General features: G+C 60.9%; 54 protein-coding genes and 1 pseudogene (1 of these 55 running past the window's edge). 23 read left to right on the top strand and 32 right to left on the bottom strand.

What is annotated here, in order from left to right:
* Both TU82_RS23860 and TU82_RS23855 read left to right on the top strand, forming a co-directional pair.
* Positions 1–417, top strand: partial view of a cytochrome c oxidase assembly protein gene (locus TU82_RS23860; RefSeq protein WP_057725708.1) — the 3' portion only. Its footprint begins 135 nt before the window's first position; the window shows 417 of its 552 coding nt (coding positions 136–552); its start codon lies beyond the left edge, outside the window; the stop codon is at positions 415–417.
* A gap of 35 nt (positions 418–452) precedes the next feature.
* On the top strand, positions 453–1340 hold the full coding sequence (locus tag TU82_RS23855; protein WP_057725707.1) for a cytochrome c oxidase subunit 3: 888 nt from the start codon (positions 453–455) through the stop codon (positions 1338–1340).
* A gap of 6 nt (positions 1341–1346) precedes the next feature.
* On the opposite strand, the gene TU82_RS23850 is transcribed toward TU82_RS23855, so the two are convergent.
* The gene (locus TU82_RS23850) at positions 1347–1550 is read right to left on the bottom strand and encodes a twin transmembrane helix small protein (RefSeq protein ID WP_057725706.1); all 204 of its coding nucleotides are present in this window, start codon (positions 1548–1550) and stop codon (positions 1347–1349) included.
* Positions 1551–1581: 31 nt separating this feature from the next.
* On the opposite strand from TU82_RS23850, the gene TU82_RS23845 reads away from it, so the two are divergent.
* From TU82_RS23845 to TU82_RS23825, 5 genes are read left to right on the top strand one after another with little or no spacing between them, the layout of a single operon-like run.
* Positions 1582–2346 carry an SURF1 family protein gene (locus tag TU82_RS23845; protein ID WP_057725705.1) on the top strand — a complete coding sequence of 255 codons (765 nt, stop codon included), beginning with the start codon at positions 1582–1584 and terminating at the stop codon, positions 2344–2346.
* Positions 2312–2896: a hypothetical protein gene (locus TU82_RS23840; protein ID WP_057725704.1), complete on the top strand. Its 585-nt coding sequence runs from the start codon at positions 2312–2314 to the stop codon at positions 2894–2896. The genes TU82_RS23845 and TU82_RS23840 overlap by 35 nt, the downstream gene beginning before the upstream one ends.
* Positions 2897–2906: 10 nt before the next feature.
* On the top strand, positions 2907–3986 hold the full coding sequence (locus TU82_RS23835; protein ID WP_057725703.1) for a COX15/CtaA family protein: 1080 nt from the start codon (positions 2907–2909) through the stop codon (positions 3984–3986).
* On the top strand, positions 3974–4873 hold the full coding sequence (gene cyoE / locus TU82_RS23830) for a heme o synthase (RefSeq protein WP_057725702.1): 900 nt from the start codon (positions 3974–3976) through the stop codon (positions 4871–4873). Before TU82_RS23835 ends, cyoE begins: the two co-directional genes overlap by 13 nt.
* Positions 4870–5505 carry an SCO family protein gene (locus TU82_RS23825; protein ID WP_057725701.1) on the top strand — a complete coding sequence of 212 codons (636 nt, stop codon included), beginning with the start codon at positions 4870–4872 and terminating at the stop codon, positions 5503–5505. Before cyoE ends, TU82_RS23825 begins: the two co-directional genes overlap by 4 nt.
* A 192-nt stretch (positions 5506–5697) precedes the next feature.
* Here the strand turns inward: TU82_RS23825 and TU82_RS23820 are convergent, their stop codons facing one another.
* The 3 genes from TU82_RS23820 to TU82_RS23810 are packed head-to-tail and all read right to left on the bottom strand — an operon-like array spanning position 5698 to position 8199.
* Positions 5698–6468, bottom strand: coding sequence for a MetQ/NlpA family ABC transporter substrate-binding protein (locus TU82_RS23820; protein WP_057725700.1), 771 nt, complete (start codon positions 6466–6468; stop codon positions 5698–5700).
* A 49-nt stretch (positions 6469–6517) separates the two neighbouring features.
* Positions 6518–7192, bottom strand: a complete 675-nt coding sequence (locus tag TU82_RS23815; protein ID WP_057725699.1) for a methionine ABC transporter permease — start codon at positions 7190–7192, stop codon at positions 6518–6520.
* Positions 7192–8199, bottom strand: a complete 1008-nt coding sequence (locus TU82_RS23810) for a methionine ABC transporter ATP-binding protein (RefSeq protein WP_057725698.1) — start codon at positions 8197–8199, stop codon at positions 7192–7194. Before TU82_RS23810 ends, TU82_RS23815 begins: the two co-directional genes overlap by 1 nt.
* 265 nt (positions 8200–8464) lie before the next feature.
* On the opposite strand from TU82_RS23810, the gene katE reads away from it, so the two are divergent.
* Complete coding sequence (katE, locus tag TU82_RS23805) at positions 8465–10606, top strand: catalase HPII (RefSeq protein ID WP_057725697.1); 2142 nt, start codon at positions 8465–8467, stop codon at positions 10604–10606.
* A 96-nt stretch (positions 10607–10702) separates the two neighbouring features.
* On the opposite strand, the gene TU82_RS23800 is transcribed toward katE, so the two are convergent.
* The 4 genes from TU82_RS23800 to TU82_RS23785 are packed head-to-tail and all read right to left on the bottom strand — an operon-like array spanning position 10703 to position 13502.
* Complete coding sequence (locus TU82_RS23800; protein ID WP_057725696.1) at positions 10703–11422, bottom strand: PA5502 family lipoprotein; 720 nt, start codon at positions 11420–11422, stop codon at positions 10703–10705.
* 37 nt (positions 11423–11459) lie between these two features.
* Positions 11460–12248, bottom strand: a complete 789-nt coding sequence (gene znuB / locus TU82_RS23795; protein WP_057725695.1) for a zinc ABC transporter permease subunit ZnuB — start codon at positions 12246–12248, stop codon at positions 11460–11462.
* Positions 12241–13020, bottom strand: coding sequence for a zinc ABC transporter ATP-binding protein ZnuC (gene znuC, locus TU82_RS23790; protein ID WP_057725694.1), 780 nt, complete (start codon positions 13018–13020; stop codon positions 12241–12243). The genes znuB and znuC overlap by 8 nt, the downstream gene beginning before the upstream one ends.
* Positions 13020–13502 (bottom strand): Fur family transcriptional regulator, encoded by a 483-nt coding sequence (locus TU82_RS23785; RefSeq protein WP_057725693.1) that lies wholly within the window; start codon positions 13500–13502, stop codon positions 13020–13022. The genes znuC and TU82_RS23785 overlap by 1 nt, the downstream gene beginning before the upstream one ends.
* A gap of 58 nt (positions 13503–13560) precedes the next feature.
* Here TU82_RS23785 and TU82_RS23780 point away from each other — a divergent pair, with 58 nt between their 5' ends.
* Entirely contained in the window at positions 13561–14490 is a 930-nt protein-coding gene (locus TU82_RS23780; RefSeq protein ID WP_057725692.1) for a zinc ABC transporter substrate-binding protein, read from the top strand.
* 173 nt (positions 14491–14663) lie between these two features.
* On the opposite strand, the gene TU82_RS23775 is transcribed toward TU82_RS23780, so the two are convergent.
* Positions 14664–15617: a homoserine kinase gene (locus TU82_RS23775; protein WP_057725691.1), complete on the bottom strand. Its 954-nt coding sequence runs from the start codon at positions 15615–15617 to the stop codon at positions 14664–14666.
* 56 nt (positions 15618–15673) lie between these two features.
* On the bottom strand, positions 15674–15964 hold the full coding sequence (locus TU82_RS23770) for a DUF2782 domain-containing protein (protein WP_057725690.1): 291 nt from the start codon (positions 15962–15964) through the stop codon (positions 15674–15676).
* Positions 15965–16038: 74 nt separating this feature from the next.
* Between TU82_RS23770 and polA the strand changes: the two genes are divergently transcribed.
* A complete protein-coding gene (gene polA, locus TU82_RS23765; RefSeq protein ID WP_057725689.1) occupies positions 16039–18834 on the top strand; it encodes a DNA polymerase I in 2796 nt (931 codons plus the stop codon).
* Between the two features lie 269 nt (positions 18835–19103).
* Here polA and yihA read toward each other — a convergent pair whose 3' ends face one another.
* Entirely contained in the window at positions 19104–19745 is a 642-nt protein-coding gene (gene yihA, locus TU82_RS23760) for a ribosome biogenesis GTP-binding protein YihA/YsxC (protein ID WP_042943980.1), read from the bottom strand.
* Between the two features lie 211 nt (positions 19746–19956).
* Between yihA and TU82_RS29280 the strand changes: the two are divergent.
* From TU82_RS29280 to TU82_RS23735, 6 genes and pseudogenes are all read left to right on the top strand, one after another.
* Positions 19957–20058: pseudogene (locus tag TU82_RS29280) on the top strand (cytochrome); the annotation flags it as partial.
* Between the two features lie 33 nt (positions 20059–20091).
* Positions 20092–20703 (top strand): c-type cytochrome, encoded by a 612-nt coding sequence (locus TU82_RS23755; protein ID WP_057725688.1) that lies wholly within the window; start codon positions 20092–20094, stop codon positions 20701–20703.
* 168 nt (positions 20704–20871) lie between these two features.
* The gene (gene dsbA / locus TU82_RS23750; protein WP_057725687.1) at positions 20872–21507 is read left to right on the top strand and encodes a thiol:disulfide interchange protein DsbA; all 636 of its coding nucleotides are present in this window, start codon (positions 20872–20874) and stop codon (positions 21505–21507) included.
* Between the two features lie 10 nt (positions 21508–21517).
* Positions 21518–22396, top strand: coding sequence for an endonuclease/exonuclease/phosphatase family protein (locus tag TU82_RS23745; protein WP_057725686.1), 879 nt, complete (start codon positions 21518–21520; stop codon positions 22394–22396).
* Positions 22393–24408 (top strand): GGDEF domain-containing protein, encoded by a 2016-nt coding sequence (locus TU82_RS23740; protein ID WP_057725685.1) that lies wholly within the window; start codon positions 22393–22395, stop codon positions 24406–24408. Before TU82_RS23745 ends, TU82_RS23740 begins: the two co-directional genes overlap by 4 nt.
* A gap of 88 nt (positions 24409–24496) precedes the next feature.
* Positions 24497–25273, top strand: coding sequence for an N-acetylmuramoyl-L-alanine amidase (locus TU82_RS23735; RefSeq protein WP_057725684.1), 777 nt, complete (start codon positions 24497–24499; stop codon positions 25271–25273).
* 36 nt (positions 25274–25309) lie between these two features.
* Here TU82_RS23735 and TU82_RS23730 read toward each other — a convergent pair whose 3' ends face one another.
* Entirely contained in the window at positions 25310–27097 is a 1788-nt protein-coding gene (locus tag TU82_RS23730) for a KinB sensor domain-containing domain (protein ID WP_057725683.1), read from the bottom strand.
* Between the two features lie 10 nt (positions 27098–27107).
* Positions 27108–28454: a sigma-54-dependent response regulator transcription factor AlgB gene (gene algB, locus TU82_RS23725; RefSeq protein WP_057725682.1), complete on the bottom strand. Its 1347-nt coding sequence runs from the start codon at positions 28452–28454 to the stop codon at positions 27108–27110.
* Between the two features lie 401 nt (positions 28455–28855).
* On the opposite strand from algB, the gene TU82_RS23720 reads away from it, so the two are divergent.
* The 5 genes from TU82_RS23720 to TU82_RS23705 all read left to right on the top strand — a co-directional run bounded on the left by TU82_RS23720 (position 28856) and on the right by TU82_RS23705 (position 33228).
* The gene (locus TU82_RS23720) at positions 28856–29140 is read left to right on the top strand and encodes a hypothetical protein (protein WP_057725681.1); all 285 of its coding nucleotides are present in this window, start codon (positions 28856–28858) and stop codon (positions 29138–29140) included.
* 77 nt (positions 29141–29217) lie between these two features.
* The gene (locus TU82_RS28320; protein ID WP_003187386.1) at positions 29218–29382 is read left to right on the top strand and encodes a DUF1328 domain-containing protein; all 165 of its coding nucleotides are present in this window, start codon (positions 29218–29220) and stop codon (positions 29380–29382) included.
* Positions 29383–29384: 2 nt separating this feature from the next.
* Positions 29385–29852, top strand: coding sequence for an inhibitor of vertebrate lysozyme family protein (locus TU82_RS23715; protein WP_057725680.1), 468 nt, complete (start codon positions 29385–29387; stop codon positions 29850–29852).
* Positions 29853–30568: 716 nt separating this feature from the next.
* Entirely contained in the window at positions 30569–31900 is a 1332-nt protein-coding gene (gene gltP, locus TU82_RS23710; protein WP_057725679.1) for a glutamate/aspartate:proton symporter GltP, read from the top strand.
* A 98-nt stretch (positions 31901–31998) separates the two neighbouring features.
* Positions 31999–33228, top strand: a complete 1230-nt coding sequence (locus TU82_RS23705; protein ID WP_057725678.1) for a nucleoside recognition domain-containing protein — start codon at positions 31999–32001, stop codon at positions 33226–33228.
* Between the two features lie 108 nt (positions 33229–33336).
* Here the strand turns inward: TU82_RS23705 and TU82_RS23700 are convergent, their stop codons facing one another.
* From TU82_RS23700 to TU82_RS23610, 19 genes are all read right to left on the bottom strand, one after another.
* The gene (locus TU82_RS23700; protein ID WP_057725677.1) at positions 33337–33948 is read right to left on the bottom strand and encodes an ABC-type transport auxiliary lipoprotein family protein; all 612 of its coding nucleotides are present in this window, start codon (positions 33946–33948) and stop codon (positions 33337–33339) included.
* Positions 33945–34883 (bottom strand): MlaD family protein, encoded by a 939-nt coding sequence (locus tag TU82_RS23695; protein WP_057725676.1) that lies wholly within the window; start codon positions 34881–34883, stop codon positions 33945–33947. Before TU82_RS23695 ends, TU82_RS23700 begins: the two co-directional genes overlap by 4 nt.
* A 1-nt stretch (position 34884) precedes the next feature.
* Positions 34885–35688, bottom strand: a complete 804-nt coding sequence (locus TU82_RS23690; RefSeq protein WP_057725675.1) for an ABC transporter ATP-binding protein — start codon at positions 35686–35688, stop codon at positions 34885–34887.
* Positions 35685–36833, bottom strand: coding sequence for an ABC transporter permease (locus TU82_RS23685; protein ID WP_057725674.1), 1149 nt, complete (start codon positions 36831–36833; stop codon positions 35685–35687). The genes TU82_RS23690 and TU82_RS23685 overlap by 4 nt, the downstream gene beginning before the upstream one ends.
* 54 nt (positions 36834–36887) lie before the next feature.
* Complete coding sequence (locus TU82_RS23680; protein WP_057725673.1) at positions 36888–37919, bottom strand: DUF5924 family protein; 1032 nt, start codon at positions 37917–37919, stop codon at positions 36888–36890.
* A gap of 70 nt (positions 37920–37989) precedes the next feature.
* The gene (locus TU82_RS23675; protein ID WP_057725672.1) at positions 37990–39372 is read right to left on the bottom strand and encodes a M16 family metallopeptidase; all 1383 of its coding nucleotides are present in this window, start codon (positions 39370–39372) and stop codon (positions 37990–37992) included.
* Positions 39373–39430: 58 nt separating this feature from the next.
* Positions 39431–41089 (bottom strand): Na/Pi cotransporter family protein, encoded by a 1659-nt coding sequence (locus tag TU82_RS23670; protein WP_057725671.1) that lies wholly within the window; start codon positions 41087–41089, stop codon positions 39431–39433.
* 251 nt (positions 41090–41340) lie between these two features.
* Positions 41341–42108 (bottom strand): TerC family protein, encoded by a 768-nt coding sequence (locus TU82_RS23665; protein WP_057725670.1) that lies wholly within the window; start codon positions 42106–42108, stop codon positions 41341–41343.
* Between the two features lie 67 nt (positions 42109–42175).
* Complete coding sequence (locus TU82_RS23660) at positions 42176–43483, bottom strand: CitMHS family transporter (protein WP_057725669.1); 1308 nt, start codon at positions 43481–43483, stop codon at positions 42176–42178.
* 465 nt (positions 43484–43948) lie between these two features.
* A complete protein-coding gene (locus tag TU82_RS23655) occupies positions 43949–45910 on the bottom strand; it encodes a DUF7844 domain-containing protein (RefSeq protein WP_057725668.1) in 1962 nt (653 codons plus the stop codon).
* A complete protein-coding gene (locus TU82_RS23650) occupies positions 45907–46227 on the bottom strand; it encodes a DUF2388 domain-containing protein (protein ID WP_057725667.1) in 321 nt (106 codons plus the stop codon). Before TU82_RS23650 ends, TU82_RS23655 begins: the two co-directional genes overlap by 4 nt.
* A gap of 38 nt (positions 46228–46265) precedes the next feature.
* Positions 46266–46574, bottom strand: coding sequence for a DUF2388 domain-containing protein (locus tag TU82_RS23645; RefSeq protein ID WP_057725666.1), 309 nt, complete (start codon positions 46572–46574; stop codon positions 46266–46268).
* A 90-nt stretch (positions 46575–46664) separates the two neighbouring features.
* Complete coding sequence (locus tag TU82_RS23640) at positions 46665–46985, bottom strand: DUF2388 domain-containing protein (protein ID WP_057725665.1); 321 nt, start codon at positions 46983–46985, stop codon at positions 46665–46667.
* A gap of 334 nt (positions 46986–47319) precedes the next feature.
* Positions 47320–47535, bottom strand: coding sequence for a DUF1127 domain-containing protein (locus TU82_RS23635; protein WP_003187413.1), 216 nt, complete (start codon positions 47533–47535; stop codon positions 47320–47322).
* 318 nt (positions 47536–47853) lie between these two features.
* A complete protein-coding gene (gene scpC / locus TU82_RS23630) occupies positions 47854–49347 on the bottom strand; it encodes a succinyl-CoA:acetate CoA-transferase ScpC (protein WP_057725664.1) in 1494 nt (497 codons plus the stop codon).
* Between the two features lie 234 nt (positions 49348–49581).
* On the bottom strand, positions 49582–51018 hold the full coding sequence (locus TU82_RS23625) for an NAD(P)(+) transhydrogenase (Re/Si-specific) subunit beta (protein WP_057725663.1): 1437 nt from the start codon (positions 51016–51018) through the stop codon (positions 49582–49584).
* Positions 51018–51338 (bottom strand): NAD(P) transhydrogenase subunit alpha part 2, encoded by a 321-nt coding sequence (locus tag TU82_RS23620; RefSeq protein ID WP_003187417.1) that lies wholly within the window; start codon positions 51336–51338, stop codon positions 51018–51020. The genes TU82_RS23625 and TU82_RS23620 overlap by 1 nt, the downstream gene beginning before the upstream one ends.
* 15 nt (positions 51339–51353) lie before the next feature.
* Positions 51354–52475, bottom strand: a complete 1122-nt coding sequence (locus tag TU82_RS23615; protein ID WP_057725662.1) for a Re/Si-specific NAD(P)(+) transhydrogenase subunit alpha — start codon at positions 52473–52475, stop codon at positions 51354–51356.
* Positions 52476–52919: 444 nt separating this feature from the next.
* On the bottom strand, positions 52920–53825 hold the full coding sequence (locus TU82_RS23610) for a LysR family transcriptional regulator (protein WP_057725661.1): 906 nt from the start codon (positions 53823–53825) through the stop codon (positions 52920–52922).
* A gap of 159 nt (positions 53826–53984) precedes the next feature.
* Between TU82_RS23610 and TU82_RS23605 the strand changes: the two genes are divergently transcribed.
* Positions 53985–55166, top strand: a complete 1182-nt coding sequence (locus TU82_RS23605; protein ID WP_046070301.1) for an acyl-CoA dehydrogenase — start codon at positions 53985–53987, stop codon at positions 55164–55166.
* 13 nt (positions 55167–55179) lie between these two features.
* Complete coding sequence (locus tag TU82_RS23600) at positions 55180–56400, top strand: CaiB/BaiF CoA transferase family protein (RefSeq protein WP_057725660.1); 1221 nt, start codon at positions 55180–55182, stop codon at positions 56398–56400.
* Positions 56401–56669 lie beyond the last annotated feature (269 nt).

The raw sequence follows: 56669 nt of genomic DNA, 5'->3' as shown, positions 1-56669 counted from the left end.
GGCGGGCAATACGAGGGCGAGCAGGTTGTCGACCCGTCGCGCCAAGTACGGGTGCAGTTTTTGTCCACCAACGCTATCGACATGGTCTGGGATTTCCATGCCAAGGCCGATGAAGTCATGGTCAATCCAGGCGCTGTGACCGAGATGCTGTTCGTGGCCTACAACCCTACCGACAAACCGATGACGGCCCAGGCGGTGCCGAGCATTTCCCCGGCCGAAGCGGCGATGTACTTCCACAAGACCGAGTGTTTCTGCTTCACCCAGCAAGTGCTGCAGCCAGGCGAGCGTATCGAGATGCCGGTGCGCTTTATCGTCGATCGCGCCATGCCCAGGGATGTGAAGCATTTGACCCTGGCCTACACGCTGTTCGATATCACCGCGCGCCAGCCGCCCGGGGCGGCCCGCAGCGGCGGCTAGCTACTGTTTGCCCGCTCAATCAGGAGAGCGAATACATGTCGACTCATGATACGTACTACGTACCAGCGCAAAGCAAATGGCCGATAATTGCCACGATTGGCCTGTTGGTCACCGTGTATGGACTGGCCGTATGGTTCAACGACCTCAAGGCCTTGCGTCCGGAATCCCACGGACCGTGGATCTTTTTCGTTGGCGGCCTGTTGCTGGCCTACATGCTGTTCGGCTGGTTCGGCGCGGTGATCAAGGAGAGTCGCGCCGGTTTGTACAGTGCGCAAATGGACCGTTCGTTTCGCTGGGGCATGAGCTGGTTCATCTTTTCCGAAGTGATGTTCTTCATCGCGTTCTTCGGTGCGCTGTTTTACGTGCGTACCTGGTCGGGGCCATGGCTGGCGGGCGAGGGGCCCAAGGGCATCGCGCATATGCTGTGGCCGAATTTCGAGTTCGCCTGGCCACTGCTGAACAACCCGGACCCCAAGTTGTACCCCGCACCCAAAGGCACGATCAGCCCGTGGGGCCTGCCGCTGGTCAACACCCTCCTGCTGGTCAGCTCCAGCGTGACCATTACCATTGCCCACCACGCCCTGCGCAAAGGGCATCGCGGCGCGCTGAAGATCTGGCTGGCGCTCACCGTACTGCTGGGCCTGGCGTTTCTCGGGTTTCAGGCCGAGGAGTACATCCACGCCTATAAAGAGCTGGGCCTGACGCTGGGCTCGGGCGTGTACGGCGCGACGTTCTTCATGCTCACCGGGTTTCACGGCGCCCACGTGACCATCGGCACGATCATTCTGTTTGTGATGCTGATGCGCATCCTGAAGGGGCATTTCAATGCCGAGCACCAGTTCGGTTTCGAGGCGGCCAGTTGGTATTGGCACTTCGTGGATGTGGTGTGGATCGGGCTGTTTTTCTTTGTGTATGTGCTGTGAGCCGTTCTACCACGGCGCATGCGAGACCAACTGGCCGCTGAAAAAGCCCCAGGCGATCAGCCCCACGGTGATTGCGGCCAACACCACACGTACGGTCAGGGCAGTGACGAGGCGGTTGGAACGACCCTCGTCCTTGACCAGGAAGAACAAGCCACTGAACAGGCTCGCAACGGTCGCGATCAGCATCAGGGCAATCAGTGCTTTGAGCATGGTCTGGCTCCGGGCCATACGGGGAGGGGCAATGAAATCCAGTATAGCCAGTGTCAGGCAGCGCTTTCGGCCCGGCATCGCGCCGACGTTGGTGGTGCTGATGCTGCTGCCGTTGATGATTGGCCTGGGGTTCTGGCAGCTGTCGCGCGGTCAGGAAAAACAGCAGCTTGTCGACAACTACGCCCAGCGGCGTGCCGCCGAGCCTATTGGCAGCGAGCAGCTTGAGACGAGCGCCGATCCAGCCTTTCGCCGGGTTCATCTGCGCGGCACCTTCGATGCCGAACACAGCGTATTGCTCGACAACCGTATGCGCGACGGCAAGGCCGGTGTTGAACTGCTGCAACCCTTTCATGACCAGGCCAGCGGCCTTTGGGTGTTGCTCAATCGCGGCTGGCTGCCCTGGCCCGACCGCCGCACGCCACCGGCGTTCGCCACGCCGGATCAGCCGGTGAATCTGGTGGCCTGGGTGTACGTCGCTCCCGGCGAAACCTTCCAGTTGCAAGGTGACCCCGCGACGGTGCAATGGCCGCGCCTGTTGACCGCCTTGCACCCCGTCGCCCTGTGGACCGAATTAGGCCGCAGCGGGTTCGCCTTTGAACTGCGCGCCGAAGCCGGCCCCGGTACGTACGACACCACCTGGCCTGTGGTCGCCATGGGTCCGGAAAAACACCTGGGGTATGCGGTGCAGTGGTTTGCCATGTCGCTGGCGCTGCTGGCTCTCTACCTCTACCTCGGATTGCACAACGCAAAGGAGCAGCGCCATGGGAGCCGCCATGAATCCACTCAACCTGTCTGAAGTGCCGGACCGGCGTAAGGGCCGCTGGCAGTTGATCCTGATCCTGCTGATGGTGGTAGGCCCGATGGTGCTGGCGACCTTGATGTACAAGCTGCAATTCTGGGTGCCGGACAGTCGCAGTTATCACGGGGAACTGATTGGTAACGGCCAGACCCGCGCCGATATCGGTGTTCAGGTCGATGAAAGCCGCTGGCAACTGCTGGTGACTGCCCCCGCCGTCTGCGCCGACGAGTGCCGGCAACTGGTGTATCTGGCGCGCCAGCTGCAGATCGGCCTGGGTCGCGATGCGTCCCGCGCCAGCCACGCGCTGGCCAGTGCGCAGCCGGTCGGCAATGACTACGACCCCCGGCTCAAGGCCGAATACCCGCAATTACAGCGCTATTCCCTGGACCTGTCGACCTTCAAGCGCAATGCCGCCGCGCCTGGGGATGCACAACTGTGGATCGTCGATCCCCACGGCAACCTGGTGCTGCGCTATGACGCCAAGGTCAACGGCAAGGACTTGCTCAACGACCTGCGCCTGCTGCTGAAACTGTCGAACATCGGATAAGGGCATCGTCATGGCCAAGCCTGGATTTCGCCTCGCATTGTTTGCCACCTTGCTCGCGCTGATCGTCGTGTTGCTCGGTGCCTATACCCGCCTGACCCATGCCGGCCTTGGTTGCCCTGACTGGCCGGGGTGCTATGGCTTTATCGGCGTGCCGCAAAGCGCAGCCCAACTGGCCCATGCCGAACTGCACTTTCCTGATACGCCCGTGGAGGCCGACAAGGGCTGGGCCGAGATGACCCACCGCTACTTTGCCGGCACCCTCGCCATGCTCATCGCGCTGCTGGCGGCACGGGCGTGGAGCCACCGGCGTGACCCGGGCCAGCCGGTGAAGTTGCCGCTGTTCGTATTGATAGTGGTGTGCGCCCAGGCGGCGTTTGGCATGTGGACGGTGACGCTGAAGCTGTGGCCGCAGGTGGTGACGGGCCACCTGTTGGGCGGCTTTGCCACTTTGAGCCTGCTGTTCCTGCTGACCCTGCGCCTGTCCGGCGTGCTGCCTGCGTTGGTCGTGCCCAGGCGCCTGCAATATTGGGCAACGGCGGGGTTGGTGCTGGTGATCGGGCAGATAGCCTTGGGCGGTTGGGTTAGCGCCAACTATGCGGCGGTGGCCTGTGTCGATTTGCCGACGTGTCACGGTCAATGGTGGCCGGCGGCGGACTTCGCCAATGGCTTTCACCTGACCCAGCATATCGGTCCTAATTACCTGGGCGGCCAACTGGACAGCGATGCGCGCACGGCCATTCATCTCACCCATCGCTTGGGGGCGGTGCTGGTCACGCTGGTATTGCTGGGCCTGGCCTGGCAATTGCGCGCGGTGGGCATGACGCGTCTGGCGGGCCTGCTGTTGATCGCCCTGGCGGCGCAAATCAGCCTGGGACTGAGCAATGTGGCGTTCGGCTTGCCGCTGGCGGTAGCAGTGGCGCACAACGCCGGGGGCGCAGCGCTGTTGCTGAGCCTGGTGCTGGTCAATTATCACGCGCGCACCAGCCTGGTCCGGGTGCGCCATACACGGCCGATCGCCTGGCGCTTCAGTCCGCGCAAACAGGCGTCGGGCCTGATAACCCTTAAAGGAGAGATGCCATGGCGTCCTTGATCGGCGCGCGTCACGGCCAGGCTATCTGGCGTGACTATCTGGAGCTGACCAAGCCGAAAGTGGTGGTGCTGATGCTGATCACCTCGCTGGTGGGCATGTTCCTCGCCACTCGCGCCGGGGTACCGTGGACGGTGCTGGTATTTGGTAACCTGGGTATCGCCTTGTGTGCCGGTGCCGCAGCGGCGGTCAACCATGTGGTGGATCGGCGCATCGATGCGCTGATGGCGCGCACGCACAAACGGCCACTGGCCGAGGGGCGGGTTTCGCCGGTTGCGGCGCTGGCCTTTGCGTTGGTTCTGGCGGTGGCGGGCCTGGCGCTATTGCTGGCGTTCACCAACCCTCTGGCGGCATGGCTGACCCTGGCTTCGTTACTGGGCTATGCGGTGATCTATACCGGGTTTCTCAAGCGCGCGACGCCGCAGAACATCGTCATCGGCGGCCTGGCCGGTGCCGCGCCGCCGCTGTTGGGCTGGGTCGCCGTGACCGGGCATATCAGCGCCGAGCCTCTGCTGTTGGTGCTGATCATCTTCGCCTGGACGCCGCCGCACTTCTGGGCGCTGGCCATCCATCGCAAGGAGGAGTACGCCAAGGCCGACATCCCGATGCTGCCGGTGACCCATGGCGAGCACTACACCAAGGTGCATATCCTGCTCTACACCTTCGCCCTGCTGGCGGTGAGCCTGATGCCTTACGTCATCCGCATGAGCGGGCTGCTGTACCTGGGATGCGCGCTCGTACTGGGCGGGCGCTTTCTGCAATGGGCCTGGGTGCTGTACCGTGGCAGCCAGCCGCACGCGGCGATCAACACCTTCAAGTATTCTGTCTGGTACCTGCTGTTGTTGTTTATCGCCCTGCTCGTAGATCACTACCTACTGTTGAACCTATGACTCGAACTCAAAAAACTGTCTTCATTCTGGTGGCCCTGGTGGCGTTGATCATGGGCCTGACTGTCAACAAAGTACTCTCGGGCAAAGGCCAGGGTGACCCGACCGCGCTGATCGACGCCGGCATTATCCTGCTGCCGCAAAGCCGCCAGTTGCCTGCGGTGAGCATGACCAACCAGGACGGCCAGCCGGTGCTGGTCAATGAGCTGCAGGGCAAGTGGAGCCTGCTGTTCTTCGGCTACACCTTCTGCCCGGACATCTGCCCGACCACCCTCGCCCAACTGCGCCAGATCAAGAGCGAGTTGCCCAAAGAGGCGGTGGACAAGTTGCAGGTGATCCTGGTCAGCGTCGACCCGAACCGCGACACCCCGACCCAGCTCAAGCAGTACCTGGGCTATTTCGATCCGCAATTCCAGGGGTTGACCGGTGCAAGTGTGCAGGAAGTGCAGAAGGTCTCCAATGCCGTGAGCATTCCCTTCATTCCGGCGGACACCAGCAAGCCGAACTACACCGTCGACCACAGCGGCAACCTGGCGCTGATCGGCCCGGATGGTACCCAGCGCGGGTTTATCCGTGCGCCGTTGAACAACCAGAAGCTGGTGGCGCAGCTGCCAGTGCTGCTGAAGCGTAAATAGCGCACGACACAATACAAATGTGGGAGGGGGCTTGCTCCCGATAGCAGGGTGTCAGTCGATGAAGCTGTTGACTGACCCGCCGCTATCGGGGGCAAGCCCCCTCCCACATTTTGATCTCCATGATCTGGAGAGGATGATCGTTCCCACGCTCTGCGTGGGAATGCCGCCCTGGACGCTCCGCGTCCGCTTAAATCAGAACGCCGGCTTGATCGCGCCTTTGTACTTCTCTTCGATGAATTGCTTCACTTCAGGCGTGTGCAGGGCGGCAACCAGCTTCTTCACGGCGTCCGAATCCTTGTTGTCTTCGCGGGTCACCAGGATGTTGACGTAAGGCGAGTCGTTGCCTTCGATCACCAGGGCGTCCTTGGACGGGTCCAGCTTGGCTTCCAGCGCGTAGTTGGTGTTGATCAGCGCCAGGTCGACCTGGGTCAGCACGCGCGGCAGGGTGGCGGCTTCCAGTTCGCGGAATTTCAGGTTCTTGGTGTTACCGGTGATGTCCTTGATGGTCGACAGGATGTCGGTCGGGTCCTTCAGGGTAATCAGGCCATTCTTGGCCAGCAGCAACAGGGCGCGGCCGCCGTTGGTGGCGTCGTTCGGGATCACCACGTTGGCGCCGTCCGGCAGCTCGTCCAGCTTCTTGTATTTGCTCGAGTACGCGCCCAGCGGTTCCAGGTGCACGGCGCCGACGCTTACCAGGTGGGTGCCCTTGGCCTTGTTGAACTCGTCCAGGTACGGCTGGTGCTGGAAGAAGTTGGCGTCCAGGCGCTTTTCGGCTACCTGTACGTTCGGCTGTACATAGTCGGTGAAGACTTTGACCTGCAGGTCCACGCCTTCTTTGGCCAGCGCAGGTTTAACGAATTCGAGGATTTCCGCGTGCGGCACCGGCGAGGCGGCGACCGTGATGGTCTCGGCATGGGCGGAAAACGCGGCAACGGCGGCGAAAGCAACCAGTAGTTTTTTCATCCAGCAAGCTCCTTGTTCGGGCATCTGCCGACAGGGTCGGCAATGGCCGTTATTTTCGAGAAAAGTGCACCACCAGCCGGTCGCCGACGGTTTGCAGAATTTGCACCAGGATCAACAGCATTACCACGGTGACCACCATCACATCGGTCTGGAAGCGCTGGTAACCGAATCGGATCGCCAGGTCGCCCAGGCCACCGGCACCGACCACACCGGCCATCGCCGTGTAGGACACCAGTGTAATCGCCGTCACCGTAATCGCTGCGAAGATGCCGGGGCGGGCTTCGGGCAGCAGGGCGTTGGTGATGATCTGGCGCGTCGTTGCGCCCATCGACTGAGTGGCCTCGATGATGCCGCGGTCCACCTCACGCAAGGCGGTTTCCACCAGCCGCGCAAAGAACGGCGTGGCGCCCACCACCAGCGGCGGAATCGCACCTGCAACACCCAGCGATGTGCCGGTGATCAGCACCGTGAACGGAATCATCACGATCAGCAGGATGATGAATGGCAGCGAGCGCAGGATGTTTACGATCAACGACAGCAGCGCATACAAACCTTTCTGTTCGAACAGCTGGCGCGGGCTGGTCAGGAACAGCAGCACGCCCAACGGCAGGCCGAGCACGACCGTGAAGAACAGCGAACCGAACAACATGATCATGGTATCGCCGGTGGCGAGCCAGATTTCGGACCAGTCGATATTGGCAAAGAAACTCAGGAAAACGTCCATCAGCGCAGCACCTCCATATGAACGTCGGCGGCGGTGAAGCGCGCAAACGCGGCGTCCATGTCACCGCCGGTGACGGCGAGGGTCAATTGCCCGTAGGGAATGTCTTTGATGCGGTCGATACGACCGGCCAGGATGCTGTAGTCCACCCCCGTTTCTCGGGCGACGGTACCCAGCAATGGCGCGTAGGTCGCGTCCCCCTGGAAGGTCAGGCGTACGATACGGCCCGGCACGTGGGCGAAGTCGTCGCGTTGCTCGCCTTCGTCGACCTGTTCGGCTTCCTGGACAAAGCGCTTGGTGGTCGGATGCTTGGGATGCAGGAACACGTCGGCCACCGAGCCTTGCTCGACGATCACGCCGGCGTCCATCACCGCCACCTGGTCGCAGACGCGACGAATCACGTCCATTTCATGGGTGATCAACACGATGGTCAGCTTGAGTTCGCGGTTGATCTCGGCCAGCAGTTGCAGCACCGAGGCGGTGGTCTGCGGGTCAAGGGCGCTGGTGGCCTCGTCGCACAGCAGGATCTTGGGTTTGGTGGCCAGGGCGCGGGCGATGCCGACGCGCTGCTTCTGGCCGCCGGACAATTGCGCCGGGTACTTCCTGGCGTGGTCCGACAGGCCGACGCGGGCGAGCAGTTCAGCCACGCGCAGGTCGATGTCCTTGCGCGACAATTCGCCGGCCAATGTCAGCGGAAGCGCCACGTTGTCTGCAACGGTCTTGGACGCCAGCAGGTTGAAGTGCTGGAAGATCATCCCGACCTGTTGGCGGAAACGGCGCAGGCCGTTGGCATCCAGCGCGGTGACTTCTTCACCATCCACCGTGATCTGTCCGCCACTGGGTTCTTCGAGGCGGTTGATCAGGCGCAGCAGGGTACTTTTTCCCGCACCCGAATGGCCAATCAGGCCAAACACCTGGCCGTTTTCGACGCGCAGGCTGGTGGGGTGCAGGGCGGGAATATCCTTACCGGCGACGCGGTAGGTTTTATGGACGTTTTGAAACTCGATCACGTAGCGAACCTTGTGGGGCGCATGGAAAAGGGATCAGCGGTTAGCCGGGCGCGCATTTTAGCCTGTCCATCCAGCGTTTCTTAGCATTTATTTCGTATCCATCCAGCGATTTGGCAATAACGAGACCAAAGGTCATAAAAAGGGAACGGCGCAAAACCCTGTCAGTCACTACCTAGGCAATTCGATATCGCGGGTGCCGTGCCCGGGATTTCGCTCAAACGAGCCGGGGACCGCTCTGGCCACTTTGACTAAGGAGTTTTGACTGATGAGTACCAAGAAGCCAGCCACCCCGCCGAAGAGTGAACTCGCGGGCACTGATACCCTGGACCGAGGCAATACCAACGCCAAACTGCAGGCGCTGGAAGAATTCCGTTCCGATGCGACCGGCCAGGCCCTGCGCACCAACCAGGGCGTGAAGATCTCCGACAACCAGAACACCTTGAAGGTCGGCGCGCGTGGCCCGTCGCTGCTGGAAGACTTCATCATGCGTGAAAAGATCACGCACTTTGACCATGAGCGCATCCCGGAGCGCATCGTGCATGCCCGTGGTACTGGCGCCCATGGTTATTTCCAGAGCTACGGCGACCATTCGGCGCTGACCAAGGCTGGTTTCCTACGGACTCCAGAGCATAAAACCCCGGTGTTCGCGCGTTTTTCCACGGTACAGGGCCCGCGTGGCTCCGGTGATACTGTGCGTGACGTGCGCGGTTTCGCCGTGAAGTTCTTCACCGACGAAGGCAACTTCGACCTGGTGGGCAACAACATGCCGGTGTTCTTCATTCAGGACGCGATCAAGTTTCCCGATTTCGTACACGCCGTTAAACCTGAACCGCACAACGAGATTCCTACCGGCGGATCGGCCCACGATACGTTCTGGGATTTTGTCTCGCTGGTGCCGGAGTCGGCGCATATGGTGGTGTGGGCGATGTCTGACCGCGCCATTCCAAAAAGCCTGCGGGCCATGCAGGGCTTTGGCGTGCATACCTTCCGTTTGATCAACACCGAAGGCCAATCGAGCTTTGTGAAGTTTCACTGGCGGCCGAAAGTCGGTACCTGCTCGCTGGTATGGGACGAAGCGCAGAAGCTGGCCGGTAAAGACACCGACTACCATCGTCGCGACTTGTGGGAATCGATCGAAAGCGGCGATTACCCTGAATGGGAACTGGGCGTTCAGATCGTTGCAGAAGAAGACGAGCATAAGTTCGACTTCGACCTGCTCGACCCGACCAAGATCATCCCGGAGGAACTGGTGCCGATCACCCCGCTGGGCAAGATGGTGCTGAACCGCAACCCCGACAATTTCTTTGCCGAGGTCGAGCAGGTTGCGTTCTGCCCGGGCCATATCGTGCCGGGGATCGACTTCACCAACGACCCACTGCTGCAAGGTCGTCTGTTTTCCTACACGGACACCCAGATCAGCCGTCTCGGCGGGCCGAACTTCCACGAGATCCCAATCAACCGCCCGGTCGCGCCGAACCACAACAACCAGCGCGATGCCCAGCACCGTAGCGTGATTGACAAGGGCCGCGCTGCCTACGAGCCCAACTCCATCGACAGTGGCTGGCCGAAGGAAACGCCTGCAGGCCCGACCGACGGCGGTTTTGAGACCTACTACGAGCGGATCGATGCGAATAAGGTGCGCGAGCGCAGCGAATCGTTCGGCGACCACTTCTCCCAGGCCACGTTGTTTTTCAACAGCATGAGCCACCACGAGAAAGAACACATCATCGCCGCCTACAGCTTCGAGTTGGGCAAGGTCGAGCGCGAACATATTCGTGCCCGCCAGGTGAATGAGATTCTGGCCAACATTGATCTGGAACTGGCCAAGCGCGTTGCCCAGAACCTGGGCTTGCCGGCGCCGACTCAAGGCACGGTGCCTGTGCGTGAAACGTCGCTGAAAGCATCGCCGGCATTGAGCCAGGTGAACCTGCTGTCGGGCGACATCAAGACGCGCAAAGTGGCGATTCTGGCGGCGAACGGCGTGGACGGTGCGGCGATTGATGCACTCAAGGCGGCCCTTGAGGCTGAGGGTGCACATGCCAAGCTGCTGGGGCCGACGTCGGCGCCGGTGACCACCGCCGATGGCAAGGTGCTGCCGGTGGATGCGTCGATGGAAGGCATGCCGTCCATTGCGTTTGACGCGGTGTTTATCCCGGGCGGCAAGGAGTCGGTCAAGGCGCTGAGCGGCGACGGCGTGGCGTTGCATTACGTGCTGGAAGCGTACAAGCACTTGAAGGCCATTGCGGTGGCCAGTGACGTGAAGCCACTGCTCGATCTGCTGAAGCTGGAGGCGGATGCGGGGTTGATCGTGGGCGCGGATGCCAAGGCGTTCAAGGCGTTCTTTGCCGCGATTGCCCAGCATCGGGTTTGGGAGCGGGAGCCTAAATCCAAGGCGATCCCGGCTTAATTTATTGGTTGCTTGATTAGATCGTCATCGGGGGCAAGCCCCCTCCCACATTGGAATTCAGTTCAAATGTGGGAGGGGGCTTGCCCCCGATGCTTTTTAGTCGGCTTTACGCGGAATCAGCACAACCTGCGCCGGAATGTGCTTCAGAATCTGCCGGTGAATCTTCAGCTCATACCCAGAATCAATCCGCTTCACCCGTTTGGTCAGCAATGTGGCCAACCACGGGTAATCCTCGGTGCGCGGCACCTGGATGCTGACGTCGCACTGGTAATTCACCACATCGGTGGCGATGGCATCCAGCTGATGACGCATGGCTTCGACATCCGCCAGGTTCAACGCCACAGTGGTGCTCGGCGCCGCCGGGTCGATGACTTTGGCGGCGGGTTTGGCTTCGGCCGCTTTCAAGGCGGCCTCGGCCTGATCCAGCTCGGCTTTGCGCGCATGGCTGATGGCGCTGTTGACGCCACCGGTCAGGGCCGGAGCCTTGGGCATCAGTGCGCGGGCACGGCTCAATGCTGTAGCGGCGGCGTTGACGTCACCCTTTTGCAGCACGATCTGGCTGCGCTGCAGGTAGGCTTCGGCCAATTGCCGCTGGTAGGCCTCAAGTGCCGGGTCATTGGGCGATTGGGCCTGCAAGGTGGCGAGCTGGTCTTCGGCGGTGGCCAATTCGCTGCTGGCCAGGTTTTGCTCCAGCTGCGCGATGGCCGCAGCGTGCGGGTCCAGCGCTTCAGGAGCGGCGGGCGGTGTGCTTTGACAGGCGCCGAGCAGCAGGGAAAATGCGGCAAGGAGCAGATAACGGAAAGTGAACGGCTTCATTCCTGCGACTCTCTATTTGCGCAAAAAGCGAGCAAGTCTACACCCCTCGACGGGGCAGGACAAAACTCAGCAGAAACAGGGCGGCCGCCGACACCACAATCGACGGCCCGGCCGGCGTGTCCTTGAACCATGACAACGCCAGGCCCCCACACACTGCCAGCATGCCCAGCAGACTGGCGCCGATGGCCATTTGCTCCGGCGAACGAGCATGGCGCTGAGCGGCGGCGGCTGGAATGATCAGCAGCGAGGTGATCAACAATACGCCGACAATCTTCATCGCGACAGCGATCACCACCGCGATCAACAACATCAGCGCCAGGCGCAGGGCCGGCACGGGCAAACCTTCCACCGTGGCGAGTTCTTCATGCACGGTGATCGCCAGCAGCGGGCGCCACAGGCCCACCAGCAGCACCAGCACCGCCGCGCTGCCGCCGAGGATCCACGCCAGATCGGTCGGGCTGATCGCCAGCAGATCGCCAAACAGGTAGGCCATCAGGTCGATGCGCACTTCATGCATGAAGCTCAACACCACCAGGCCCAGGGACAAGGTACTCGGCGCCAGGATGCCCAGCAGCGTGTCGGAAGCCAGCGGCTGGCGCTGTTGCAGCGTCACCAGCAACACTGCCAGCAGCAGGCAGCCGACGGTGACGGCGATGGTCGGGCTCACATCCAGCAGAAAGCCCATGGCCACGCCCAGCAGCGCGGCATGGGACAAGGTGTCGCCAAAGTACGCCATGCGCCGCCAGACCACGAACGAACCCAGCGGGCCCGCCACCAACGCCAAAGCCAAGCCTGCCAGCAGGGCGTAGAGCAGAAAATCAGCCATGCTTGCAGCCATCTCCATGAACGTGGGGGGTAGAAGCGTCATCGACAACGGCGCCATGCAGATCGTGGGCGTGGTCGTGATGGTGATGGTAGATCGCCAGGCTTTGCGCGTTCTTGCCGAACAGCTCGACGAACGCCGGGTCGCCGCTGACCTGTTCCGGGTGGCCGGAGCAGCACACATGACGGTTCAGGCACACCACCTGGTCGGTGGTGCTCATCACCAGGTGCAAATCGTGGGAGACCATCAGCACACCGCAACCATGGCGGTCGCGCAGACGGGTGATCAGGCTGTACAGCTCGGCCTGGCCGGCCACGTCGACGCCTTGCACCGGCTCATCGAGCACCAGCAGCTCCGGTTCGCGCAACAGCGCGCGGGCCAGCAGCACGCGCTGCATTTCGCCGCCGGAGATGCTCTGCACCGGGCTGTCGATCACCTGTTCGGCGCCGACTTCCTTGAGCGCCGCCTGGGCGCGCGCGCGGTCGACACCCGGCACCAGGCGCAGAAAGCGCAATACCGACAGCGGCAATGTGGGGTCCACGTGCAGCTTCTGCGGCATATAGCCCACGCGCAGCCTGGGCTTGCGCCATACACTGCCGCGATCGGGCTTGAGCAGGCCCAGCACGGCGCGCACCAGGGTAGTCTTGCCGGCGCCATTGGGGCCGATCAGGGTCACGATCTGCCCCGGCTCCACGCTCAACGCAATGTTGTCCAGCACCTGTTGCCCGGCGAATGTGACCCCGACCTGCTCCAGGCGGATTAACGCATTGCTCATCAAGCCCCCTGACAGCCAGAGCACAGGCCGACCACTTCGACCGTTTGCCCTTCGACGCTGAAGCCAACCTCGGCGGCGCTTTTGATGATGGCATCACTGATGCTTTTCTGTTCAAGCTCGATGGCGGCGTGGCACTGCCGGCAAATCAGGAACTGGCCCTGATGCGCGTGTTCCGGGTGGTTGCAGCCGACAAAGGCATTGAGCGAGGCGATGCGGTGCACCAGGCCGTTTTCCAGCAGGAAATCCAGCGCCCGGTAAACCGTGGGCGGCGCGGCTCGGCGGCCGTCCTGCTCGCTGAGTACGCCGAGGATGTCGTACGCGCCCAGCGGCTTGTGGCTTTGCCACACCAGCTCCAGCACGCGTCGACGCAGCGCGGTCAGGCGCAAACCTTTCTGCGCGCATAGGGTGTCGGCCTCCGACAGCGCGCTGTGGACGCAGTGAGAATGGTCGTGGGGACGGCTGGCAAGCGGTGTTATAGGCATGAGCGGCGACAGATATTTGATAGAGACGTTATTATGTTACCTGTTCCTACGCCATTGAGTGGTCATCGTGTCCCGACTTTTTCCCGTTTTTGTCGTATTTGTCACCAGTTTGTTCATGGCCGGCGCCGCGCAGGCCGAGGTCAAGGTGCTGACCAGCATCAAGCCGCTGCAACTGATTGCCGCTGCGGTGCAGGACGGTGTGGCCGTTCCGGAAGTGCTGCTGCCTCCGGGTGCGTCGCCGCATAACTTCGCCTTGCGCCCATCCGACGTACGGCGCGTGCAGTCGGTCGACCTGCTGTACTGGATTGGCCCGGACATGGAAACGTTTTTGCCGCGCGTGCTGAAGGGCCGTACGGCGACGACCGTGGCGGTGCAGGACCTGCCGGGCATGAAACTTCGCATTTTCGGCGAAGATAGCCACTCTCACGCTGACGAAGCCGACGAGCATGATCACGATCATCGCCCCGGCAGTGTCGATGCGCATTTGTGGTTGTCGACGGTGAACGCGCGGGTGATCGCTGCGCGTATGGCGGCTGACCTCAGTGCGGCCGACCCGGCCAACGCCGGGCGTTATCAAAGCAACGCCAAAGCCTTCGAAGGTCGCCTGGATGCGCTGGACATACGCCTGAAAAAGCGTCTGGCAAGCGTTGAGGGCAAGCCTTACTTTGTGTTTCACGAAGCCTTTGATTACTTCGAAGACGCTTACGGCTTGAAGCACGCCGGCGTATTCAGCGTGGCCGCCGAAGTGCAGCCCGGCGCCCAGCATGTGGCGGCGATGCGCACGCGGTTGCAGGAAGTGGGCAAGACTTGCGTGTTCAGCGAGCCACCGTTGCGGCCGCGATTGGCCGAGACATTGGTTGCCGGGTTGCCGGTTAAATTGGCGGAACTGGATGCGCTGGGCGGCTACACCCCGGCCACTGCGCAGGGTTACGAGCAGGTGCTGGAGAAATTGGGTAACAATCTGGCTGGCTGCCTGGAGTCGCTCTAAATGTGGGGCAAGCCCTAAGGCTTGTTGTAGGAGCGAGCTTGCTCGCGAAAAACTCATAGGCACCGCGTTCATTCAGAAAGCACGCGTTATCGTTGACGTTTTTCGCGAGCAAGCTCGCTCCTACAGACTGGCATTAGGGCAAGCCCCCTCCCACATTTTGATCGAGCAGGTCTTTAGAGCGCGAACGGCAGATGCACAGTGATCTGCTGGCGTTGCAGCAGGCGATGCTCAAACTCTGCAGGGTCATGAATCAACACGTCCTGTCCGGCAAACGACTCGGCTGCGATCAGTCGCGACAGCCAGAACCGCACGCACGCCACGCGCAGCAGGGTCGGCCATAGCTCGGCTTCTTTCGCGGTAAACGGCCGCAACCCCGCGTAGGCACCCAGCAGCGCCCGGGCGCGCTGCCCGTCAATCACGCCTTCGGCATCCGAACACCAGTCGTTCAAGGCGATGGCGACGTCGTACAGCATCGGCCCCGAGCAAGCGTTGTAGAAGTCGATCAGGCCGGTCAGGTGCGTGCCTTCGAACATCGCGTTGTCGCGGAACAGGTCGGCGTGAACGTTGGCGCGCGGCAGGGCGAGGATCTGCGCCTTGTGGGTTTCGATCTCGCTCAACGCGTCCTGCAGCAGGCGCTGTTGTGCATCGTTGAGGTGCGAAATCAGCTGCGCGCCCTCACTGAGCATCCAGTCCAGCCCGCGGTCGGTCTTGCGCTCCAGCACTTTGTCGCCCTGGGTCGCCAGGTGCAAGTGGCCGAGCAGGTCGCCGACCTGGGCGCAATGCTGGGCATTGGCGTCCTTGATGTGCTTGCCGGCCAGGCGCGGTTGCAGCAAGGCGGGTTTGCCCTTGAGTTCGCGCAGGGCGATACCGTCGGTGGTACGCAGGGCGTACGGCACCGGCAGGTCGGCGTCGTGGAGCACGTCGAGCAGTTCGATAAAGAACGGCATTTCTGCCACGGGGCCGCGTTCAACCAGGGTCAGGACGAATTCGCCCTGTTCCAGGTTGATAAAGAAATTGGTGTTTTCGCTACCGGCGGCAATCCCCTGGAAATCAAGCAGGCGGCCGAGCCCGTAAGGGGCAAGAAAGGTTTCCAGCTCGGGCCGAGCCAGGGGGGTGAACACAGACATGGTTAAAACTGCCGTTACGGGCGCCGCTCAGGGCGGTGCCGGTTGAAATTAGGGAATCATTTCCATTCGAAGATCTTCCATGACGGGATCAACATATCCGGCTGGTCAGAACGGATGAAGTTCGCGTCGGTTCCATCGGCGCGTACCAGGAAATACGGTGGAGCCCCTTTTGGCGTGACCTTGATGGCGTACAGGAAGCCGTTTTGGCGGTACTCCTGGATAGTTTTGTCGCCTTCCGTGCGAATGGTCACCTCCGGATCACCCGACGGGGCATCGTCGGCCGCCATGGCAGCCATCGGAGCGAGTGCAATCAAGCCAGTGAACAGCAGGCGATTGAATGTACGCATGATAACCTTGTCCCTTTGTTTTCATTGGTCCGGCTATTCTAGCGCCTGACCCGCCGAAAAGGTTGATCCTGCTCATGAGCCAAGCGCCCCTCGTCCTGGTGGACGGTTCTTCTTATCTGTACCGCGCCTTCCACGCGCTGCCACCGCTGACCACCTCCCAAGGCCTGCCGACCGGCGCGGTCAAGGGCGTGTTGAACATGCTCAAGAGCCTGCGCAAGCAGTACCCGGACAGCCCGTTCGCCGTGGTGTTCGACGCCAAGGGCGGGACCTTTCGCGATGAAATGTTCGCCGACTACAAAGCCAATCGCCCGAGCATGCCCGATGACATGCGCCTGCAGATCGAACCCCTGCACCAGAGCGTGATCGCCCTGGGTTTCCCGTTGCTGTGCGTCGAAGGCGTCGAGGCCGATGACGTGATCGGCACCCTGGCCCGCAGCAGCGCCGCCGCTGACCGCCCGGTGGTGATCTCCACCGGCGACAAGGACATGGCGCAACTGGTGGACGGGCACATTACTCTGGTCAACACCATGACCGGTAGTTCGATGGACATCGAGGGCGTAAAGGAGAAATTCGGCGTCGCTCCGGAGCAGATCATCGATTACCTGGCGCTGATGGGCGATTCCTCCGACAACATCCCCGGCGTTCCCGGCATCGGTCCGAAGACCGCCTCCGGTTTGCTGGTGGGTGTCAATGGCGGCCTGAAAGAGCTGTATGAGCAGTTGGACATTGTGCCGACCCTGCCGATTCGTGGCGCCAAGACGCTGCCGGCCAAGCTGGAAGAGCACAGGGAGATGGCGTTCCTGTCCTATCGGCTGGCGACGATCAAAATCGACGTGCCCCTGGACATCGGCCTGGACGACTTGCACCTGATCGAGCCGGATCGCGAAAAGCTGCTGGAGTTGTACACGCTGCTTGAATTCAAGAGCTGGTACGACGAGATCCAGCGCGATACCAAGCGGGTCGAGCTCAAGGCAGCCAATGAGGTTGTGCCGGTCACCGAGGCGCCTGCCGAGGCGGTTATCGCGGTGCCGGTGGAGACGGTTTACACCACCGTTCTTGACCAGGCCACGTTCGATCTGTGGCTGAAGAAACTCAACGATGCGCCGTTGTTTGCCTTCGATACCGAGACCACCGGCATCGACGCCCAGCAAGCCCAATTGGTCGGGCTGTCGTTTGCGGTGCAGGCCCATGAAGCCGCGTATATCCCGCTGACGCATGCCTACACCGGCGCGCCGGAGCAATTGGACCGTGACACCGTGCTGCTGGCCTTGAAGCCGTTGCTGGAAGATCCGGCCAGGCTCAAGGTCGGCCAGCACGCCAAGTTTGATATGAACATCCTGGCCAACTGCGCCATCGGTGGCGACCCGGCGCAGGGCATCACCGTGCGCGGCATCGCTTTCGACACCATGCTCGAATCCTACGTGCTGAACTCCACCGCGACCCGCCATGACATGGACAGCCTGGCGAAGAAGTACCTGGACCACGACACGGTCAGCTTCCAGGACATCGCCGGCAGGGGCGCCAAACAGCTGACCTTCGACCAGATCGCCCTTGAGCAAGCCGGCCCCTACGCGGCCGAAGACGCCGACGTGACCTTGCGCCTGCATCAGGAACTGCACGCGAAGCTGACCGCGATCCCGAGCCTGGCCAGCGTACTGACGGATATCGAAATTCCGCTGGTGCCGGTGCTGGCACGTATCGAGCGCCAGGGCGCTTTGGTGGACAAGGACCTGCTGGGCATCCAGAGCATCGAGCTGGGCAACAAGATGATCGAACTGGAGCGCCAGGCGTTCGAAATCGCCGGCGAGGCATTCAACCTCGGTTCGCCCAAGCAGCTCGGAGCGATCCTCTACGAGAAGCTCGGCATGCCGGTGTTGAAAAAAACCGGCAAGGGGCAGGCATCCACCGCCGAGGAAGTGCTGGCCAAACTGGCGGAGGATGATTTTCCGTTGCCCAAGGTACTCATGCAGTACCGCAGCATGAGCAAGCTCAAAAGCACCTACACCGACCGCCTGCCGGAACAGATCAACCCCCGTACCGGGCGGATTCATACGTCCTACCATCAGGCGGTGGCGGCGACCGGGCGTCTTTCTTCCAGCGATCCGAACCTGCAGAACATCCCGGTGCGTACCGCCGAGGGGCGGCGCATTCGCCAGGCGTTTATCGCGCCCAAGGGTTACAAGCTGCTGGCGGCGGACTATTCGCAGATCGAACTGCGGATCATGGCGCACCTGTCGAAGGACGAAGGGTTGATGAATGCCTTTCGCAACGACCTGGACGTGCACACCGCCACGGCCGCCGAGGTATTCAAGGTCGAATTGACCGAGGTCACCTCCAACCAGCGCCGCAGCGCCAAGGCGATCAACTTCGGCCTGATCTATGGCATGGGCGCCCAGAAGCTCGGCAAGGACATCGGCGTCGACACCAAGACCGCCAAGGCCTATATCGATGTGTACTTCGCCCGCTATCCCGGGGTGCGCGAGTACATGGAGCGCACCCGTGCCCAGGCGGCGGACCAGGGCTATGTGGAAACCTTCTTCGGGCGGCGTCTGTACTTGCCGGATATCAACTCCAACAAGCCTCAGGAGCGCGCAGCGGCAGAGCGCACCGCGATCAACGCGCCAATGCAGGGCACGGCGGCGGACATCATCAAGAAAGCCATGGTGAAGGTGGACAACTGGCTGGCCGAGTCGGGCCTGGACGCCAAGGTCATCCTCCAGGTGCACGATGAACTGGTGCTGGAGGTGCGTGAGGATCTGGTCGCAGAGGTCAGCGAGAGAATTCGCGAGCACATGAGCGCTGCGGCGCAGCTGGACGTGCCCCTGGTGGTGGACGTGGGCATTGGCGATAACTGGGACGAAGCCCATTGATGCTGCGGTTTCGCCATCACAGCGGGTGATGGCGAGGCGCTTTAGATCGGAAAGCGCCGCCAGTTATTTCAAAGTGTTTTTTGAGCCTGCCGGAACTTAACCTGTGAACTGCCACTCAGAGTTACTGAATGGGTGGTGAAGCCCTTCAATGCTCCTATGTTGTGTTAAGTGTTGGCAGATATCCGGACCCCGCCCTAGCGGTCCGGAACTTGGACCCCGAACTTCCCCTCCCCATACGAAGTCCGGGGTTTTTTTTGCCCGCAGAAAAGTTATTCGGCGATTTCGGCGCCCTTGTCCGCCAATTCCATCCAGCCGGCCAGTACGGTGTAGGCGTCCTCCAGGCCCATGCGCTTGGGGGCGGAGAACAATTGGATGGTGATGGCGTCGCCCCAACCCTTGCGGATTTCGGACTGCACTTTGAGCAGGGTGTTCTTGGCTGCGCCGTAGGTCAGCTTGTCGGCCTTGGTCAGCAGGATATGCATCGGCATGCCGCTGGCGACTGCCCAATCGAGCATCAACAGGTCGAAATCGGTCATTGGGTGACGGATGTCCATCATCAGGATCAAGCCCTTCAAACTCTCCCGTCCACCCAGGTAAGCCTCCAGGTGACGCTGCCAGTGCAGCTTCAACGGGATAGGGACTTTTGCATAACCGTAGCCCGGCAGGTCGACCAGACGCCGATCATCGTCTAGCTTGAAGAAATTGAGCAGTTGCGTGCGACCCGGGGTTTTCGAGGTGCGCGCCAGGCTGGCGTGGGTCAGGGTGTTCAGTGCGCTGGACTTGCCGGCGTTGGAACGGCCGGCAAAGGCGACTTCAAAGCCCTCGTCATCGGGGCATTGGTCCACTTTGGCGGCGCTGAGCATGAAGGTGGACTGTTGGCACAGGCCGAGGATGGGATTCTTGAGTTGCATGAGTTTTCCGATGTGGGCGGTGCCGAATAAGGGTGCGGCAAGCGGTGTCGTTTCCGTTTCAGTAGCGCCAGTATATAATGCCGCAGATTTTGTGTGTGCTTTGTCCCAGCGAAGGATGAGGTTCACGGGAGCGAAAAGACCTTTATTGCGCATTAGAACGCAAAACGCTCTCAAACCCTGAATTGATCGACACATGATCAATTGATTACCCCGGGGTTTCAAGGCAATGCCGCCGCGTGGTTTGTGCATGGACTGCAGTACTGAGGATTACCAGGCCATCAATGAATTGATGGTGAGTAAACCCGGTAGATAACTCTTAAACCCTTAGCCGTAGTTGGATTAGCTGATGAACAAACTGATCGTGAGTCTGCTGTTGACCTTGGGCATCACCGGTGTTGCCCATGCTGCAGGCGACGCTACCGCGGGGCAGGCGAAAGCCGCCGTGTGTGGTGCTTGCCATGGACCGGACGGTAACAGCCCGGCGCCGAACTTCCCCAAACTGGCCGGTCAGGGTGAACGTTACCTGGTCAAGCAGATGCAGGACATCAAGAGCGGCAAGCGCACAGTCCTGGAAATGACGGGCTTGCTGACCAATACCAGCGATCAGGACATGGCGGATATCGCGGCGTACTTCGCCAGTCAGAAAGGCAGCGTGGGAGCTGCCGATCCGAAACTGGTCGCCCGTGGCGAGAAACTGTTTCGTGGTGGCGACCTGGACAAGGGCCTGCCCGCCTGTACCGGTTGCCACTCGCCCAACGGCGTAGGCAACGCCGCCGCCGGCTTCCCGCACCTGAGCGGCCAGCACGCGGCCTACATCGCCAAACAGCTGACCGATTTCCGCAAGGAAGACGCTGGCCGAGCCAACGATGGCGACGCGATGACCATGCGCACCATCGCGCGCAAATTGAGTGATGAGGACATTGCGGCAATCTCCAGTTACATCCAGGGCTTGCACTGACAGCCTGCAACGTTAACGCTCGATTAATCCATCGATGCAAGCATAAAAAGGGTGGCCAGGGCCGCCCTTTTTTGTGGCCGCTGCCGTTACACTAACGAACTCATGTCCGCGTAGACCTGTCACACATAAAGGTCGCGTGAGGCGACTTTATTTGTCCAGGAGTAAAGCATGCGTAATCTGATCCTCAGCGCCGCTCTCGTCACTGCCAGTCTCTTCGGCATGACCGCGCAAGCTGCCGACGTGCCGCTTGAAGCCGGTAAAACCTACGTTGAATTGACTAACCCGGTCCCGGTTTCGGTGCCCGGCAAGATCGAAGTGGTGGAGCTGTTCTGGTACGGCTGCCCGCATTGCTACGCCTTTGAACCGACCATCAACCCTTGGGTCGAAAAACTGCCCAAGGATGTGAACTTCAAGCGCATTCCGGCCATGTTCGGCGGCCCATGGGATGCCCACGGCCAACTGTTCCTGACCCTGGAAGCCATGGGTGTGGAGCACAAGGTCCACAACGCGGTATTCAACGCGATCCAGAAAGAAGGCAAGCGCCTGACCAAGCCGGACGAAATGGCTGACTTCGTCGCCACCCAGGGTGTCGACAAAGACAAGTTCCTGGCCACGTTCAACTCCTTTGCCATCCAGGGCCAGATCAAGCAGGCCAAGGAACTCGCACAGAAGTACGGTGTGCAGGGCGTACCCACCATGATCGTCAACGGCAAATACCGTTTCGACCTGGGTACTACCGGTGGTCCTGAAGCGACCCTCAATGTTGCCGACCAGCTGATCGCCAAAGAGCGCGCGGCCAAGTAAGGGGCTCGCCATGCGTCGCTGGGGTACCGAACGTGTCGTAGGCCTGCATGACCCGCAGGTCAACGAACATCATCTGGAATCCACAGGCCTGCCGGCAGACAGCCGCTTGCGCCTGCTCAGTTTCAATATTCAGGTGGGTAACAGTACCGAGAAATATCGGCACTACCTCACGCGTGGCTGGCAGCACTTGCTGCCGCACAAGGGGCGTACCGGCAACCTGCAGAAAATCGGCGACCTGCTCAGCGACTTCGACCTGGTCGCCCTGCAGGAAGCCGACGGCGGCAGCCTGCGCTCCGGCTACATCAACCAGGTGGAACACCTTGCCCAGCTCGGTGCCTTCCCCTACTGGTACCAGCAACTCAATCGCAACCTCGGGCGCCTGGCGCAGCACAGCAATGGTGTGCTCAGTCGTTTGAAGCCGACCGTCATCGAGGATCACCCGTTGCCGGGCCCCAAAGGACGTGGCGCGATCCTGGTGCGTTTTGGCGAAGGTCCGGAAGCCCTGGTTGTAGTGATGATGCACCTGGCGCTCGGCGGGCGTACGCGCAACCTTCAGTTGGCCTACGTGCGCGACCTGATTGGCAACTACAAGCACCAGGTGTTGATGGGTGACATGAACACCCACGCCAACGACCTGCTGCAGAATTCCCCGCTGCGCGACCTCGGCTTGCTGGCGCCGCAAGTCGAAGCCACGTTTCCCAGCTGGCGTCCGCAGCGCTGTCTGGACCATATCCTGCTCAGCCCGAGCCTCACGCTGGAAAGTGTGCAGGTCCTGGCGCAGCCGATTTCCGATCACCTGCCGGTCGCGGTAGAAATTCGTCTGCCGGGTTCGCTCACGGCTGATGCATTACCCGCGTTGAGCCCAAGCCCTGGCGGTCCTCTTGCATGAGCGACGACGCCCAGCGTTGGAAAGAAAAATACCTTAAAAGCGTTGAGCAACAAGACCAGCTCGAACGCCGCTGGGCCGCGCGCCTCGATCTGCTGCGCCGAGGGCTGGTGCGCAGCACGCTGGCGGCGGAAGGCACGGACCGCGCTGTCGATCAATGCATGAAGGAAATGCGCGATGTCGTGCGTACTGACGACATGGACGCCGCCCTCGCCGCCCTGCTGCCGCGTTTGGAAAAGGCGGTGCTGGATTCCGAGCAGCGCCGCGAAACCCGGGTTGACCAGATCAGTACCGCCCTCACCGCCCTGGTCGCGCAGTTGCAGAAACTTCCGTTACCCCGTGAGGTGGCGCGTCCGCTGAAGACCTTCGCCAAGCAGCTCGACGGTCGAGTCGGGCAGGCACGGGAAATACCGCTGCTGCTCAGCGAGTTGAGCAGCTTGCAGGAACAGGCGCTGCATAATCTGGAGCCGGATGGCGAAACGCCGCGCTCCGGGCCTGGGTTACTGCAGCGTTTGTTTGGTGCCAAGGAACCCTTGAACGAAGCGCCCGAGCCCGAGACGCCGCCTACACCAAAATCCGTCGCGCCCTCACCGGCTGCGCCCGAGCCTCCAGAGCCCGCGCAATCCGAAGAGCTGGCCCAGGCATTGCGCGCTTTTGCGCCGTTGCCGCCAACCACGGCCGCCTCTGCGCCTGAGCCGGCGGCATCCGTAAAGGAGACGCCCGCCAGCGTAACGTTCGAGTTCGAAGCGCCTGCTCAGACGCCACCCGCGCCCAAGCCTGACGAACCCGAGGCGCCTGAAGCGCCGGCCGAGGAGGACGCTCCCGAAAGCGCACTCGCGGCTTTCATAGAAACGCCGCAAGACCCCGTCGATACCCCTGAAGAAACCCTGATCGGCAGCCTTTCACTCCCGCCTGTACTGGATACCGCAGAGCCTGACCCCTACGCCCTGCCTGATTCGCCCGAGCCTTCCTACAGCTCGGTGGCCAAGCATATCGAAGACACCTTGCTCGGCCTGCTGGAAGAGTTGCCCTTGCCCGAGCGCCACCGGCCCCAGGCCGAAGCCATGCGCGAGCGCCTGGCCCATGGCTTGAACTGGTACGAGCTGCTGCCGATCCTCGATGACCTGGCGGTGCTGATGCTGGCGGTTACCGACAGCGGCCAGCATGAGTTCGAGACTTACCTTAAACAGCTCAACGAGCGCCTTGAGGCATTTCAGGGCCATTTGCAGTTCGCAAGCGATGAGCACGCCGACAGCCGCTCTGCCGCGAGGGAGCTGGACACGCAAATTCGCGAACAGGTAGACGGCCTGCAAAACAGCGTGCAGGACGCCGCCGATCTGGACAGCCTCAAGCAGGTGCTGGAGAGCCACCTTGAAGGCTTGCTCGGCACCATGGACGAACACCAGCAACAGCGCGACCAGCGCGAGCAGGAAGTGGCTGCGCGCCTTCAAGGCCTGGCTGAGCGGGTGGCGAACATGGAGCAGGAAGCCCAGGGCTATCGTGAGCATCTGGAAATTCAGCGCCAGAAGGCGCTGATCGATCCGCTCACCGGCCTGCCCAACCGCGCGGCCTGGAGTGAGCGCCTGGATCATGAGGTCAATGCCTGGCACCAGCGTGGCAACAGCCTGTCACTGGCTATGCTGGACCTCGACCACTTCAAGCGCATCAACGACGGCTACGGCCATTTGGCCGGCGACAAGGTCCTGAAGATCATCGCCAATGTGCTGCGCAAGCACCTGCGCCCGACCGATTTCATTGCGCGCTTCGGCGGCGAAGAGTTTGTGTTGCTGATGCCCGACTCAGCCTTGGCCGATGCCTTGGCCGTCGGCGAAGTGTTGCGAGTGGCCATCGAGGCGTGCCCGTTCCACTTCAAGGGCGAGCCGGTGACCATCACGGTATCCATGGGCGTCGCGCAGTTCCAGCCGGGCGAGCGCAGTGACCTGGCACTCAAGCGCGCCGATGAAGCGCTTTACAGGGCCAAGGCGGCAGGGCGTAACCAGGTGCAGGCGGCGTAAAAGATGTTCTATTTTGTAATTTGGCCGCCTGGGATTTGACCTTACGTTACACTGTTGCATTATCGTCCTCTGCGTAACGCCTTCAGCCATGAAATCTCTCTTTATCGCTTTTGCAGTTCTTCTGCTCGCCGGCTGCTCCAGCGGCCCGCGCCTGAACACCAGCCACCCTTCGGTGAACCACGACAACCGCGTGCAGTTCGTTGTGGTGCATTACACCTCGGCCAACCTCGAACGCTCCCTGGCGCTGTTGACCCACGGCCAGGTCAGCAGCCATTACCTGATCGGCGATGACGCCTCGGGCACGATCTACAAGCTGGTGGATGAAAGCCGGCGCGCCTGGCATGCCGGGGAAAGCGAATGGATGGGGCGCACCTGGCTCAACTCCAGCTCCATCGGCATCGAGATCGTCAACCCTGGCTACAGCGACACCCCCACCGGCCGGGTGTGGTACCCGTACTCCGAAGCGCAGGTGAAGTCACTGGTGGTGTTGCTCAAGGACATCAGCAAGCGTAACGGTATCGAGCCCAGGAACATCATCGGGCACAGCGACATTGCGCCGCTGCGCAAGTTGGACCCGGGCCCGTTGTTTCCATGGAAGCGTCTGGCCGATGAGGGCCTGGGGGTCTGGCCGGATGCCCAGGCAGTGGCTCGATTCCAGCAGCAGTACGCCGCGCAACTGCCGAGCATCACCTGGTTCCAGGAAGAACTGGCGCGCCTGGGCTACCCCACACCGCAAACCGGTGAGCTGGATGTGGCCACGCGTCATGTGATCGCCGCGTTCCAGATGCATTTTCGCCCGTCGCTGTTCGACGGCACCCCGGATGCGCAAAGTGCGGCGATCCTGCGCGCCTTGAACCAGCGCTGAAGGGTAGCGAGCCCTTTGTGGCCGGGGAGCTGGTTCTTACAAAGGCAAGGCCATATAGAACTGCGTTCCCTGCCCCGGCCGCGAATACACACCCATGCGGCCGCCGTGCAATTGCACGATCTCCTTGCACAATGCCAGCCCCAGGCCGGCGCCGCCTTTCTTGCGCCCTACCTGTACGAAAGGCTCGAAGATGCGTCCCTGCTGGCCGTAGGCAATGCCTTCACCGTTGTCCTCGACGCTGATAATCACCCGTTCGCCATGACGTCGCGCCTGCAAGCGAATCTGCCCGCTCTCTGCCGTGTGTCGAAGGGCGTTCCCCAGAAGGTTGTCGAGCACGCGCTCCAGTTGCGCCTGGTCGGCATACAGGCGTGGCAGGTCGGGCTGAGCTTCCACCACCAGTTCGATACCTTGTGCGTTCGCAGGTTCGGCGAACCGGGCTCGGGCATGTTCCAGCAGGTCGATGACATCGCAAGGCCCCAGCGTGAGTTTCTGCAGGCCGTTCTGGTAGCGCGAGAAGTTGAGCAAATCGTTGATCAACTGCATCAACCGCTGCATTTCTTCGTTGACCGTATCCAGCAGGTCCGCTTCGCGTGATTCGGCCGGGAACTTGGCCCGTTCGCGGAAGAGCCCGAAGGCCATGTGCATGCCGGTCACCGGTGTGCGCAGCTCGTGGGAGGCGCGCAAGACGAACTCGCTGCGCACCCGCTCAAAGGCACGCTGCTCGGTGACGTCATGCAGCACCATCACCGCGCCCAGGATATGCCCCTGGGTGTGGCTGACCGGGGTCAGGCTGTACGTCAGCAGGCGCAGCTCGCCTTCGACTTCCACCTCCAGGTCCTCCGGCGCCCGCTCCAGGTTGCCGCCGCGTAGCACCAGATTCAGTTGTTCATCCATTTCCGGGCGACCCAGCGCTTCGCCCAGGCCCTGACCGAGGCGCTCTTCGTCCCAGCCCAGCTGGCGTTGTGCGACGGGATTGAGGTGCTCAAGGTGGCCTTGGCGGTCAATCATCAGCAGACCATCGTCGATGCTGTCGAGCACCGCTTGCAACCGCTGCTGGCCGGCGAGCAACTCATCGACATTGGTGGCTTGATGTTGGCGCAACGCCTCGGCCATGATGCCGAAGCGACGCGTCAGCTGGTTCATTTCCGCCGCCGCCGATATCGGTAATGTCACTTCGAAATCGCCTTGCCCGATTTTATCGGCGGCCTTGGCCAGCGCTTCGATGGGCGCGCCGAATCGCCGGGCGATGCCATGGGCGGTCACAAAGCCGATGATCAACACCGCAAGGCCGACGAGTCCCAGCAAGCTGGCGACGAGAAGCGCACGCTCACGGGATTTGTGCTCGCTTGTGCTGATATTTTCCAGCGCCTGCTTGTGGTGGACGATCAGCCCGTTGCGCAGGGTATTGAAGGTTTCAGTGAGCTTTTCCTTGCTGCCCGGCGCAGACGGGTTCTGCTGGGATTCGTCAAATGCCTGCAGCAGGTTCTGGTAGTCCTTGCGTGCCTGCTCGAAGCCGTGGGTGTGACCGTCACGCTGTTCATGGGCGATGCCCTGGTCCAACAGGTCGAAGTAGCGCTGTTTGGAGGCTTCCAGGGCAGCCGGGTCGGGACGCTTTTCGAGCATCATGATCAGTTGATCGCCCAGGCTCTGGCGCAACTTCACGCCCAGGTCGAGGGTGACGAAATTGCTGCGAATCAACGACTCCTGGGTCTTGGCCATCTGCATCACGCTGACCAGGCCCAGGATCAGTCCCAGCAGGGCCACGGTGATCAGTGCCGAGATGCTCAGGAATAACCGGGTGCGCAGTTTCATCGCCAGCTTCATGAGGTACAGCTCATAAGTTGTACTGTTTGCGTTTGCGATACAGGGTCGACGCGTCGATGCCGAGGGTACGAGCGGCCTGGTCCAAGGTATCGCTGGTGGCGAGGACGGCGCCGATATGGGCTTTTTCCAGCTCGTCCAGGCTCAGTGCCGCACCAATGCGTGGCGCGTTGTTGGTTGGTTGCTCGGCCATGCCCAGGTGACTGATCTCGACCTTCTCCTGAGGGCAGATGATGCTGGCGCGCTCCACCACGTTGCGCAGCTCACGGATGTTGCCGGGCCAGCGATAGTTGAGCAGCGCTTCGCGTGCCTGATCGCTGAAGCCGCGCGCCGGGCGGGCATACTCCTTGACGAAGCGCGCCAGGAAGCGGTCGGCCAGGGTCAGGATGTCTTCACTGCGTTCGCGCAGCGGCGGCAGGTGCAACGTGATGACGTTGAGGCGATACAGCAGGTCTTCACGGAAGCGGCCGTCGCGCACCATGTCTTCCAGGTTCAGGTTGGTGGCGGCGAGAATGCGCACGTCCGCGCGGCGGGTAACCGGGTCGCCCACGCGCTCGTATTCCTTATCCTGAATAAAGCGCAGCAGCTTGGGTTGCAGGGTGAGGGGAAAGTCGCCGATCTCGTCGAGAAACAGCGTGCCGCCGTCTGCCTGGTTGACGCGGCCCAATGTGCTTTCGCTGGCACCGGTAAATGCGCCGCGGCTGTGGCCGAACAGTTCGCTCTCCATCAGCTCTGCGGTCAACGAAGGGCAGTTGATGGTCACACAGGATTTTTTCGAGCGTTTGCTCCAGCCGTGAATGGCCCGCGCCAGCTCGCCTTTACCGGTACCCGATTCGCCGAGGATCAGGATATTGGCATCGGTGCCGGCTACCTGCCGTGCGGTTTCCAGTACCACCATCATGGCCGGGCTGTGGGAGTCGAGGCCATCCTTGGGCTGGCGCACTGCGCCCTCCAGGGCTTCCAGGCGTGCCGAGAGCTGGCGCACTTCCAGTTGCTTGGCCGTGGCCAGGCGCAACTGGTCCGGGCTGCAGGGCTTGACCAGATAGTCGGCGGCGCCGGCCTGGATGGCATCTACTGCGGTGTCCACCGCCGAATGGGCGGTCACGATCACGACACGCATCCATGGCGCTTGAATACGCATGTGAGCCAATACATCCAGGCCGTTGTCCTCGCCCAGGCGCAAGTCGAGAAAGCACAGATCGAACACTTGGCGCTGCATCAAGGCATCGGCCTGGGCTGCGCTGTTGGCGGTGGCAACGGTGTAGCCTTCATCTTCCAGGCAATAGCGGAAGGTACGGAGGATCGCGGACTCGTCATCCACTAAAAGAATGCGGCCTTGAAGTTCCTTGGCTGATTCCATCTGTCCCGCGCTCCTTAACTGTGAATGTTGGTGTTTAGTCCCGGAATAATCGGGCAAGTTGCATGGTTTATTCTGATTGATAAAAGGCAACGTCGCGTAGCTATCTGCACATCTTCCTACACGGCCCGGTAAAAGGCCCGATCTAGTGGCCTTTTCATATCTTCTCGCCGCTTCGGCAACCACTCAGCCGCTTTCGATCCTTCGACCCGACCACTGACCATCGTGCATTTCGCACGGCTCCTGAAAGGGCATCGTGCAGGATGCTGTGTTGTGCGCCTGCATTAAATTCATAACTATCTGATTTTATTAAGATTTATTTTGCAAAAAACCTGGCATGCGCTCTGCAATAGCTAGTGCATAGAGCGTCATGAACGAATAATCAGAATGCGGGAGAAAGCAGTATGACTCGCCAAAGCCTCAGCCAATTGCGTGTATCGCCGCTGCATCTGCAGCAAGGTCTGTTCGCCAGCCTGGCGTTGATGGTCACGCTGATTATTGGCCAGCAGATGCAGCATTGGCAGCAGAGTCACGAGCAAGCCCCGCAGTTCGAACGCCCCGTCATGACCCAGACCCACTTCCGTTCCGTTGGCAGCACGGCTGCCGATGTAACCGCCCCGCAACTGAGAGTGGCAGACCAGGATTCCACCCTGAGCGAACTGCCGGTTCAGGAACGCTGGGTGTTCTAGGCAATACAACGTCGCTCATGTCGAGCGGCCACATGGCATCACGCTGTACCCCCTATGAAAGCTTAAGGAGAATCACCATGTTGAGTTGGGCAATCACGTTTCTGATCATCGCCATTGTGGCTGCAGTCCTGGGCTTCGGTGGTATCGCCGGCACGGCTACGGGTATCGCCAAGATTCTCTTCGTGGTCTTCCTGGTGATGTTCATTGCGTCGTTCTTCTTTGGTCGTAAAGGCCGAGGCTGAATATGACCACTCTGCCTTTTAAAGCCATTGCCGCCGCCCTGCTGCTGGGCGGTAGCGGCTTGGTGATGGCCGCCAACGACGGCCAATCCCGGGCCAACGAATTGCTCAGCGCGGACCCGCAGTACCGTGAAACCTGGCAAGGCGTGGTGAAGAAAGAGGAGCGCCTGCCCGAATGGGTGATGAACCTGTCGGGTACGGCCGAGCAAATGAACGCTGTCGAAGAGGATGGCGACAAGTATCTGGTAGGGCCGCTGTGTGAAACGGCAGATACCTGCCTGAACAAGCGCCTGATCGTCGCCTTCAGCTTCGATAAGGAAGATGCCTACGCCATGTTGGTGGAAGTCCCGGCCGGTCTGCCGGCGGACAAATCCCCGACGCGGCACGCCGATTACCGTTTTCTCGGTAAGCCGGATGACGGCATGAAGAAGCTGCTGATGGAGCAGCTCAAGAAAGATCCGAATTGGTACTAGGTTCCGTCTTACGGAGCCGGCGTCCATAGAGAGAAGCCACTTTGCTTCTTTCTGTTTTGCATTGCTCGCCAAGAGCGATGCATGACCAGGGGGCCGGGTTGCTCTGATCGATGAGGATCGGCGCGACCTACGGGTACAGGGAGTGCCTGCGCAAGGGCCGGGTCAGGTGAAAAGCTGCGACGCAAGTTCACAAGTCCTCAAGCTTGCTGAACTTGCGGCGGGCTTATGACTCTGATGGCCGGTGCGTCATTCCGCGTATAGCTGGCATTCTTCGTTTTTCCTCTGGCTAATCATTACGTAGTATGTCGATGCGACCATCCATCTAGAAATTTCTCCTGACGCCACAGGCCGTTTTCGACGCCAGGCTGCGGATTTTTCAAGCATTTCTGCCAAACACCTCAAGTCCTCCGGTACCTCTGCGCAAGCCGTAATTGGCAGCTTCACGGCAGGTTCACCCGCTTGAATGGCGCATTCGAACTGACCGTTCAAACAATTATTTTCAAAAAAAGCCATGCCGATTCGGCATAGGGTAGGCGTTTACGGCATTAGACGCCGCTGGCTTGCATGGGAATAGTTGCGCCTTTTTTCGCCTGCCAGTAAGCCATTTCGGCCACGCTGCGGTGACCTTCCATGGAGGCAGATGCTCACACTTTTTCGCTTTCGAGCGGTCCAGCTGGCGCATTTGCCTTAAGTTCACTTGAAGTAAGGGTAATGACATGAAGAAGGCAAAGCTAAGCCTCGCCTGGCAGATCCTCATCGGTTTGGTGCTGGGGATCGCAATCGGCGCAGTGCTCAACCATTTCAGTGCTGAAAAGGCCTGGTGGATCAGCAACGTGCTGCAGCCGGCAGGCGATATCTTTATCCGCCTGATCAAGATGATCGTTATCCCAATCGTCATTTCCTCGTTGATCGTCGGCATTGCCGGTGTGGGTGACGCGAAAAAACTGGGTCGCATCGGCGTCAAAACCATCCTCTACTTTGAAGTCGTCACCACCATCGCCATCGTGGTCGGCCTGTTGCTGGCCAACCTGTTCCATCCGGGCGCGGGCATCGACATGAGTACCCTGGGTACCGTCGATATCTCCAAGTACCAGGCCACCGCCGCCGAGGTGCAGCATGAACATGCGTTCATCGAGACCATTCTCAACCTGATCCCGTCAAATATCTTCGCGGCCGTCGCCCGTGGCGAGATGCTGCCGATCATCTTCTTCTCGGTGCTGTTCGGCCTGGGCTTGTCGAGCCTCAAGCCGGAACTGCGCGAGCCTTTGGTGACGATGTTCCAGGGCGTGTCCGAGAGCATGTTCAAAGTCACGCACATGATCATGAAGTACGCCCCTATCGGTGTATTTGCCCTGATCGCGGTGACCGTCGCCAACTTCGGCTTCGCCTCGCTGCTGCCACTGGCCAAGCTGGTGATCCTGGTTTACGTCGCGATTCTGTTCTTCGCCTTTGCGGTGCTGGGCCTGATCGCCCGCCTGTTCGGGTTCTCGATCCTCAAGCTGATGCGCATTTTCAAGGATGAGCTGGTGCTTGCCTACTCCACCGCCAGTTCCGAAACCGTGCTGCCGCGCGTGATCGAGAAGATGGAGGCCTACGGCGCGCCCAAGGCGATCTGCAGCTTCGTGGTGCCGACGGGTTACTCGTTCAACCTCGACGGGTCGACCCTGTACCAGAGCATCGCCGCGATCTTCATTGCCCAGCTGTACGGCATCGACCTGTCGATCGGCCAGCAACTGATGCTGGTGCTGACCCTGATGGTCACCTCCAAAGGCATCGCCGGTGTGCCGGGCGTGTCCTTCGTGGTGCTGCTGGCCACCCTGGGCAGCGTGGGCATTCCCTTGGAAGGCCTGGCGTTTATCGCGGGTGTCGACCGTGTGATGGACATGGCGCGTACCGCACTGAACGTGATCGGCAACGCCCTGGCCGTGCTGGTTATCTCGCGCTGGGAAGGCATGTACGACGACGCCAAGGGCGAGCGCTACTGGAATTCGCTGCCGCACTGGCGCAGCAAAGAGGCGCTACCGGCCGGCGAGATTACTCGCGGCTGATCGCTCGATTGCGCTGACGCAAACCCCGGATAATTCCGGGGTTTGTCGTTTCTGCCAGCCCCGCTATCATTCGCCCCATCTTTCGGGGGATTTAACTGATGCTCAATGGCCTGTGGCTTGGCTTTTTTGTCGTGGCAATGGTGTCAGCACTGGCGCAATGGCTGGTGGGCGGTAACGCCGGGATTTTTGCGGCGATGGTGGAAAGCATTTTCGCCATGGCCAAATTGTCGGTAGAGGTCATGGTGTTGCTGTTCGGCACCCTGACACTGTGGCTGGGTTTTCTGCGTATCGCCGAAAAAGCCGGGATCGTCGATTGGCTGGCAAGGGCCCTGGGCCCGCTGTTTCGTCGCCTGATGCCGGAAGTGCCGGCCGGCCACCCGGCCATCGGCCTGATCACCCTCAACTTCGCCGCCAACGGCCTGGGCCTGGACAACGCCGCCACGCCCATCGGCCTCAAAGCCATGAAGGCGCTGCAGGAACTCAACCCCATCCCCAATACGGCGAGCAACGCACAGATCCTGTTCCTGGTGCTCAATGCATCCTCGCTGACGCTGTTGCCGGTGACCATCTTCATGTACCGCGCCCAGCAAGGCGCCGCCGACCCGACGCTGGTGTTCCTGCCGATCCTGCTCGCCACCAGCGCGTCGACGCTGGTGGGCCTGCTGTCGGTGGCGGTGATGCAGCGCCTGCGCTTGTGGGACCCGGTCGTGCTGGCCTACCTGATTCCCGGCGCGTTGGTGCTGGGAGGCTTCATGGCGTTGCTGGCGACCCTGTCCGCCACGGCGTTGGCCGGGTTGTCGTCGATCCTTGGCAACCTCACGCTGTTTGGCTTGATCATGCTGTTCCTGGTGATCGGCGCCTTGCGCAAGGTCAAGGTGTATGAAGCCTTTGTCGAAGGCGCCAAGGAAGGCTTTGACGTTGCCAGGAACCTGCTGCCCTACCTGGTGGCGATGCTCTGCGCGGTGGGCGTGTTGCGTGCCTCCGGCGCCCTGGACTTCGGCCTGGAAGGGATTCGCCATGTGGTGGCCTGGACCGGCATGGACACGCGGTTTGTCGACGCACTGCCGACCGCGATGGTCAAGCCGTTCTCCGGCAGCGCGGCGCGGGCGATGCTGATCGAGACCATGCAGACCCAGGGTGTGGACAGCTTCCCGGCGTTGGTGGCGGCGACGATCCAGGGCAGCACCGAGACCACGTTTTATGTGTTGGCGGTGTACTTCGGGTCGGTGGGCATCCAGCGGGCGCGGCATGCGGTGGGGTGTGCGTTGTTGGCGGAGTTTGCCGGGGTCGTGGCGGCTATTGCAGTGTGCTACTGGTTCTTTGGTTGAGGCTTGGATTGCTATCGGGGGCAAGTCGAATCGTCGCACCGCCCCTCCCACATGTTGATCTGTGAATGCATTCAAATTGTGGGAGGGGGCTTGCCCCCGATGAGGCCCTCAACCTTTAGGTGTAGTGTTGCCTTGCGCCACGACCCAATCCACTACCTGCTTATTCAGCTGATCGCCGGCTTGCCCAAAAGCCGCCACCACCCCCGGCACCTTGGTATCCCCCACCTTCTGCCTCACCTCAAACCGCCGGCTGGCAATGATCCGCTGATCGCTGCCGCGCACCAGCCGAGCATCCAGGCGAATCACCACCTCCACTGCCGTGCCATGGTATTCGCTCTGAAACGCCTGCAATTGCCCGCCCAACTCATAGTCGGCCTGCAGATTGGTCTCGTCGGTACTCAGCAGCGTCACCCGCCCATCACGCTGGAAACCATCCAACAGGCGATTGCGCAACAGCACCGGCGCCGGATCGCTCCAGCGCGAATTGGCATAGCTGCTGATCAGATCGCCATTGGGCACCACCGCGATGCGTGGGCTGTCGAGAAATTCGCTGGTCTGCGGCTTGGTCACGCGCAATGACCAGCTCACCGGCGCGCCTTGACCGGCGGGCTGGGACGACGCCAGGCGGTATACGTCGGATGGGTCCGCCTTGGGCAGGATCGAGCACGCGCTGATCAATGCAAAGACCACGGGGGCGATCATTCGGTAAGCACGCTTCATGGCGTGAACTCCTTGTTCGTGTCACTGCCCAGCAGGTAACCGCTGGGGTTGGCTTCCAGGCGGCGTGAGATGGCGCGCAGTGAACCGAGGGTTTCGCGCAGTTCGCGCACGGCCGGCGCCAGTTCATTGAGGCCCTGCAGGCCGCTGTTCACCGAGTCCTTGTTGTTGGCCAGCAAGGTATTGAGGGTGGCGGTGCTTTGCTCAAGGGACTTCATCGCCTGCTCGGCACTGCCAAAGGCTTGCTTGCCTTGGTCATTGAGCAAGCCGTTGGCGTTGCGCATCAGCACGGTGGTCTGTTCCAGCGCGCCGCCGGCCTGTTTGCTCACCTGCATCAATTGCTGCATCACTACTTTGATGTCGCCGCGCTGTTCCGCGATGGCGCCGGTGGTTTGCTGCAGGTTGTCCAGGGTGGCGCTCAAGCGTTCCACGTTTTCCCGGGAGAACAGCTGGTTGGCGTTATGCAGCAGCAGGTTGATGCTGGTCATCAGGTCGTTGCTGTTATTGAGCAGGCGGGCGATGGGCGATGGCGATGCGATGATTTCCGGCAGGTTGCCATCCTTGCCCTTGAGTTCAGGGCTCTGCGGGGTGCCGCCGCTGAGCTGGATGATCGAGGTGCCGGTGATGCCGGTCAGTGCCAGTTTGGCCTGGGTGTCTTCCTTGATCGGCGTTTGCCCGGCCAGGCGGATGCGCGCCAGCACGCGGCGCGGGTCCTTGGGGTCCAGGCGCAGGCTGGTGACGTCGCCCACCTTGATCCCGCTGTACTGCACCGAACTGCCCTGGGACAGGCCGCTGACCGCTTCGTTGAACACCACCTCATAATCCTGGAAGGCGCTGTCGACGCTGGACTTGGCCAGCCACAGGCCGAACAGCATCGCGCCGACCACCACCATTACGCTGAACAGTCCGATCATCACATGATGGGCTCGGGTTTCCATGTCATACCTCTTTGAGCGATTGAGCGGCATCCAATGCCGCACGGCCTCGGGGGCCGTGGAAATATTCGTGGATCCAGGCGTCGTCGGTTTCCGAGACGACATCGATGGCGTCCGCCACCAGGACTTTCTTCTGTGCCAGCACCGCCACGCGGTCGGTGATGGTGTACAGCGTGTCGAGGTCATGGGTGACCAGGAACACACTCAAGCCCAGCGCATCGCGCAGGGTCAGGATCAGTTGGTCGAATTGCGCCGCGCCAATCGGGTCGAGGCCGGCGGTGGGTTCATCGAGAAACAGGATGTCCGGGTCCAGGGCCAGCGCACGCGCCAGGGCGGCGCGCTTGATCATGCCGCCGGACAGCGACGCCGGGTATTTGTCGGCCGCCGACAACGGCAGCCCGGCCAGGGCCAGTTTGACTGCGGCCAGATGCTCGGCATCGGCGCGGCTGAGCCCGGCGTGCTCGATCAACGGCAAGGCGACGTTCTCGGTGACGGTCAGCGAGGAAAACAAGGCGCCCTTCTGGAACAGCACGCCGAAACGTCGCTCCACCAGCGAGCGTTCATGCTCGGACAGACTCGGCAGGTTCTTGCCGAACACCCGCACTTGCCCCTCGCTGGGCCGCCGCAGGCCGACGATGCTGCGCAGCAACACCGACTTGCCGCTGCCGGAGCCGCCGACCACCGCCAGGATCTCGCCCTTGTACAAATCCAGGTCGAGGTGCTCGTGCACGCTCTGGCTGCCAAAGCGGTTGCACAGGCCGCGAACTTCAATCACCGCCTCAGTGGGCGCTCGATGCAGACGACTCACCAGCCCATCTCCATGAAAAACATCGCGGCGACCGCGTCCAGCACGATCACTACGAAGATCGACTGCACCACGCTTGAGGTGGTGTGCGCGCCGACCGACTCGGCACTGCCGCTGACCTTGAAACCTTCCAGGCAACCGATCGCGGCGATCAGAAACGCGAAGATCGGCGCCTTCACCATGCCCACCAGAAAATGTTGCACGCCAATGTCCGATTGCAGCAGTGACAAAAACATCGCCGGCGAAATATCCAGGGCCACCGCACACACCACGCCGCCGCCGACAATCCCCGAGAGCATCGCCAGAAATGTCAGCATCGGCAGTGCTACCAGCAATGCCAGGACCCGCGGCAGCACCAGCAGCTCCATCGGGTCCAGGCCCAGTGTGCGGATCGCGTCGATCTCTTCGTTGGCCTTCATCGAGCCGATTTGCGCAGTAAAGGCGCTGGCCGTGCGGCCGGCGATCAGGATGGCGGTGAGCAACACGCCGAATTCGCGCAGGAATGAGAACGCCACCAGGTCCACGGTGAAGATCGTCGCGCCAAAGCTCTTGAGCACGGTGGCGCCGAGGAAGGCCACCACGGCGCCGACCAGAAAGGTCAGCAGCGCGACGATCGGCGCGGCATCCAGGCCGGTCTGTTCGATATGCGCGACCACTGGCGTCAGGCGCCAGCGCTTGGGCCGCAGGATGCCGCGCACGAAGGTTTCGAGGATCAGGCCGATGAAGCCCAACAGTTTCATCCCGTCTTGCCAGACGGTGTCCACGGCGCGGCCGATGCGCGCCAACAGTTGGATGCCGGCGCCCTCTTCCGGCTCCTTGAGCGGTACGCAAAAATCGTTGAGCGAGCGGTAGACGGTCTTGAGCAGTGCGCGGTCGGCGGCGGACAGGCTGCAATCGGTCTGCTCGGCGGAGCGTTCGATACGGTCGGGGCCCAGCAGCTCCACCAGCAGCGACGCGCCGGCGGTATCCAGGGCGCCAAGGCCGTTCAGGTCGATGTGCGCGCCGGCGTCGTATTGGCCGTCGAGGGTGTTCGACAGCTTCTTCAGGTTTGCGTAGTGGGCCAGCGTCCAGTCACCGGTAATGCGCAGCAACGGCGGTGTGCTGGACGTATCGAGTTGGGCCGCGCCGGCCGTCGGGGGAGTGGTCATAAGCTCCGAGCTTGTTTGGCTATCCACAATTGCTACGTAATAGCACGATCGGGACTACTGCGGGTTGTCCGTTTGTGCTGAGTCGGTGACGTTAAAGCGCAGCACGCCAATGACTTGCCCGTCTTCGGTGAGCACCCGCACCTGCCAGCGGCCTACCGAATCCGGCGGGAAGTTCTGCTTGTGGGTCCAGGCGCGGTAGCCCTCCTTGCGGCCGCCATGGATATCCAGCGCAATGCGGTCGACTTCCTTGCCGTTGAATTTCCACACATGGTAGATCCGCTCATCAAGGCCGCGCGGCGCGTTGATTGCGGTGTAGGCGTACAGCCCGCCGCTGCGCAGTTGGGCGGCGGTGACGTGCTTGAGATCGTCGCCCGGTGTGCGGTCCTGAAGCTGGGTGCTGATGGCCACTTCGGTCATCCACAGGGTGGCCGGTGGTACCCAGCTACGCAGCAGCCAGCCGGCGCAGCCAATCGCGGCCGTCACTCCCAGCAGCATTATCCAGCCTTTGACGCTGCGCAGCGGCAGGCTGACGGCCAGGCTCGGAATCGATAGCGCCATGGCGACGCCCAGTGCCAGCTTGTAACTCTCGGCGGTGGTCAGGTGCAGGATGATCGGCAGTGCGGTCAGCAGTGCGGCGAACAGTGTCAGCGTATGCAAGGCAAGGAACAGCGAGCGCTTGGGCGCCAGCCATTTGTAATACAGCGGGTCGATGATCGACACCAGCGCCGCCGCGCCGAGCAGGCCGGTGAACACCGACTGACCACTGTTCCAGGCGGTGGTCACGAAAAAGAACGGCAACACGAAGAACAGGCTTTCCTGGTGGATCATCTGCGTAGCGTAGCGCAGCAGCGGTTCCGGTATTTCGCGGTTGAACAGCCTGGTGAACAGTTGCGTGAAGCTGTTTTCCAGCATCAGCCACAACCAGCTCACCAGCATGATCACGGCGATCCAGCTGGCCATGCCCTGCTGGCGGTCCACCAGGATGAAGCTGCCCACACCCGAGATGAAGCCGCCGAGTGCGATCACCCCGGGGTAGCGCTTGATCAGTTCTATGACGCGCTGGATAAGGGGCGGCAGGTTCGGCATGGGCGGTTCGCACTGTGTGTGGGAAAAATCTTAAACAGAATAACGTTTTAGTCTGTTGTTCGGTGCCTCGTTACGCGATCCGTTTGCGATAAAACCGTAGGGCAACCCACACAAGCGTGATCAGTCCCAGCACGCCCGCGCCTATCCAGCTCAGGGCGTTATAGCTCAACAGCGGTTTTTCGATGCGCCAGTAGCCCGGCTGCTCCAGCACCTGGCGCATGGCCTGATTGGTCTGCGCCAGACTCACGGCCTTGATGCGTTTGGCCGGGTCGCTGAAGCGCCCGTCGGCATATTCGCCGGCAGCGCTCCAGTAATAGTCGGCCAGCGCGCTGTTGCCCTGCACGGCCCAGGCCTGGCGTGCGATGGCGGCTTGCTGCAGGCGCGCGAACACCGCCGGGTCGAGGCCATCGGTGAGCAAGCGGGCCTTGAGGTCTTGCAGTACCTGCTCGGCTTCCTCGAGGTTGTCCCGCTCGAGGTCGGCGTTCAGGCTCAGGAAACCGACGCCGCCGAGCACTTCACGCTCGCTCCACGGCCCGTAGGACAGGCCGTGCTTGAGGCGCAACTGGCGGTACAGCGCCCAGTCGAGGTAGTCCTTGAGCAGGTCGTAGGTTTCATCGTGTTGGTCGTCCAGCATCGGCTCCGGGAACAGCCAATGCAGCTTGGCATTGTCGCCGACCCAGCCGTGGATCAGGTCACGATGGCTGGCGGCGGTCTGCTGGATTTGCGGCAGCTCCCGATGTTCGCTCGGCTCTACCGGGTCGAGTTGGCCATAGGTGCGTTCCAGATAGGCAGGCAGCAGTTTGTCCAGATCGCCAACAACGATCAGGGTCATGTTGTTCGGTGCGTACCAGTTTTTGCGCAGCGCCTCCAGCTGGTCGCGGGTCAGGTGGTTGACCTCGGCGCGTTCGGCGCACTTGAGGCCCAACTCGACGGCCAGCTGGTTGCTGGCGTTGTGGCCCAGATCCTGGCGGTCCAGCAGGCGTTGCAAGTGGGAGTAATGACCACCGTCCTCGCGCTCGACCACTTGCTTGGCGGCGTTGATATGGGCGTCGGTCAGCTGGGTGCGGGTAATGATAGCCAGCAGCAGGTCCAGGACCTTGCGCTGGTTCTGCGCGGGCGCTTCGATGACAAAGGTGGTGTCGGCGTTGCTGGTGTAGGCGTTCCACTCGCCGCCCAGGGCCTGCATGCGGTCTTCGAGGTCGCCTTCATTACCGCCGTCGATGCCGCTGAACAGCAGGTGCTCGAACAAATGCGGCAGTTCTTTCTGGTCGCAGCTGAAATCGTCCAGGCCCACGCCGACCACCAGGCGGATGGCCACATGCCCGCGCTCGGTGCCCGGTTTGAGCAGCAGTTGCAGGCCGTTGGGCAAGGTGTAGCCTTCGACTTGCAGGCGGTCAAAGGCAAAGGTGTGTGCCGAGCCAATGAGCAGGCAGGCGAGTAACAGGCGACGCATAACAAGCTTCCTGGCGAACGGGGTCCATTGTTAACTGACTTCGCTCGCTGGCGTACGTTCAGGGCGAATGGGTGATGTCGGCAATATCGTCGGCGGAGAGTGCGCCGGTGTCGGACGTTTCCAACACGACATAAGCGCTGCTGCAAAACAACGAGTTCAAGCGTTTCATGTCGGCGATCAGCTCCAGGTGCAGGGAGCTGGTCTCCAGGCTTTGCACAATCTTGCGTTGCAAGCGGCTGACGTGGGCATGCGCCAGACGACGCTCCTGGGCGCGAAAGCGGCGCTTCTCGCGCAGTAGTTGGCGGGCGCTTTCCGAGTCGCCGCTGAGGAATACCGACAGGCCCAGGCGCAGATTGGCGATCAACTGGCTGTGCAGGCCGCTGAGTTCTTCCAGGCCGACTTCGGAAAATTGCCGGCGCTGGGACGTCTTCTGCTGCTGGACTTTGCGCAGCATGCGCTCGATCAGGTCGCCCGCCAGCTTCAGGTTGATCGACAGTTCAATGATCTCTGCCCAGCGCCGATTGTCCTGTTCACCCAGGTCTTCACGGGGCATTTGCGCCAGGTAAAGTTTGATCGCGCTATAGAGCGCCTCGACGTCATCGCTGAGGCTGCGCATTTGCTGGGTAATGGCGGTTTGGTTGCCGCGCAGCACTTCCTGCATCGAGGTGAGCATGTTGTCGATCAGGTCGCCGAGCCGCAGGGTTTCGCGGGCGGCGTTGGCCAGCGCCAGGCTCGGCGTGTTCAGCGAGGCCAGGTCCAGATGGCGCGGCTTGGCTTTGCCGTTGGTCTCGGGACGCTCCGGCAGCAGCCATTCGCACAGCCGCGCCATCGGGCCGATAGTGGGCAACAGAATCAGGCAGCGGCTGACGTTGTAGAGCAGGTGAAAGGTGATGACCATGCCCTGGGTGCTGTAGTCCAGGTCGTCCATCCAGCGTACGAGTGGGTCGAGTACCGGAATGATCAGCAACAGGCCGATCAATTTGTACAACAGGCTGCCCAGGGCGACTTGCCGCCCGGCGGTGTTCTGCATGCTGGTGCTGAGAAAAGCCAGTATGCCGCTGCCGATGTTGGCGCCGATCACCAGACCGATGGCCACGTGCAGACCGATCACGCCGGCGCCGGCCAGGGTGCCCGTGAGCAGCACGGCGGCGAGGCTGGAGTAGGAAATCATTGCGAACAGCGCGCCGACCAGGGCGTCGAGCAGGATATCGCCGGTCAACGAAGCAAAGATGACTTTGACGCCCTGGGCATGGGTAATCGGCCCGGCGGCCTCGACGATCAATTGCAGGGCCAGAATGATCAGCCCGAGGCCGATCCCGACCCGGCCCAACTGCCCTGCCCGCGTCTGTTTGCGCGACAGGAAAAAAATCACCCCGAGGAAGATCAGCAGCGGCGATAACCACGACAGGTCAAAGGTCAGCACCCGCGCCATCAACGCGGTACCGACGTCGGCGCCGAGCATGGTGGCCAGGGCGGGCGTCAGGCTCATCAACCCCTGGCCGACAAAGGACGTCACCAGCATCGCCGTGGCGTTGCTGCTCTGCACCATGGCCGTCACCAGGATACCGGCGACAAACGCCAACCAGCGTTTGGACATGTTCTGCCCGATGACTTGGCGCAAGTTGGAGCCGTAGACCCGCAGGATGCCGGTACGGACGATGTGCGTGCCCCAGATCAGCAGGGTCACGGCGGAAAGCAGATTGAGCAAGGTCAGCATGCTCGGCCCCCCGTGTGGGTGCGCTCCAGCAGGAGCGAAGGAAAGTTGCCGCGTGCCGCTCTACGTCTTGTACTTAAGCTGTAGTTGGCGAATGGGCTCTGCGCCAGCATCGCATAGCTAAACTCGGGATTGAAACAAAACTGTCATATGCAGGAGCGAGCTTGCTCGCGAAGAACGTCAACGATTACGCGTACTGCCTGGCTTAACGCGTTGTCCTTGGGTTCTTCGCGAGCAAGCTCGCTCCTACAGGTTTATTGACCCGGAACGTCCTTGCGCAGTTTCACCGGATCCTGCTGCTTCTTCTTTTTCGCGATGGCGGTGCGCATCTTGATGTTCACCGCTTCCACCGCCAGCGAGAACGCCATGGCGAAGTAGACGTAGCCTTTGGGCACATGAACGTCGAAGGATTCGGCGATCAGCACGGTACCCACCACCAGCAGGAACGACAGCGCCAGCATCTTCAGCGACGGGTGCTTGTCGATGAATTCGCTGATGGTGCCGGCAGCCAGCATCATCACCAATACGGCAACCACGATGGCGGCGACCATGACCGGCACATGGGAAACCATGCCGACGGCGGTGATGACCGAATCCAGGGAGAACACGATATCGATGATCGCAATCTGGATAATGGTGTAGATGAACTTGCCGCCGCCGCCCTTGGGCTCGTCGTGGCTTTCGTCTTCACCTTCCAGGGCGTGGTACATCTCCTGGGAGCTTTTCCACAGCAGGAACAAGCCACCGAAGAACAGGATCAGGTCGCGACCGGAGATGCCCTGGCCGAAGACCACGAACAGATCGTTGGTCAGTTGCATGACCCAGGTGATCGACAGCAGCAACAGGATGCGCGTGACCATCGCCAGGGCGAGGCCGAAGATCCGGGTGCGCGCCTGCATGTGCTTGGGCATGCGGCTGACCAGGATCGAAATCATGATGATGTTATCGATGCCCAGGACGATCTCGAGCGCCGTCAGGGTGAAGAAGGCAATCCAGATTTCCGGATTGGTCAGCCATTCCATGTGTATTCCTTTGAGCAAGTGTTAACCGCGCAAGCTGCAGCGCCGCGCGGTGAGTGAGTCGGTACGATTATAGAGTGCTGAACAGCGGAAAAATCCCCATCAGCAGCGCGGCGACCATTATGCACAGGCATACCAGCACTGCCCACTTCAGGGTGAAGCGCTGGTGATCGCCAAACTCGATACCCGCCAGGGCGACCAGCAAGTAGGTCGAGGGTACCAGCGGGCTGAGCAGATGCACCGGCTGCCCGACGATTGACGCACGCGCCATTTCCACGGCGGTGATGCCGTAGTGGCTGGCGGCTTCGGCCAGTACGGGCAGTACGCCGTAGTAGAACGCATCGTTGGACATGAAGAAGGTGAACGGCATGCTCACCAGCGCGGTGATTACGGCAAGGTACGGGCCCAGGGCTTCAGGGATGACCGCCAGCAAGCTTTTGGACATGGCATCGACCATGCCGGTGCCCGACAGGATGCCCGTGAAGATACCGGCGGCGAAGATCAGCCCGACCACCGCCAATACGCTGCCGGCGTGGGCGGCGACGCGGTCTTTCTGCTGTTGCAGGCATGGGTAGTTGACGATCATCGCAATACTGAATGCCACCATGAACAGCACGGGCAGCGGCAGCAGGCCGGCGATCAGTGTGCACATCAGGGCAAGCGTCAGCGCGCCGTTGAACCAGATCAGCTTCGGACGGCGGGCGTCGGGGAACTGCGACACGCTGATTTCGCTGTGGTCGATCTCGTCACCTTGCAGATGCAGTTCACCCAGGCGTGCGCGCTCGCGCTTGCCGTACATGTAGGCAATTGCCAGGATCGCCACCACGCCGGCCGCCATGGCCGGGATCATCGGCACGAAGATGTCCGAGGGATCCACATGCAGCGCACTGGCGGCGCGGGCCGTCGGGCCGCCCCAAGGCGTCATGTTCATCACGCCACCGGCAAGAATGATCAAGCCGGCCATGATGCGCGGGCTCATGCCGATGCGCTGGTACAGCGGCAACATCGCAGCGACGCAGATCATATAGGTGGTGGCGCCATCACCGTCGAGGGACACCACCAGGGCCAGTACGGCGGTGCCTACCGAGACTTTCAACGGGTCGCCCTTGACCATCTTGAGAATCTTGCGCACGGCCGGGTCGAACAGGCCGGAGTCGATCATCAGGGCGAAGTAGAGGATGGCGAACATCAGCATCACGCCAGTTGGCGCGAGCTTGGTGATGCCTTCGAGCATCATCGGGCCGATCTTCGGCGCAAAGCCGCCGAACAGCGCGAACAGGATTGGCACGATGATCAAGGCGATCAGCGCAGACAGGCGCTTGGTCATGATCAGGAACATGAACGTGATGACCATGGCAAAGCCAAGGAAAGTCAGCATAGGAATACTCCAGGCGTAGCGCGGCTAGGGAATGGCGAACCGGGTGGGGTCAGCGCAGAACGAAAGGCACGAGGCGTACGGGGGGAGTTGGGGTAAACAGACGGGTACGGGCGGACATCGGGAATCACCATTGTTGTTGTTAACAGTCGGTCTATTGCCGACAGTGGAGGTGATCCTAGACGGGTAAGCTTTCAGCCAGCTTTCGCCGGGAAAACAGGTGACATTCGGTCTTAAGGCCTATGCGGATAAAAAGTGTGGGAGGGGGCTTGCCAGTCAGTTAAGCGTACACCGCCGTCTGTAGGAGCGAGCTTGCTCGCGAAAAACGTCAACGATAACGCGTGCTTTCTGAATGAGCGCGGTGCCTCTGAATTTTTCGCGAGCAAGCTCGCTCCTACAAAAAGCCTTGACTGACTGGCATTGGGGCAAGCCCCCTCCCACATTGGGATTACTTGATTAGCTGAGTATTTACGGAAGTTCAAGGCCGCCGGCCGCTTTATGCAACGCTCGCAAGTGCTCACCCATCTGCTTGAGGTTGGCCTCACAGGCGGCAATCTCGGCAGCGCGGGACGGATCGAGCAGCGCCCTCACCTCTTTATCCAGCTCGCCGGTCAATGATTGCAGTTGCTTCTGGCGCTCGGCACTTTCCGATTCCAGCCGCTTGGCCTCCGACGGCTGCGGCAGGCCGTAGCCACCACTGTCGAGCAACTCGGCCGGGCGACTGAGGAAGCCGCTGTTGGCGAGGATTTGCTGCAATGTGTTGTTGGCGTGTTCCATGCCACCGTTTTTCAGCTCCCGGGCATTGAGGTAGCGTTGTTTGACTTCGTCCTGGGCGAGCATCAATTGTTTGCGAAAGCTGGCCTGTTCCAGCAACAGCAATGCGGCGCTGGTTCGCAAGTCGGCCTGGCTGAACCATTGGCGGCGCTCCTGCGCATTCAGCGACAGCCAGTCTTCGACCTGGGTCTGCTTGATCGGCAGGCGCTTGCGCAGTACATCGAACATCGCCTGGTAGCGCTCGCGGAACGAGTCAAAGTGATAGCCCAGGCGCAACGCTTCGCGCTTGTCGTCCAGTACGCTGATGTCGGCCAGCCCACGCGCGCTGAGCACCTCCAGCAAGCCATTGGGGGTGATGTTGTCCAGGCCGGTCAATTGTGGATTCGCACTGCCACTGCGCAACAACTTCAAGCTTTCCACCGCGCAGTTGTTGGAAATGAAGAAGTAGTTGCCGTCGTAGCTCCAGTGCATCTCGGCGGCATGTTCGACCGTGTCGTTGATTTCCTGACGGCTGAGCTTGAGCGGCACTGACGCCAGGCCGCGCAATTCGGTCTTGGTGTATTCGTCGATGACTTGGGCCAGCGGCAGCACAAACAGTCGCGACGGGTATTTGCCTACCAGGCCGTCCCAGCTCGACAGCTGTACGTCGCCGACGAAGGCGCGGTAGGACAACACCAGGTGCTGATCCAGGTCCAGCCGGCAATCCGGCCCGCGAGGACGGCCGGGCGCACAGATCACCAGGCGCAGCATGCTATGGCCCCAGCGGCTCACCAGATTCTGGTTGGCTTCGGCGAGCAGGTAGTCGATTTCATAGACGCGCTCCGGGTCGATATGGCCCAACGGTGTCTTGGCGAAATCGTTGCCGGCGTTTAGAAACGCGTAGGTATTGCCGCACTTGTCCTGCCCGGGTGGCGCCCAGCCGAAGTGCTCCTTGTAATAGCGCGCCAGTGCAGGACGGCGACAGGCGTAGCTGGGGTCGAGGAGGAAGTACTCCATGTTGACCGCGACAAACTCCAGCGGGCTGGTGGTTTCGTAGATGTCCGGGCTGCGGACCACCTGGTTGTTGTGCTGTTCGCGTTCGCCGCGACGGCCGACGTATTGTGGCCAGCCGGCGAGGTCCAGCAGGCGCGGGTCGTCACTCAGGGTGAAGCGACGGTCGTTCTGGCCGCGGCACTGATCGGGCAGGCCAATCAGGCCAGTGATGTTGTTCTGGCGGCTGCAGCGCTGGATCAGGGCGCGCTCGTCTTTGGACCACAGGCGCGCACGGTCATAGATGTGGGTCAGTTCATGCAGCACGGTGGCGAGCATTTCCTGGCGCACAGTGCCGTGGGGGCGGTTGGTTTTGCGGGTGGCGGCGCTGCCGTCGGTCAGGCTGGCCAGCAGGTTTCGGTTCAGGTCCAGTTCGGATACCAGGGAGGCCTGGCCGTAAGCGTTTGCAGGCATCTTGTCAGTCCAGCCGACCTCGATGCGGCGGTCCAGTTGCTCGATGAAGCGCGGCGGCAGGGCGCCCATCGCTTCATCGAGCAATGCCTGGCTGGCTTGCTGTTCAGCCAGGCTCAGGCCATCGGTCTTGAGCTGCAGTTGCAGGCTGGCCTGGGCTGCACCGGCACACAGCAGCACAGCCCCGGCCAGGAGCCAGGCTTTGACTCGCCTCACAGAGCGAGAATAGCTTCGGCGAGCGTCTGGTCGCTGGCATCACGGGCTTGCGGTACGCGGGTGCGCAGGGTGTCGAAGGCCGCTTCGAGTTGCGCGCCACGGATCTCGCCGTTGCTGGCGACGAAACTGGCGGCATCATCATGGGCTTCGCGCACGATCTTGGAATCGCGGATGGAGGTGGTGGTGTCGGAGGTGAAATCAATGGTGCGCGCCGAAGCGCGAACGACGATGTTACTGGTGGCCTTCAGGGTTTGCGCCTGGGCGACATCAGCCAGAAACAGCAGGCCGAGGGCGGCGACGATCAACGGGCTACGCATGGGGTGACTCCAATACAAAGATGGACATACAAAGATGATTATTGGACGAGAATTGCCTGCGCCAGTTCAAGGTCGCTTGCATGAAGTTTTGGTTGGGTACGGCGCAGGTAATCCAGCGCGGACTCCAGGCGTGCGCCCCGCCATTGGCCGTCAGTGGCAATGAAAGCAGCAGCATCATCCCTGGCAACCCGGACCAACTTGTTATCGAACGGCGCGGACGTCACCTTGCTGGTGGCATACGCGCTGACAACGGTGCTCTGAACGGAGACGTCAAAGGCCGAAGCCAACGGTGCCCAGCAGGCACAGAACAGTAAAGGGACAATCAACAGGCGGTATGAAAAAGCCATGGCACTCGACAACTGAAAACGAGCGCCAAGGCTAGCGCAATGACCGGGTGAGAGCCAGTGCAGACTGGCTCTCCCTGCTTGCCTCTGGCGTCAGATCGCCAGGATGGCCTGGGCCAATTGAGCGTCAGTGGCGGTGTTCAATTGCGGCGCCTGTTGGCGGATTTGCGCCAGGGCGCTTTCCAGTTTCACGCCACGGATGGCGCCTTCGCTGGCGACAAAGCTGGCCGCGTCATCACGGGCGGCTCGCACCACCTTGTTGTCGCGCAGGGAGGACGTGGCATCGGAAGTGGCGTCGGAGGTGGCTTTCAGTGCGCCGACGATCGAATCGGTGGTCACGATAAAGCTGCTCGCGTTTGCGTTGGCAGCAACGGCCAACAGGGCGGCGGTGCACAGCAGGCGAAGACGGGACATGGAGTAACTCCTGTAGATGAGCAAAGTAAGGTGGCGCAGAACGGCCACAGTGAAACGGACGTTGGGCAATTGGGCATCTGACGCCCGTTCTACAAGGTTCGCCACGTGGTGACTGGATATTAGGTCACCGCTTGAGCATTCGGAAGCCTGCGGTTAACTGTTATGGTTATATTTTAAAATGTAAAAACTGTACCTGTCCGGTAGTGCGCTGCTGTTTTCAGTTTCATTTACCCAGATACAGCAAAGCCCGCCTCCGGTTACCCGGGGCGGGCTTTGCTTTGACAAATCAGGGTGCTGGCGGTGGACTCGGCAGGTCAGGGCCAGCGAGCGCCAATCAGCGCCAGAACGGCTTGCTCAGCTCTTCGTAGCGTTGAGCTTCGCTGATACCGGCGTCAGCCAGCAGACGCGAATCCAGGCGAGCCAGTTGGTGGCGGCTGGAGATGCGGCGCTGCCACAACATCAGGTTGGCGAGAACGCGCAGAGGCAGGGAAGCCTGGGTGTTGACAGCTTTTTCTTCGAAGAACAGTTCGGAACTGAGTGTACGTTCCATGATGACATCCTTCCGCTTGTGGCGGGATTAGGTAGTGGTTTAACTGATGCCAATGATCCTCCTCGCACGCAAGACTCTCTAGATACAGTTCACCTGTATTGTGAGGGGCCAGTTAACTGTTTATAGAGGCTGTACGGTACGAAATTGGGGCAACTGTACCTGTCTGCACTGAATGAGTGCGAAATAGGCTTTTTTGCTTAAGGTTGTGGGATATTTCGGTAGGAAATGACCGGTACAGCAGTACAGTTTTTGCTGGAAGTGTCGATCAGACAACCGGGCCGATAAAACTGTATTGGCATCAACCCGGTTGTAGAGCCATCAAGCCTTGAGCATGTGCCCGGTTTCTTCCAGATTAATGTGCCAGCTCAGTGCGTCGCGCAGGATATGCGGCGTATGCCCGCCGATAGCGCAGGCGGCAACGAAGTAGCCGTTCAGCGCGTCGCGATACGCCGGGTGCACGCAGTTGTCGATGATCACGCGGGCCCGCTCCCGTGGCGCCAGGCCCCGCAGGTCGGCCAGGCCGACTTCGGTCACCAGGATGTCGACGTCATGCTCGGTGTGGTCCACATGGCTGACCATCGGCACTACGCTGGAAATAGCGCCGCCTTTGGCTATCGATTTGGTGACGAAGATCGCCAGGTGCGCATTGCGCGCAAAGTCCCCGGAACCGCCGATACCGTTCATCATCCGCGTGCCGCAAATATGCGTGGAGTTGACGTTGCCGTAGATGTCGAACTCCAGCGCGGTGTTGATACCGATGATGCCCAGGCGGCGCACCACTTCGGGGTGGTTGGAGATTTCCTGCGGGCGCAGCACCAGTTTGTCCTTGTAATGCGCAAGATTGCCGAACACGTCGGCATTGCGCCGCTCCGACAGGGTAATCGAGCTGCCCGAGGCGAAGCTCAGCTTGCCAGCGTCGATCAGGTCGAACGTCGAGTCCTGCAGCACTTCCGAATACATGGTCAGGTCTTCGAACGGCGAATCGATCAAGCCACACATCACGGCGTTGGCAATATTGCCGATCCCGGCCTGCAGCGGGCCGAGCTTGTTGGTCATGCGCCCGGCGTCGACTTCCTGTTTCAGAAAGTTGATCAGGTGGTTGGCGATGCCTTGGGTGTCGCTGTCGGGTGGCGTCACGGTGGAGGCGGAATCGGCCTGGTTGGTGATGACGATGGCGACGATCTTCTCGGGCGGGATGGGAATCGCCGGGCTGCCTATGCGGTCGTCGACTTTGACCAGCGGAATCGGCGTGCGGGTTGGCCGGTAGGACGGGATATAAATGTCGTGCAGCCCCTCCAAGTTCGGATTGTGCGCCAAGTTGATCTCGACGATCACTTGCTTGGCGAAGATCGCGAAACTGGCGGAGTTGCCCACGGACGTGGTGGGCACGATATGGCCTTGTTCGGTGATCGCAACGGCCTCGATCACGGCTATGTCCGGCAGCTTGAGCTGGTTGTTGCGCAGTTGCTCGACGGTTTCCGACAGGTGCTGGTCGATAAACATCACTTCGCCGGCGTTGATTGCCTTGCGCAAGGTGCTATCGACCTGGAACGGCATGCGGCGTGACAGCACGCCGGCTTCGGTCAACTGCTTGTCCAGGTCGTTGCCCAGGCTGGCGCCGGTCATCAGGGTGATTTTCAGTGGTGACGTCTTGGCGCGCTCGGCCAGGGCGTGGGGAACGGCCTTGGCTTCACCGGCGCGGGTGAAGCCGCTCATGCCGACGGTCATGCCGTCCTCGATCAGTGCAGCGGCATCTGCCGCGCTCATGACCTTGTTCAACAACGAAGGCAAGCGGATACGATCACGGTACATGAATGGTTATCTCAGGCTACGGAAGCAAGTTGGGCAGTGTAGTGATTTCAAAAAGTTTCGGCCCGCTACCATGGTCGAATGCATGGCCGCGATTTAGAGCCTTTGGTCGGGTTTCATCGGAGTGTGCAAAGCGGGACGCAGAGCATCCCTGGCTGCATTCCCACGCAAAGCATGGGAACGAAAAAACCCCAGCCTATCGCAGGCCGGGGTTTTGGGCATTGCGCTGGCGCAGTGTTATTCGACGGCCTTGACCATATCTTCGATGACCTTCTTGGCATCACCGAAGACCATCATGGTCTTGTCCAGGTAGAACAACTCGTTGTCCAGGCCCGCGTAGCCGCTGGCCATCGAGCGCTTGTTGACGATGATGGTCTTGGCCTTGAACGCTTCAAGGATCGGCATGCCGGCGATCGGTGAGTTCGGATCGTTCTTGGCGGCCGGGTTGACCACATCGTTGGCGCCCAGCACCAGCACCACGTCGGCCTGGCCGAACTCGGAGTTGATGTCTTCCATCTCGAACACCTGGTCGTACGGCACTTCGGCCTCGGCCAGCAGTACGTTCATGTGCCCGGGCATGCGGCCGGCCACGGGGTGGATCGCGTACTTCACCGTCACACCGCGATGCGTCAGCTTCTCGGTCAGTTCCTTGAGCGCGTGTTGCGCCCGGGCCACGGCCAGGCCGTAGCCCGGCACGATGATCACCGTGTCGGCGTTGGTCAGCAGGAAGGTGGCATCGTCGGCCGAGCCGGATTTCACCGGGCGTGCTTCCTTGGAACCTGCCGCAGCACCGGCGTCCGGCGCATTGCCGAAGCCGCCGAGCAGCACATTGAAGAAGGAGCGGTTCATCGCCTTGCACATGATGTACGACAGGATCGCACCGCTGGAGCCCACCAGGGAGCCGGCGATGATCAGCATCGAGTTGTTCAGCGAGAAGCCGATACCTGCCGCTGCCCATCCGGAGTAGCTGTTGAGCATCGACACCACCACCGGCATGTCGGCGCCGCCGATCGGGATGATGATCAGCACACCCAGTACAAAGGCCAGGGCCAGCATCACTGCAAAGGCCGTGAGGTTGCCGGTGAACATGAAGGCCAGGCCCAGGCCCAGCGTCAGCAGGCCCAGCACCAGGTTGAGCTTGTGCTGGCCACCGAACTGTACCGGTGCGCCCTGGAACAGGCGGAACTTGTATTTGCCGGACAGCTTGCCGAAGGCAATCACCGAGCCGGAGAAGGTGATTGCACCGATGGCGGCGCCGAGGAACAGCTCCAGCCGGTTGCCCGCAGGAATGGCGTCGCCCAAATGTTTGACGATCCCCAGGGATTGCGGCTCGACGACCGCCGCAATGGCGATGAATACCGCGGCCAGGCCGATCATGCTGTGCATGAACGCCACCAGTTCCGGCATCTTGGTCATTTCGACGCGCTTGGCCATGATCGAGCCGGCGGTGCCGCCGACCAGCAGGCCGACGATTACATAGCCGATGCCGGCCGTCGCCAGCTCGGCGCCAAGCTTGTAGATGAGGCCGACGGTGGTGAGCACCGCCAACGCCATGCCGAGCATGCCGAACAGGTTGCCGCGCCGCGAAGTGGTCGGGTGCGAGAGGCCTTTGAGGGCCTGGATGAAACAGATCGACGCAATCAGGTAGAGCGTCGTGACGAGGTTCATGCTCATTACTTGGGCGCCTCTTCTTTTACTTTCGGGGCTTTTTTCTTGAACATCTCAAGCATTCGCCGGGTGACCAGGAAACCACCAAACACGTTGACCGCCGCCAGGGCCACGGCCAGGGTGCCCATGGTCTTGCCCAGCGGTGTCACCGTGAGGGCGGCGGCGAGCATGGCGCCGACGATCACGATGGCCGAAATGGCGTTGGTCACGGCCATCAATGGCGTATGCAGCGCGGGTGTGACGTTCCAGACCACGTGGTAACCGACATAAATCGCCAGCACAAAGATGATCAGGTTGTAGATACCGGGGGAGATAAGCTCTTCCATCGTCTGAATCCCTGCTTAGGCGTTTTTGCGGATGACTTGGCCGTCGCGGCACATCAGGCACGCGGCGACGATGTCGTCTTCGAGGTTGATTTCAAACTGCCCTTCCTGGGTGAACACCAGTTTCAGGAAGTCCAGCAGGTTGCGCGCATACAAGGCCGATGCATCGGCTGCCACGGCGCCGGCCAGGTTGGTCGGGCCGCAGATGATCACGCCGTTTTCCACCACGACTTGATCTGCAACCGTCAGCGGGCAGTTGCCGCCCTGGGCTGCCGCGAGGTCGATGACCACCGAGCCGGGTTTCATCTGCGCGACGGTTTCGGCGCTGAGCAAGGTCGGCGCTTTACGGCCGGGGATCAACGCCGTGGTGATGACGATATCGGCTTGCTTGGCGCGCTCATCTACAGCCAGGGCCTGGCGCTGCATCCAGCTGCTTGGCATCGGACGTGCGTAACCGCCGACGCCGACCGCGCATTCGCGCTCCTCGTCGGTTTCGTAAGGCACATCAACGAACTTGGCACCGAGGGATTCGATCTGTTCCTTTACGGCCGGGCGCACATCGGACGCTTCGATTACCGCCCCCAGGCGTTTCGCCGTGGCAATGGCCTGAAGGCCTGCAACACCGGCGCCGAGGATCAACACGCGAGCGGCTTTCACCGTGCCTGCGGCGGTCATCAACATCGGCATGAAGCGCGGGTAGTGATGAGCCGCCAGCAACACGGCTTTATAGCCGGCTATGTTGGCTTGGGAGGACAGCACATCCAGGCTCTGGGCCCGCGAGGTACGTGGCGCAGCTTCGAGAGCGAAGGCCGTGATGCCGCGCTCTGCAAGCTTGGCAATGGTTTCGTTGCTGAACGGATTGAGCATGCCCACCAATACGGTGCCGCTTTTGATCAGCGCCAGTTCGCTGTCGCTGGGAGCAACCACCTTGAGGATCAGTTCGGCGCCAAACGCATCGTTGGCGCTGCCAAGTGTTGCGCCTGCTGTTTCATAGGCACTGTCGACGATGCTGGCGTTGATGCCTGCGCCGCTTTGTACAGTGACCTTATGGCCCTGGCCGATCAGCTTCTTGATGGTTTCCGGGGTGGCAGCCACCCGCGTTTCACCGGTCTGGGTTTCGAGAGGAACACCAATGTGCACGTCAAATCTCCTGCATGATCTTTTTGCTTTTGATCTTTTTGTAAAAAGGCCAGTGCACCGCGAGTGGCGCAGCTGGGGCGGCCGATCAGCACGATCCCGCTGAAATGACAGCGGGGCGCGGCATTTTGCAGGCGAACTTTACGGCCTTCAAGGGATTATGACGGGTGACGAAAAATTAACTACAAGTCACCCTGTGACTGATTGTCGCAACATGACGAAATAACCCCTTTAAATACAGTTATTTAAAGGATTAAGCAGGGCAGTACGCAATTTTCCCATCGTCAACGTGAATAGTCGGTTATTGAACCGTGATAGTCGCTACAGGCCATATCGTGCGTGGGTTTGAGCCTATTTTTTTCCAGCCGGTACAGTCTGTTTAAATGCGACATCCACGTACATCTGTAGGTCATTTGATTAGCTGACTACAAGGTCAGCAAATACGAATTAACCTTGAATATCGGGGCTGTAGCGTCGAGATTGCTCGATGAGCCAGTCGCGAAACGCACGCAAGGACGCCGATTCAACCTTCCGTTCCGGAATCATCAGGTAGTAAGCCTTATCACTGCGCAAGCTTTGGGGGCTCGCGATGACCAGTTGATGCTCTTTCAACTCTCGCTGGATCAGGAATGGCGGGATCAACGCAATGCCCATGTCATGCATTGCCGCCTGGGACAACATTGAGAATAGCTCGTAACGCGGGCCTGTCATGTCGCGGGAAACGTTCAACTGTTGGGCGTTGAACCACTGACGCCAGGCATAAGGGCGCGTTGTCTGCTGCAGGAGGGGCAGGTCGGCCATTTCCTGAGGGGTGAAGTGTGCGCGGTCGCCGAGCAAGCGTGGGCTGCATACGGGTACAGGATTTTCACCCATGAGCCTGTGGGATTCGGTGCCTGACCAGTCGGCATCGCCGAAATAGACCGCAGCGTCGAACTCGGTGTCGGCAAACAGGAAGGGACGCGTGCGGTTGGTCAGGTTGACCGTCACTTCCGGGTGCCGTTGTTGAAAGTCCTTCAGGCGCGGGATCAACCATTGGGTGCCGAACGTCGGTACGACGGCCAGTTCGATGACATTCGCGCCCTGCTGGCCCATGACTGAAAGAGTGTCGCGTTCCACCGCATCCAGTTGTGTTGCCACCCTGCGGCTATAAGACAGCCCTGCCTCGGTCAGCTTTACTCCGCGTCGCGAGCGCCGAAACAGCTCGACACTCAAAAACTCTTCAAGGCTGGCGATCTGTCGGCAGATCGCGCCTTGAGTAATGGAAAGCTCTTGCGCCGCCTTGGTGAAGCTCTCATGGCGGGCCGCGGCTTCAAAGCTGATAAGTGCAGTTGTGCTGGGGATCTTTCTGCGCATGTACGTTGTTCTCACATATAAGACGCATTTTTAGCCCTGCCGGGCCTCACGAAGTGAGAAATTAGCACAACCCCATGCAGAAACCTCGTTTGCCCTCGGCGTCGCCCCGGCCTAGTCTGCTTGCACGACGTTTTGATTCTTTTTCGTGAGGACTTATTCATGGCTGGCAAGGCAAGCTTCAACTGGATCGATCCGCTGCTGCTGGATCAACAGCTCACCGAAGAAGAGCGCATGGTACGCGACAGTGCCGAGCAATTTGCTCAGGACAAGTTGGCCCCTCGTGTGCTTGAAGCTTTCCGCCATGAAAAGACCGACCCTGCAATCTTCCGCGAGATGGGCGAGACCGGTCTGCTGGGGGCGATGATCCCCGAGCAATACGGTGGCAGTGGCTTGAACTACGTCAGTTATGGGTTGATTGCCCGGGAAGTCGAGCGTGTCGATTCCGGTTATCGCTCGATGATGAGTGTGCAGTCCTCATTGGTGATGGTGCCGATCAATGAATTCGGTACCGAAGCGCAAAAGCAGAAGTATCTGCCGAAATTGGCCTCCGGCGAATGGATTGGCTGCTTCGGTCTCACCGAACCCGATCATGGTTCCGATCCCGGCGCGATGATTACCCGTGCGCGCAAAGTGGATGGCGGCTACAGCCTGACCGGCGCGAAGATGTGGATCACCAACAGCCCGATCGCCGACGTGTTTGTGGTGTGGGGGAAGGACGACGCCGGCGACATACGCGGGTTTGTATTGGAGAAGGGCTGGAAAGGCCTGAGCGCTCCGGCGATTCACGGCAAGGTCGGCCTGCGTGCGTCCATTACGGGCGAAATTGTGATGGATAACGTGTTTGTACCCGAAGAGAACATCTTTCCCGACGTGCGTGGCTTGAAAGGCCCTTTCACGTGCCTGAATTCGGCACGATACGGCATCTCCTGGGGGGCGCTGGGGGCTGCGGAGTTCTGCTGGCATACCGCGCGCCAGTACACCCTTGATCGTCAGCAGTTTGGTCGCCCGTTGGCGGCGACGCAGTTGATCCAGAAAAAGCTTGCCGACATGCAGACCGAGATCACGTTGGCGCTGCAAGGCTGCCTGCGTCTGGGGCGGATGAAGGATGAAGGGACGGCGGCGGTCGAGATTACTTCGATCATGAAGCGCAACTCATGCGGCAAATCCCTGGATATCGCACGCATGGCTCGGGACATGCTGGGTGGCAACGGCATCTCCGACGAGTTTGGGGTGGCGCGTCATCTGGTCAACCTGGAAGTGGTCAACACCTATGAGGGTACGCATGACGTGCATGCCTTGATCCTGGGGCGCGCGCAAACCGGTCTTCAGGCCTTCTATTGATAGGAGCACGGGCATGGGCGCGCTTTCGCATCTGCGAGTACTGGATTTATCGCGAGTACTGGCGGGTCCCTGGTCCGGGCAGATACTCGCCGACCTTGGGGCCGAGGTGATCAAAGTCGAAAGGCCGGGCAATGGTGACGACACGCGTGCCTGGGGCCCGCCTTTTCTCAAGGATGCCTATGGCGAGAATACCAGTGAGGCGGCGTACTATCTGTCCGCCAACCGGAATAAGGAATCGGTCACCATCGACTTCACCAAGCCTGAGGGGCAGAAGCTGGTGCGTGATCTGGCGGCCAAGTCGGACATTCTGATCGAGAATTTCAAAGTGGGTGGCCTGGCGGCTTATGGCTTGGATTATGAGTCGCTCAAGGAGATCAATCCGGAGCTGATCTATTGCTCGATCACAGGCTTCGGCCAGACGGGTCCTTATGCGACCCGTGCCGGCTACGACTTCATGATTCAAGGGTTGGGTGGGTTGATGAGCCTCACCGGCCGGCCTGAGGGTGATGAAGGTGCGGGGCCGGTGAAGGTTGGGGTGGCATTGACCGATATTCTCACGGGGCTCTATTCCACCGTGGCTATCCTGGCGGCGCTTGCTCATCGGGATCACGACGGCGGTGGGCAGCATATCGATATGGCGCTGCTGGATGTGCAGGTCGCTTGTCTGGCTAACCAGGCGATGAACTACCTGACCACCGGAGTTTCGCCAAAACGCCTCGGCAATGCGCATCCGAATATCGTGCCTTATCAGGACTTTCCTACGGCTGATGGTGATTTCATCCTGACCGTGGGTAATGACGGGCAGTTTCGCAAGTTCGCCGAGGTGGCCGGGCAGCCACAGTGGGCGGATGATCCGCGGTTCTCTACTAACAAGATGCGGGTTGCCAATCGTGGGATGCTGGTTCCGTTGATTCGGCAGGCGACCGTGTTCAAGACTACGGCAGAGTGGGTATCGCAGCTGGAGAAGGTCGGTGTGCCGTGTGGGCCGATCAATGATCTGGCACAGATGTTTGCTGATCCGCAGGTCAAGGCGCGTGGGTTGGCCATAGAGCTGCCTCATGCTTTGGCGGGGATGGTGCCTCAAGTGGCCAGCCCCATCCGACTGTCCAAGACGCCGGTGGAGTATCGCAGTGCGCCACCGTTGTTGGGGGAGCATACGACTCAAGTGCTGCAAAGTGTGCTGGGGCTGACGCCGTCGAGCGTGGCTGCTTTAAAAGAATCTGGCGTTATCTGAACGCTCTCTTCTATATAGAGGAGTACCGGTCGTTTTCTGATCAAGCCTAACTATTTGATAAGAAAACGAAATTAGACGTTGACGGCAAATTCTGAAGGCCTATAATTCGCCCCACTTCCGGCGCAGTCGAAACGGAAAACTTCTTGGTAAACAATGAGTTAAGTAGGTTTCGACAGCAGGTTGCTTCAGTTCATCGAAGCCAAAAGGAAGTTGAAAAAGAGGTGTTGACAGCAGCGTGTAACGCTGTAGAATTCGCCTCCCGCTTACGA

Source organism: Pseudomonas orientalis (genome assembly GCF_001439815.1).
GTDB lineage: Bacteria > Pseudomonadota > Gammaproteobacteria > Pseudomonadales > Pseudomonadaceae > Aquipseudomonas > Aquipseudomonas orientalis.
The sequence above is the reverse complement of the archived record's forward strand: the minus strand, read 5'-3'. Positions and strand labels throughout refer to the sequence as shown.

Bases quoted from the DNA above. Each gene is read 5' to 3' on its own strand.
- TU82_RS23680 (WP_057725673.1), bottom strand. From the start codon at position 37,919: ATGCCGAACCTGCCGCCCCTTATCCAGCGCGTCATAGAACTGATCAAG.
- TU82_RS23705 (WP_057725678.1), top strand. From the start codon at position 31,999: ATGCTCAATGGCCTGTGGCTTGGCTTTTTTGTCGTGGCAATGGTGTCA.
- scpC (WP_057725664.1), bottom strand. From the start codon at position 49,347: ATGTACCGTGATCGTATCCGCTTGCCTTCGTTGTTGAACAAGGTCATG.
- katE (WP_057725697.1), top strand. From the start codon at position 8,465: ATGAGTACCAAGAAGCCAGCCACCCCGCCGAAGAGTGAACTCGCGGGC.
- TU82_RS23695 (WP_057725676.1), bottom strand. From the start codon at position 34,883: ATGGAAACCCGAGCCCATCATGTGATGATCGGACTGTTCAGCGTAATG.
- TU82_RS23600 (WP_057725660.1), top strand. From the start codon at position 55,180: ATGGGCGCGCTTTCGCATCTGCGAGTACTGGATTTATCGCGAGTACTG.
- TU82_RS23610 (WP_057725661.1), bottom strand. From the start codon at position 53,825: ATGCGCAGAAAGATCCCCAGCACAACTGCACTTATCAGCTTTGAAGCC.
- TU82_RS23715 (WP_057725680.1), top strand. From the start codon at position 29,385: ATGACCACTCTGCCTTTTAAAGCCATTGCCGCCGCCCTGCTGCTGGGC.
- TU82_RS23850 (WP_057725706.1), bottom strand. From the start codon at position 1,550: ATGCTCAAAGCACTGATTGCCCTGATGCTGATCGCGACCGTTGCGAGC.
- TU82_RS23625 (WP_057725663.1), bottom strand. From the start codon at position 51,018: ATGAGCATGAACCTCGTCACGACGCTCTACCTGATTGCGTCGATCTGT.
- TU82_RS23640 (WP_057725665.1), bottom strand. From the start codon at position 46,985: ATGTCCCGTCTTCGCCTGCTGTGCACCGCCGCCCTGTTGGCCGTTGCT.
- TU82_RS23740 (WP_057725685.1), top strand. From the start codon at position 22,393: ATGAGCGACGACGCCCAGCGTTGGAAAGAAAAATACCTTAAAAGCGTT.
- TU82_RS23700 (WP_057725677.1), bottom strand. From the start codon at position 33,948: ATGAAGCGTGCTTACCGAATGATCGCCCCCGTGGTCTTTGCATTGATC.
- TU82_RS23645 (WP_057725666.1), bottom strand. From the start codon at position 46,574: ATGGCTTTTTCATACCGCCTGTTGATTGTCCCTTTACTGTTCTGTGCC.
- cyoE (WP_057725702.1), top strand. From the start codon at position 3,974: ATGGCGTCCTTGATCGGCGCGCGTCACGGCCAGGCTATCTGGCGTGAC.
- TU82_RS23735 (WP_057725684.1), top strand. From the start codon at position 24,497: ATGAAATCTCTCTTTATCGCTTTTGCAGTTCTTCTGCTCGCCGGCTGC.
- TU82_RS23605 (WP_046070301.1), top strand. From the start codon at position 53,985: ATGGCTGGCAAGGCAAGCTTCAACTGGATCGATCCGCTGCTGCTGGAT.
- TU82_RS23775 (WP_057725691.1), bottom strand. From the start codon at position 15,617: ATGTCTGTGTTCACCCCCCTGGCTCGGCCCGAGCTGGAAACCTTTCTT.
- TU82_RS23685 (WP_057725674.1), bottom strand. From the start codon at position 36,833: ATGACCACTCCCCCGACGGCCGGCGCGGCCCAACTCGATACGTCCAGC.
- yihA (WP_042943980.1), bottom strand. From the start codon at position 19,745: ATGCAACTCAAGAATCCCATCCTCGGCCTGTGCCAACAGTCCACCTTC.
- TU82_RS23835 (WP_057725703.1), top strand. From the start codon at position 2,907: ATGGCCAAGCCTGGATTTCGCCTCGCATTGTTTGCCACCTTGCTCGCG.
- TU82_RS23665 (WP_057725670.1), bottom strand. From the start codon at position 42,108: ATGGAATGGCTGACCAATCCGGAAATCTGGATTGCCTTCTTCACCCTG.
- TU82_RS23720 (WP_057725681.1), top strand. From the start codon at position 28,856: ATGACTCGCCAAAGCCTCAGCCAATTGCGTGTATCGCCGCTGCATCTG.
- TU82_RS23825 (WP_057725701.1), top strand. From the start codon at position 4,870: ATGACTCGAACTCAAAAAACTGTCTTCATTCTGGTGGCCCTGGTGGCG.
- TU82_RS23745 (WP_057725686.1), top strand. From the start codon at position 21,518: ATGCGTCGCTGGGGTACCGAACGTGTCGTAGGCCTGCATGACCCGCAG.
- TU82_RS23670 (WP_057725671.1), bottom strand. From the start codon at position 41,089: ATGCTGACCTTGCTCAATCTGCTTTCCGCCGTGACCCTGCTGATCTGG.
- TU82_RS23840 (WP_057725704.1), top strand. From the start codon at position 2,312: ATGGGAGCCGCCATGAATCCACTCAACCTGTCTGAAGTGCCGGACCGG.
- TU82_RS23785 (WP_057725693.1), bottom strand. From the start codon at position 13,502: ATGCCTATAACACCGCTTGCCAGCCGTCCCCACGACCATTCTCACTGC.
- gltP (WP_057725679.1), top strand. From the start codon at position 30,569: ATGAAGAAGGCAAAGCTAAGCCTCGCCTGGCAGATCCTCATCGGTTTG.
- TU82_RS23770 (WP_057725690.1), bottom strand. From the start codon at position 15,964: ATGCGTACATTCAATCGCCTGCTGTTCACTGGCTTGATTGCACTCGCT.
- TU82_RS23855 (WP_057725707.1), top strand. From the start codon at position 453: ATGTCGACTCATGATACGTACTACGTACCAGCGCAAAGCAAATGGCCG.
- TU82_RS28320 (WP_003187386.1), top strand. From the start codon at position 29,218: ATGTTGAGTTGGGCAATCACGTTTCTGATCATCGCCATTGTGGCTGCA.
- TU82_RS23620 (WP_003187417.1), bottom strand. From the start codon at position 51,338: ATGGAAGAGCTTATCTCCCCCGGTATCTACAACCTGATCATCTTTGTG.
- TU82_RS23660 (WP_057725669.1), bottom strand. From the start codon at position 43,483: ATGCTGACTTTCCTTGGCTTTGCCATGGTCATCACGTTCATGTTCCTG.
- TU82_RS23755 (WP_057725688.1), top strand. From the start codon at position 20,092: ATGAACAAACTGATCGTGAGTCTGCTGTTGACCTTGGGCATCACCGGT.
- TU82_RS23845 (WP_057725705.1), top strand. From the start codon at position 1,582: ATGAAATCCAGTATAGCCAGTGTCAGGCAGCGCTTTCGGCCCGGCATC.
- TU82_RS23815 (WP_057725699.1), bottom strand. From the start codon at position 7,192: ATGGACGTTTTCCTGAGTTTCTTTGCCAATATCGACTGGTCCGAAATC.
- TU82_RS23635 (WP_003187413.1), bottom strand. From the start codon at position 47,535: ATGGAACGTACACTCAGTTCCGAACTGTTCTTCGAAGAAAAAGCTGTC.
- znuB (WP_057725695.1), bottom strand. From the start codon at position 12,248: ATGGCTGATTTTCTGCTCTACGCCCTGCTGGCAGGCTTGGCTTTGGCG.
- algB (WP_057725682.1), bottom strand. From the start codon at position 28,454: ATGGAATCAGCCAAGGAACTTCAAGGCCGCATTCTTTTAGTGGATGAC.
- znuC (WP_057725694.1), bottom strand. From the start codon at position 13,020: ATGAGCAATGCGTTAATCCGCCTGGAGCAGGTCGGGGTCACATTCGCC.
- TU82_RS23650 (WP_057725667.1), bottom strand. From the start codon at position 46,227: ATGCGTAGCCCGTTGATCGTCGCCGCCCTCGGCCTGCTGTTTCTGGCT.
- dsbA (WP_057725687.1), top strand. From the start codon at position 20,872: ATGCGTAATCTGATCCTCAGCGCCGCTCTCGTCACTGCCAGTCTCTTC.
- TU82_RS23800 (WP_057725696.1), bottom strand. From the start codon at position 11,422: ATGAAGCCGTTCACTTTCCGTTATCTGCTCCTTGCCGCATTTTCCCTG.
- TU82_RS23820 (WP_057725700.1), bottom strand. From the start codon at position 6,468: ATGAAAAAACTACTGGTTGCTTTCGCCGCCGTTGCCGCGTTTTCCGCC.
- TU82_RS23675 (WP_057725672.1), bottom strand. From the start codon at position 39,372: ATGCGTCGCCTGTTACTCGCCTGCCTGCTCATTGGCTCGGCACACACC.
- TU82_RS23730 (WP_057725683.1), bottom strand. From the start codon at position 27,097: ATGAAGCTGGCGATGAAACTGCGCACCCGGTTATTCCTGAGCATCTCG.
- polA (WP_057725689.1), top strand. From the start codon at position 16,039: ATGAGCCAAGCGCCCCTCGTCCTGGTGGACGGTTCTTCTTATCTGTAC.